Below are 57,671 nucleotides of genomic sequence, written 5' to 3'. Positions count from 1 at the left end.
TTCCATTATTTCCAGATTTTACTTTATTGACAAATGATTTCAACTTATAATCGTTCAATTCATTTTTAGAAAGATTTAAAGCATCTAATTTTTTGTGGTAAACATCTGTAAATTCTTGATTGATTGAAGTTTTTTCTGATGGAACTTTTCCTAAACTTGTCCAATTATGTTGGATTTCTTCTAGTTGTTTCAACGCCTCTTCTTTGTTTTCAGAAATCGTTTGATTTTTGAAATCGTCTAAGAAAGCTTGTTTCTTTTCTAAATTTTGTTCCATTTTTTGATTCGCTTGTTCGTGACGTTTTTTGTAACGATCAAAGAATTGATTACATGTATCTTTGAATTCTTTCCAGATTTTGTCTGAATTTTTTCTTGGAACATGTCCAATTTTTTTCCAATCATTTTGGATTTTTTTAATCACTTGTACAGAAGCATTCCAATCCGTGCTTTCCGTATGTTGTTTTGCAATTTCTAACAAAGCCAATTTCTTTTCAAGATTCAGTTGTTGCTCTGATTTTAGATTTTTATAGAAATCATTTTTGATGTGATTAAATTGTCTTGTCACTTCTTTGAAAGCTTCCCAAGTTGCAGAATTTTTATCTTTCGGAACACGTCCAATTGTGATAAAGTTCTCACGCAAAGAGTTTATTTCAGAAATAGCTTTTTGCCAATCGCCATGCGATTTTGTTGTTGCTTGCTCAGAAATTTCTTTGATACGAGCGATAATTTGATTCTTCTTTTCTAAATTATCTTTTTGCTCTTGTTTTATTTTTTCATTCAATTCCCCTTTACGGTCATGAATTTTATTTGTTAATTCTTTGAATTTTTGCCACGTTGGTTCGCGCAAATCTTCTTGTACAGGGACGGCTTCTTCTTTCCATAAACGATGCAAATATTGCAATTCATTCAAAGCTTTTTGCACGTTTTGCTCTCCAATTAATTCTTCTGCACGTTTAATAATCGATTGACGAACTTCCAGATTATGTGCATAATCCAATGTTTGCAATTCCTTATTCATATCCAAATATGTGTAGAAATTATCTAAGTGGAAAAAATAATTTTTGAATACATTTTCAGCATTTTTGCTCGGAATTCTTCCTGCATTGTGCCAACGAGTTTTTAACTCACGAAATTTCTTGAACATTGCCGCCGAAGAATCACTTGGTTCTTGATACAAGGCTTTCAATTCGTCAATAATTTCTAAACGTTCCTTTAAATTATCAGATTCCTTTTTTTCGTTTTCTTTATGAAAAACTGCTAATTGATTTTTAAAATCGTTGTAAACAGCGTTAAATTTTGCTCTAAAAGATGTTTCGTATTTAAAATCTAATTCATCACCACCTTCACTTAAGAAAGCTTCTTTTTTTGCAGCTTCATCTTCTTCTAATTTAGTTTTGAATGCATCACGAATTTGATTAAAATGCTCGCGAATCTCTTGAACATCATATTTGCTTAATAGATTTTTTGCTTCGTTAATCAAAACATCAAAACTAAATTTTTCGTAATCTTTGAACGAAATATCGCTTATTTTTTCTTGGTTCGTTAACTCTACCGTTTTGTAAGATTCCGTGTTAGAGTCGTTTGTATTTGCAGGTTTAGGTAATTGTTCTCCGTCTGCATTTTGCAGGTTATCCATTTCAGTATTCATAAGAAATTAAGTTTTGTTTCTCAAATCTAATAAAATTTGAGGACAATATCAAGTCTATTTTGTACGATTATTCCAAATTTCCCAAGCTTTTTCGGCTTGTAGAACCAACATTTCGTGACCATTTTTTATTTTGGCTCCATTTTGTTGACCATTTTCTAAAAATTTTGTCAATGGTGGATTGTAAATCAAGTCGTACAATAAATGATTTTCGTTGATAAATTGGTAGGGTAGAAGTGGAGCGATTTCAGTATTTGGAAAAGTACCAGCTGGCGAACAATTCACAATAATTTGATGATTATGAATGATTTCTTTATTTAATTCATCATATGAATAATGATTTTCAGTTTTTGTTCTTGAAACTATTTTATATTCAATTTTCAATAAATCAAGAATATAAAAAACCGCTTTTGCAGCACCTCCATTTCCTAACACCAATGCTTTTTTATGATGAGGTTCTAAAATAGGTTCTATCGAATGATGAAAACCATAACAATCTGTATTATGCCCGATTCGTTTTCCATCTTGTATCAAAACTGTATTAACCGCACCAATTGCTTTAGCTTCTGGTGATAATTCGTCCAAAAATGGAATGATTTCTTGTTTGTAAGGAATTGTAACATTAAAGCCCACTAAACCTTCGGTTTCGAATACTTTTTCTACTTCATCGATTTGCTGTAAATCAAAAACATTGTAGACAGCGTCTACAATGTTTTCGTTTTTAAATTTTTCAGCAAAATAAGATTTAGAAAATGAATAGGAAATATTTCTTCCGATTAATCCAAATTGTCTCATTCTTCTGTTTTATTTTTATTGAATTGAGCTTTCACAATTCGGATAATCAACGGCATATTCGCCAATAATATAATTCCGAAAATGAATTTCTCTAAATTATTTTTTACAATGTCAAACTGACCTAATGTGTGTCCCAAAAGAGAAATAACACCAACCCAAAGTACCGCGCCTATAAAACTATAGGTAATAAATGTGCGATAATTAAGGTTTGTAACACCGCAAATAAATGGAATTATTGTACGAACAACAGGCATAAAACGAGCGATAATAATTGCTTTTTTACCATTTTCGTTAAAAAATTCTGTTGCTTTTTCGATATGTTTCTTTTTAAGAAACCACGAGTCTTTTCGTCCTAAAATCCAGCCACCAAATTTTCGTCCAACATAATAATTTACGTTATCACCAAGAATTGCTGCAACCATCAGTAATGGAATAATATATTCGATATGCAAATGGTTTTGATCATCGCTTGCTGCAATCATTCCAATCGAAAAGATTAGTGCATCTCCAGGTAAAAAAGGCATTAAAAATGACATGATAATTAAGCCTGTTTCAGCAAAAATTATCAAGAATAAAATAGCATATATCCAATAACCGTAATTATTGATAATGTCCATTAATACCTTGTCTGGGCGTTGAACAAAATTAGTGATAAACTCAATAATAGATTGCATTTTTTATTTTTTAAGCTCTAATTATATCAGCTCCAATAGCACGTAAACGTACATCGATATCTTCATAACCACGGTCAATTTGATCGATATTATGAATAACAGTTTTTCCTTTTGCAGAAAGGGCAGCTATCAATAAAGACATACCAGCACGAATATCTGGAGAAGTTAATTCGGCTCCTTTTAAAGGAGTTTCGTGATTAAGACCAATAACAGTTGCGCGATGTGGATCACATAAAATAATTTGCGCTCCCATATCAATTAATTTATCCACGAAGAATAAACGAGACTCGAACATTTTTTGGTGGATCAAAACGCTTCCTTTTGCTTGAGTGGCAATTACCAAGATAATTGATAATAAATCTGGTGTAAATCCTGGCCAAGGCGCATCAGAAATTGTTAAGATAGAACCGTCAATAAAACGCTCGATTTCGTAATGTTCTTGAGCTGGAATATAAATATCGTCATCGCGTCGTTCTAATTTGATTCCTAATTTTCTGAAAACATCTGGAATAACACCTAAATTTTCCCACGAAACATTTTTGATTGTTAATTCAGATTTTGTCATTGCTGCTAAACCAATCCAAGATCCAATTTCGATCATATCTGGTAAACATGTATGTTCAGTTCCACCTAATTTATCAACTCCTTCAATCGTTAAAAGATTCGAAGAAATTCCAGAAATTTTAGCACCCATTCTGTTCAACATTTTACATAATTGTTGAATGTAAGGCTCACATGCAGCGTTGTAAATAGTTGTTGTTCCTTTCGCTAAAACTGCAGCCATAATAATATTTGCAGTTCCTGTTACAGAAGCTTCTTCTAATAACATATAAGAACCTTGCAATCCGTTTTCGTCTACTTCTACACCATAGAAATCTTCGTCAGGATTGAAACGATATTTAGCTCCTAAAGCAAAGAAACCTTCGAAGTGCGTATCTAAACGACGACGTCCAATTTTATCTCCTCCTGGTTTTGGCATAAAAGCTTCTCCGAAACGAGCTAAAAGTGGTCCCATTAACATGATTGATCCACGTAATGCAGCACCATCTTTGCGAAATTGTTTTCCTTTTAAATAATCTAATCGTAATTCGTCAGCTTGAAAAGTGAAATCTCCTTTTCCATTTTTTTGTGTTTTTACGCCTAAATCACCCAAAATTTCAATCAAACGATTGACATCTCGAATGTCTGGAATATTTTTAACACGAACTTGTTCATTGGTTAATAAAACCGCACATAAAATTTGTAGTACTTCATTTTTAGCACCTTGCGGAGTAATTTCTCCTTTCAAAGGTTTCCCTCCCTTTATTTGAAATGTAGCCATTTAGTTGTATTAAATAGTTTTGATTTAACCTTTATTGTTTCGAACGTTTTGGTTTCGATTGTTGTTATTTTGATTATTTCTGTTATTGTTGTTTTGACGATTATTCGAATTTTGGTTATTATTTCGATTGTTGTTATTTTGATGATTACGATTATTGTTTTGGTAATTTCTATTGTTTTGATTGTTGTTTGAATGATTATTATTCGAATTCAAACGATCAGGTGAAACCAAGTGGTCATCAACTTTTCTCAAATCAATTTTACCATCAGATAATTCGTACAAATGATTAAAAATAACTTGATCATCAACTGTATCTTTATTCCAAAGTAAATAACATTTTTTCATGTGATTAGCAATCGCAAAGTACAAACCTTCGCGTTTTTCACCTTCTTCCCACGTTACAGCAACATCAATCATTTTACGAATATTGTTTCCGTAATATCTGTATTTATAGATGCTTTTTGGATATTCTACTTTATTTGGTTTACTATTTACCGTATCTTTTTTTGTCGGAATTGGATAAGGAGATTTTACATCCAAATCAAATTCAGCCATGATAAAAAGTTGATCCCAAAGTTTGTGTTGAAAATCTGGTACATCACGCAAGTGAGGATTTAATTCTCCCATTACTTCAATTATAATTTCGGCAAATCCGTTGCGTTCTGTTTCGTCTTTTATTGTTTTACAATGATTTACCATTTCTTGAATATGACGACCATATTCTGGAATAATCAATTGCGAACGAAGTGTATTATATTCCATTAAATTTTCTAATGTATTGGTTACAAATTTACAAAATTCTATCCGATTATTTGGGTAGAAAAGGTATATTGATTGCTAATTTTTTATTAAATTTTATTCCTTAAAAACGGTTATAGTCGGAAGAAGATAAACCGTAAAATAAGATTTTGTCTATTTTAATTCAAAATAGTTGAAAATCTTTATCACTAAGGAAAATTAAGTTAAAACCTTTTGGTTGTCAACAAATATAGTATTTTCTTTTAATAATTTAGAATTTTTGGGTTTTGTTTTAATCTTCCGTATAGTCAATAATATCACCTGGTTTACAATCTAAAGCTTTGCAAATTGCATTCAAAGTTTCGAAGCGAATGGCTTTAGCTTTTCCATTTTTTAGAATAGATAAGTTAGATAATGTAATACCAACTTTTTCACTCAAATCATTCAAAGACATTTTACGTTTTGCCATCATGACATCTAAATTGATAATAATTGCCATATTTATATCGTTAAATCGTTTTCTTGTTTCATTTGAATACTTTGTTTTAAGGCTATAGCGAATACAAGTGTAAATAAACCTGCAGATAGAGATGAAATATTAATCATATTATTCTCAGAAATAATGAAATTACTGTTTACAAGATATTTTTCTAATTGATTATTTTTAATAAAATTTAATAAAGAATCTATTAAAGTGAAACTAATAACAGCAAACCCATTGTACAATAAAGTATTGTATGTGCTTTTTTCAAATAATTCACCGTTAATAAATCTTTTAATTAATCGAATTGTAGAAAATAAATAAAAAACTATTACAACGCCTAAAAGTAAATATAAAACCCAAATATAAAATGGGTAAATGTCTAGACTTCTATCAGTATATACTTCTAAACTAATTTCGTTTGTTAAAATGTCTCCATCTATTCTTGGAATAGAAATAGTGTTATTGACACTATTTTTTGGAATGACATTAAAATATTCATAATTTCTTTTTGAATTTCCATCATTCAAACCTCTTTTGAAATCATTTAATCCATTATTAAAAAAGAAATCAATAAAAGGTAGAGTGATTAGTAATACTCCAATTAATTTTAAATAAAATTTAGATTTAGTTTCCATATTTAGTAATAATTTATTTTTCAAATTAAATAGAAATATTTTGAATTACAAAATAAATTTATTGTAAAGCAATAAAAATATATTAATAAACGATTTAATTGTCGTTTTTTTAAGCTAAATAATTTTTATTGATTTGTAACGTTTTTGAACATTTATCCTCTATTTTGAATAATCCTTTAGGTAGAATGTTGTAGTACCTTTACAATCGTAAATGAAAACGATTTTTCACATATTTTCTGTCTTTTTTTTGATTGTTCTGTTTAGCTTTTCTAACAAAACAAATCAATCTTCTGCGCATCAAAAAGTAGAAAAAGAGACAATAAAATGTGATAATACAAATAGCACTATTGAGGGATTTACATTTACTGTAGAAGATTTAAAAATCAATGATTTTTCTTTTGACGAATTTATCAACGCAGATGTTAAATTTAATTTTAATCAACAGATTTGTGTTCGTATTTTTTCTGATTTATTTTCTACTTCAACGAATAAAATTTGCCTGTTGAGGCATTATATCTACGGTTTACCATTTATCTGATAAACATAAAACTTTCTTATACATAGCTATTTTCTAAGCATTTATTTTGTTTAGAAGGAGGGGATCTATTCACAAAAATTAAAAATTATGCACGAATTAAGTATTGTCAAAGACATATTTGATACGTTGAACGAGCACTATGATTCGAAGATAGAAGATATAGAAAAAGTTCAAATTACAGCTGGGCTTTTATCAAATGTTCAACCTGTTTTAATCCAAAATGCATTTGATGCATTTATAGCTGATAACCAAAATTATAATGAAATCGAGTTAGAGGTTTTAGTCAATGAAATTGTGGCGTATTGCGAACATTGTCACAAGAATTTCGAAGTCAAATATCACAAATTTGTTTGCGAAGATTGCTCAACACCGTCCAGCACAATTGTCAAAGGAAATGAGCTTTTTATCTCGCAAGTCATCTTTAAAAATAAATAATCATTAATTAAACATATTTCAATTATGTCAACAAATACACAAAATCCAAAAAGTCTTGGGAATAGAGTAGGATCTGTTCAATGCGACAACACAACTTTACATTTATTAAAAGCCAACGATTATGTTGCAAATGCGATTCGCGAACGTCTGAAAGATGTTTGTATCATCAATGTTTGTTCGTCTCCAGGATCAGGAAAAACAACATTGTTACAAGAAATTGGAAAACGTTTGGGAAAAGAATTGAATATTTCTGTTTTAGTTGGTGATCCAGAAACGGAGCGTGATGCAGTTCGTATGCGCGAAGTTGGGATTAATGCTTTACAAATTGTAACAGGTGGAATGTGTCATATCGAAGCGCAAATGATTTTACAAGCTTTGGATCACATTAATTTGGACGGAACAGATTTATTATTCATCGAAAATGTAGGAAATCTTCTTTGTCCATCAGCTTTTGATTTAGGTGAAGATTATCGTGTAACACTTATTGCTACAACAGAAGGTGATGATAAACCAAAAAAATATCCACGTATGTTCTTAACAAGTGAGTTGATGTTGGTTTCTAAATCAGATTTATTACCATATGTACCTTTTTCTATCGAAGCGGTTACTAAAGATGCAAGAGAGGTTAATCCAAACTTAGAAGTACAAACAATCAGTACGTTGAATGGAGAAGGAATTGACGAATGGTGTCAATGGTTGAAAGAGAAAGTTCAGTTGAAAAAAGAAGCTGCTCAACAAAAATAATAGATCGAAACAATGGAAAATCAGTTGGTAATTATAGATAAAATTCAGTCAAAAACTGAACAAGTAGAAAATGTTTTGGATCAATTAACGATTGAATGGTTTGAGATTCGAAAACAAAAAATTACGCGAAAAACAACTGCTGGTTTGACATTAGAACTTCGATTACAAACTAAAAATGAGTGGCAGAACGGCGATCGATTATTTCATGAAAACAATTTAATAGCTTCAGTTTACATAAAACCTTGTTTGTGTATTCAGTTTTCTGCAAAATCGAAGTCCGATGCCGCTGATTTTTGTTACTTCGTTGGCAATCGTCACCTTCCTATTTATTGGAAAAACGACGATAATCAACTTTTGCTTCCTTATGATGGTCGTATGTACGAGCAACTTTTGACTCGTTATCAAGATAAAATACAACTTGTCGAAGCACAATTAATCAGTGAATTTTTATTAAAAAATTTGGTAAAAAATTAAACCATGAATTGTAAAATATTTCATCGCATAACCCTTGTTTTATCATTCTTTATTTTCTTTCAAAGTTGTCATTCTTCTTCAAAAAAGAGCGAACAACAAGGCGAAATAAAAGCAGAAGATAGTCGTGGAAAAATAGTTTCGTTACCGCAAGAAGCAAAACGAGTGATTGTACTTTTTGAACCTTCTTTGGACGAAATTTATATGTTACACGCCGAAGATAAAGTGGTTGGAATTCCCCAACAAGTTTTTCAGAATGAAGATAAATATGAGTTCTATGCGAAACTAGATGAGCGAATCAAAAACAAAACAATTGCGACGCCAACTTTTGGAGGTGGATCAAGTAATATTGAAACAATTGTTGGTTTGCAGCCTGATTTAGCAATTGTTTATGAACAGAATATCGAAACAATTCAGCAATTAGAAGAGTTAAATATTCCAGTTTTTACCGTTTCAAGTTTAAGTCAAGATAAGATTTACAAAGAATTGCTTGGAATGGGAACTTTATTAGGGAAAAAACAACGAGCAGAGGAAGTGGTTTCATATGTAAAAACAGAGGCTGAAAAGTTGAAAACTCCTGTAAACGAAAAGCCTAAAAAAGTCTATTACGCATGGTCGAAAGGACGTATTTTTTCGACATCAGGAAAAGGAACTTTGTTAGATTTAGCGATCAAATTATCAGGTGCAGAAAATGCTTGTCCGTTGGAAATGGAATCGCCAAATGTTGGTGCAGAATCGATTTATAAATGGAATCCAGATTTGATTGTACTTTGGAATTCGAGCCTTGATGAGGTGTATCAACTAAAAGAATTGGATGCTTTGCCAGCGGTAAAATCGAAACAAGTTTTCGCGATGAATCCTGCATTTTATTACGATCCGCATACGGTTAAGTTTTTATTATTTGCCAAACAACTTCGCAATTGGTGCTATCTTTCGGCTTATTCGACTGAACAATTAAACAAAGAGGTGCAAAACGATATCATGCAATTGTACCAAAAACCAGATTTATACAAGAAAAATGCAATCTAAATTGAAATTTTACGGTCTACTTTTGATTTTGCCAATAACGGTTGTTATCCTTTCTATGACAATGGGCGCAACGAATTTTGTAGGTATTTCGGAGTTGATTCGTTACAGTTCATCTGCAATCAGTAAGTTAATTTCGGGAACAACTAATTTACCTCAATCAAGTATAGAAACTATTTTGTGGCAAGTTCGTTTACCTCGTATTGTATTAACGTTTATTGTTGGCGCAGCTTTGGCATCTTCTGGTAATGTTTTACAAGCAATTTTCAGAAACCCAATTGTAGATCCATTTACATTAGGTATATCATCTGGTTCTGCTGTTGGAGCAGCTTTAGCAATGGTTGTTCCTGTGTTGTCAATTAATATTTCAGCATTTGTATTTGGTGTTTGTGCTGTATTATTAACGTATTTAATTTCTAAAACTAATGTCAAAAGCTCGTTAATCAATATGGTTTTATCAGGGATGATAATTTCTGGAGTTTTTACAGCCGTTTTGACGCTTTTACAATACATCAGCGATCCATACAAATTGCAAATGATTGTGCAATGGACGATGGGAAATTTACATACAGCTTCTTGGGAAAAAGTAGAAATAGCTTTTTATCCGATTTTAATTGGTTTAACCATTATCATTTTATTCCGTTGGAAACTTAATTTATTGTCTTTGGGTGATGAAGAAGCGCTTGCAGTTGGCGTAAAACCAGGACTTTTGAAAGTTATTTTGATAGGTGTTGCAACCTTAATTACAGCCGCTTGTGTTGCCGCAGTTGGTGTGATAAGTTTATTTGGATTAATCGTTCCACATATTAGTCGAATGTTTTTTGGACCAAATAACGAAAAAACGGTTTGGGCAAATATTAGTATTGGAGGAACTCTTCTTTTGGTAATCGACGATTTTTCGAGAACGGTAATGCCTTTTGAGATTCCGGTTGGTGTTTTTACAATGTTGATTGGTGCACCAATTTTTATTTATCTGATGAGAAAAAACGCAGCAAATTGGGGCTAATGAAAGCAATAGTTAACATACGAAATTTATCGTTTACCTACGGAAAAGATAAAATTCTGAATGAGGTAAATGTCAATTTTTCTGAAGCAAAACTATCTGTTGTGATGGGAAAAAACGGAAGTGGAAAATCGACTTTGTTTAATATCATTGCAGGTTTGGAGAAGAAATACGACGGAAATGTTTTCATTGGAAATGAAGAACGCAAAAAGATAAAAGTTGGATCATCTTCGCTTCGTTTAGGCTTTATGACGCAGTTTCATCAAACTACTTTTCCGTTCAAAGTTTTTGATGTGGTGATGACTGGTCGCGCTTCTTTTTCGAGGTTTTCTCCTAAAAATGACGATTATCAAATTGTCGAAGAAATGTTGACGAAGTTTAATCTGTGGCATTTAAAAGACAAAGCTTATACTTCGCTTTCTGGTGGAGAAAGACAATTGGTATTGTTGTGTCGTGTTTTGGTTCAAAATCCAGATGTTTTGATGTTAGATGAACCAACGAATCACTTGGATTTGCATTACCAAGTTTTGGTTTTAGAAACCTTACAAGAACTTGTCAAACAAGGAAAAACCGTCCTTTGTGTGATGCATGATCCTAATTTGGCATTCATGTATGGTGATCAATTTTATATGATGAAAAATCATCAATTGGTTGATTTAGAAAATTATAATCAAGAAGAGATTAAAAATATTCTGCAAGAAACGTATCAATTGCCTTTGTTGAATTTAACTCATCAAGGAAAACAATTGTTTGTGCCACAATTAAAATAAAAATTGAATGAAAAATATAAAAATTACACCTGTTGAAACTCATCAGGTTGAAGAAATATTGCCTTATGTGATCGAGTTTAGACGCGATTTATTTCCAACATTAGACCCAACAATTGTTCCAAAAGACTTGTTGAACTTTATGTCCAATTACATCGAAAGCCAAACTGGAATTTTTCTTCAGGCGCGTGATGAAAACAATAAAATTATTGGCGTTATTGGTATGATGCCTTTCGATTATCGTTTTCCTCATCTTTCTGTTGGTAAAGAAAAAACGGTAGAGGTTGCTCGTTTGTTTGTGGAGCCGGCTTATCGTCGATTTGGTTTGGGAACGCAATTGTTTCAGGAATTGGAAAAACAAGCGCATCAAAAAAATATTCATCGTTTGTATTTGCACACGCATCCAAGTTTGCCGGGAGCGTATGAATTTTGGTTGAAACAAGGTTTTGATTTGATGATGTTTTGCGAAGAATCAAATTTTCCGACTTATCACATGCAAAAAGAGATTGGTACAAACGAATTAAAAAATAATATTTCTCAAAATGAAAACATCTTTCATGTATAAAATTATTACGTTCAGTTTTTTCATTTTTCTTGGAATAACAGCTACTGCACAAGAAGCAAAAATGATCTTTGGTAAAGTTCTTAATCAAGAAGATCAACCAATTTCGAATGCAATTATTTCGATCGAAAATGACACGTACAACGTAGAAACTGCTGAAAATGGAGAGTTTAAATTCGAAAAAGAAGTTCAACTTCCGTTGACAATTTCGATTATGGCTGATGGTTTGAATTCGACAAATTTTGTGATTACAAAACAAAATTGGAACGAGCAAACAGGTCTTAAAATCTATTTATCAAAGGAATCAACGCAATTAGGAGAAGTTTTAATTAGTTCGGATAAAAAGAATTCATATTATCAACATACGATCACTTTTGATGGAAAATTGAATGGAAGTCTGAAAGATTTACCACAGACAATTAGTATTGCGAATCGCCAATTGATGGACGATAAACAAGCGTTCAAAGTTTCGGATATGGTGCATGATTTATCGGGTGTTAATCAAGCTTCATCTTATGACGATTATACGTTGAGAGGTTTTAGCAGCGGATATGGAAATAGTTTGCGTTTGGTGAATGGTTTGCGTTCTGGTTTTGGTTATGGAACAAGTTATTTCAATTCGCCTTTGACTATTAATTTGGAAAGAATTGAGGTTTTGAAAGGTTCGGGAGGAACGTTATTTGGTGATATTGCGCCAGGTGGAACAATTAATTTAGTGACTAAAAAACCATTAGAAGATTTTAAAGGAGCGGTTAGTTTTTCTTCAGGAAGTTTTGAAACTTTGCGTACAACCTTGGATATTGGTGGACCATTGAGTAATAATTTATTTTATCGATTGAATGCAGGTTACCAAACAAGTAAAACATTCAGAAAAAATAATAATCAAAAAATAGTTTCGGTTGCGCCATCTTTTACGTTCAAACCAAGAAAAGGAACACAAATCGATGTGGATTTAACTTACGATAATTTTGATGGCTATTTGGATCGTGGAATGGGCGTGAAACAAACAGATTTATATGCAATCAATCGTTCTTTTACATTGTCTCAACCATCGGATTTTTTCAAAACAGAAACATTTTCGTTTCGTACAAAATTAACTCAAAAGATTTTAGACAATTTATCATTAACGCTTAATTATTCGAAATCAATTTATAAAGAAAAATTAAACGAACACAGAACGTTGAATAGCTTTGCAGATGCACCTTACAACACAATTGTTAATATGCGTTTCTTGTCTCGTGAAGCAACTGATTATACAGACAATGCTGTTGCTTTTTTGAATTATAAATTGCAAAAAGGGCAAGTAAAACAAAATATAATTTTTGGTGTTGATTATGCACAATATAAGCCAGATGCGGACAATCAGCAAAAAGAGGCGAGAAGCAAAGAGGTGAATGGAGAAATTGTTCCGTTGACATTTGATTTGAATCATCCAATTTACGAATCGAAAGATTTATCTTCTTACAAATGGTTAAAACAAGCGTCTTTTCCATTTTTGAGTTCTTATAAAACAACGGGTGTTTATGTACAAGATCAAGTGAAATTTAATCGATTAGAAATGTTATTTGGTTTGCGTTATGAGCATTATACATCGGAAAGTGCAGATCCAAAAACGCCTTATTCGGCAACTCAAGATACATGGTTACCTCGTGTGGGATTGACATATAAAGTAACGCCAACAATAAATTATTTTGCTAATTATTCGCAAGGTTATGTGCCAATTGCTGCCGATTATGTAGCGAATTACAAAAATTATGGTGCTGATAAACCATTCAAATCAGAGAGAAGTTTCCAAGTAGAAACAGGATTGAAAACAGAATTTTTCAAGAAAAAATTGCAAATAGATTTAGCGCTTTATCAAATTCAACGCAATGATATGATGATGCCAACAGGACAATTGAGCGATGCTGGTTTTCCTGTTTATCGTCAATCGGGTAAAGTTTCTTCGAAAGGTTTGGAGCTTGATTTACGAGGACAATTGCATCGTAATTTACAAATGAGTTTCAATTATACGTACACAGACACAGAGGTTAAAGCTTCTTCTGTAGCTTCGGAAGTTGGAATGCCTTTGCCAAATGCACCAAAAAATATGGCGAATGTCTGGTTTAAATATTCGGTTTTGCATGATACTTTCAAAGGTTTAGGATTTGGTCTTGGTGCTTCTTATGTTAGCAATCGACGTATGGAAAATTCTGTTGGAAAAGATGTACAAGGGAATGCTGAGTGGGGATTTTTGCCAGATTACACAGTGGTAAATGCTGCAATTTATTATGATTTGAACCCATTAAAAATTTCAGTACAATTCAATAATATTTTCGATAAATATTATTTCCAAGGAGGAATTGATTACACACGAGTTTTCCCTGGATCTCCAAGTAATATGATGGCTACGTTAAGCTATTCATTCTAAAATAAATAAACAAACAAAACATAAAAATGATTTCAATTACACGCAAAATAAGCATTGTTGCTGCCTTTTTATTTACGATTACAACAAGTTTTGGACAATTAAGTCCTCCAGGTTTAGGGAAAGCTAAAACCGCTTCTTGGGCTGCTTTTGGTGTGCAACATAAGTTAGATTCTACAGGGAATAAATATGCAGTTGCATATGTTGGAATGGGACGAAAAAGTTCACAAGATAATTATAATCCAGTTGATAAACCTGCGATTTTAGTCTTGAATTATGAGATTTACAATAAATTCAAACCAAATCAACAATATAGTTATGCGATAAGTTATCGTCGTCAAAATGAATTTGATTCTGAAGCTCCTTTTCATAAAGAAGGAATAGAGCAGGAGTTTAGAGTTTATGGGCGTTATGCGTATACTGCGAATTTAGGAAAGTTTAAATGGAAGAATACAATTAGACAAGAATTCAGAAAGTTTTTTGATGCTGATTTTAATGAAGTTGACGAAAACTTTCAGTTAAGAACGCGTGTAAAAACGCAATTAACATATCCGATTTCAGATAAGAATAAGCAATCTTTAGCGCTTAGTGCTGAAGGTTTATTTGCGACGAGTTATATGAACGATGTGGAAAAACATTGGACAAAATATGCGTACAAAGAAACGCGTTTGGGACTTTATTATATGTTCCAAATTCCAAATTCTCCGTTGACGATGGATATTGGTTATGTTAACAACTTGATTAGGAATTATTCAGAAGCGAAATCGGGTGTGCATTATGTTGCAGTAGATTTGGTTTGGAAGCTTCCGTAGGAATTAAATAAGTGATTTTGGATGACAATGATTTATTTTAATAAATAATTAAATCATTTAAAATGAATAGATTAATCATTTTGAAGTAAGATTAAGGATTATTCATCAAAGGTTTTAGAATAGTCAAAAAGAATGAAATTGTCACGTTTTTGAATATTTATCTGATTTTTTAAGTAAGAAACAAACAAAGTAAAACGTCTAATTTTACATCAGTAATGAAAAAGGTTTTCTCTATAGTATTTTTAATGTTATTTATTACGGTTGTAATAAGTATCTCGAAGTTTTCTCAAACGAGAAGTCTTGTCGAGGCGCATAGAGAACACACAGAACAAATAGATTGTGGAAAAAAATTATCTACTCAATTTGATAATTTCAATCTATTATCAGTTGATGAAAATAAATCAGAATCAGAAATTTTTACATTCGATTGTGATTTGTTTGTTCGTTTTTTGACCATTTATTTTCATCAAACCTTTTATCAAAAAATATCGGAAACAGTTGAAGTCAAGACTTTAAAAAGTTTACCGAAATACATCTTATTTCATTCGCTACAAATTGATTACAAATAATTAATTTTTATTGATCTACAATAGATTTCGTTGTTTTTAGCTAAACAATGAAGGGTTCTTATTGTCAAAATTCAACATATTCATACACAAATTGTTTACATCAATGTGTAGGATAAATATCTAATTTTTTAAAAAATAAAAAAATGCATTTAACACCACGCGAATTAGAAAAGCTAATGTTACATACTGCTGGAGAGCTTGCGTTGAAACGTAAAGCAAGAGGAGTAAAATTAAATTATCCAGAATCTATTGCGCTTATCAGCCACTTTATTTTGGAAGGTGCAAGAGATGGGAAACGAGTTGCAGAATTGATGCAAGAAGGTGCAAACATCTTAACAACTGACGATGTGATGCCAGGAGTTGCAGAAATGATACACGATGTACAAGTGGAGGCGACTTTTCCTGACGGAACAAAGTTGGTAACGGTTCATAATCCTATTCGTTAATTCTAAAAATAAAAGAAAATGATACCAGGAGAAATTTTTGTAAAAGAAGGAAGAATCGTTTGTAACGAAGGTAGAGATACGGTAAAAATTAATGTGATTAATACAGGAGATCGACCAATACAAGTTGGTTCTCATTTCCACTTTTTTGAAGTAAATAAAGCGATGCTTTTTGATCGTGAAGCTGCTTTCGGAAAACGATTAAATATTATTTCAAGTACAGCTATTCGTTTTGAGCCAGGAGAAGAAAAAGAAGTTGAATTAGTAGAAATCGCTGGTGACAAAAAAATGTACGGATTCAGCAATTTGGTTCAAGGTTCTATAGAATCAGACGAGCAAAAACAACAAGCATTAGAGAATATGAAATCTCACAATTTTAAAAGTCTTTAAAATGAGTTTAGAAGTAGACAGAAAACAATACGCCAATATTTTAGGACCTACAACGGGAGATAAAGTACGTTTAGGAGATACAAATCTTATCATCGAAATTGAAGATGATTTTGGACATTATGGTGATGAATCAATTTTTGGAGGAGGAAAAACTGTACGTGATGGTATGGGGCAAAACTCTACAAAATTGCGTGCAGAAGGTGTTTTAGACCTTTGTATTACGCGTGCAATTATTATTGATCACTGGGGAATTGTAAAAGCAGATATTGGAATCAAAGATGGTAAAATCGTTGGTATTGGTAAAGCTGGTAACCCAGATACAATGGACGGAATTACTGAAGGAATGATTATCGGAGCTTCGACTGAAGTACACAATGGAGCTGGAATGATTGTGACTGCTGGTGGTATCGATACTCACATTCACTACATTTCTCCGCAACAAATCAATACTTCTTTATTCAGTGNNTGGTGGAGGTACAGGACCTAATGACGGTTCTAATGCAACAACGGTTACGCCAGGGAAATTCAATATTCAAAAAATGATGGAAGCAACTGAGTCTTTCCCAATGAATTTTGGATTCTTCGGAAAAGGAAACTGTGCAACTGTTGAGCCAATTGAAGAGCAAATAGAAGCTGGAGCTTTAGGGGTAAAAATTCACGAAGACTGGGGTGCAACACCATCTACAATTGATGCAGCATTGAAAGTTGCAGATAAATATGATGTACAAGTTGCGATCCACACTGATACATTAAACGAAGGTGGTTTCTTAGAAGATACAATGGAAGCGATCAATGGTCGTGTTATTCACACATTCCATACAGAAGGAGCTGGTGGAGGTCACGCGCCAGATATTATCAAGTCTGCGATGTATCCAAATGTATTACCAGCGTCTACAAATCCAACTCGTCCTTATTCAGTTAACACAATTGATGAGCACTTGGATATGTTAATGGTTTGTCACCATTTGAGTAAAAATATCCCTGAAGATGTAGCATTCGCAGATTCTCGTATTCGTCCAGAAACAATTGCTGCCGAAGATATTTTACATGATATGGGTGTTTTCAGTATCATGAGTTCAGATTCTCAAGCAATGGGACGTCCTGGAGAGGTAATTTCAAGAACTTGGCAAACGGCAAGTAAAATGAAAGATCAACGTGGAGAAATCGCAGAAGATAAAGGTCATGACAATGATAACTTCCGTGCAAAACGTTACATCGCAAAATATACAATCAATCCTGCAATAGCACACGGAATTTCAGATTATATTGGTTCTGTTGAGGTTGGTAAAATTGCCGATTTAGTCATCTGGAAACCAGCAATGTTTGGTGTTAAACCAGAAATGATCTTGAAAGGAGGATTTATCGCAGGTAGTAAAATGGGTGATCCAAACGGATCTATTCCAACTCCACAACCAGTTATTTACAGAAATATGTTTGGTTCTTTCGGTAAAGCAGTTCAGAAAACGAATATCACATTTGTTTCTCAGGCTTCTATCGATAACGGAACAATTGACAGCTATAATTTGAACAGAGTTTTCTTACCTGTTAAAAACTGTAGAAATATTGGTAAAAAAGATTTGATTCACAACGATAAAACACCAAATATCGAAGTGAATGCAGAAAATTATAAAGTATATGTTGACGGAGAATATATTACATGCGAACCATCGGAAGTAGTTCCTTTAGCTCAATTGTATTATTTATTCTAATCATTAAAAATAGGCTCAGACAATGTGCTGAGCCTTTTCAAATTTTTTAATGAAATAATAAAATTAGGTTTTTAAGTATAAATGATAAATTTTAATCAAATAGTTTTTTCAATTGCAGTAATTGGAATGTCATTGATTTCAGGGAAAATGAACGGGCAAATCTTAGGAGGAATGAGATTGAAAGACAATGATGAAGGTCCAAAAGGGCAATTTTCACTATATGGTTCATTGGATTATTCTAAAGTTACGTCGCCATCTGGTAGTAGCAGCAACGTCTCAAGTGCTCCGATTGGAATAGGATATTTCTTCAATAATAATGATGCGATTGGGGTTAACTACGCATATACCGAAGATAATGCCAATCATCACGTTGTAAGCAAACAAAATGAAACAGGGATTTGGTATAGTCCGTCTTTGGCGCTTGGTAAATATTTTACGCTAATTGCGCATTTTGATGTGCATTATGTTTGGGGACAACAATTGTCTGAAACAACATCATCTATGGAAAATTTTAATGGTTTTCGATTGAGAGGTTATCCTATGATTGGAATTGTTTTAGGCGGCGGCTGGGGATTGAAATTTAGATTTGCAGATTTTTCGCTGTTAGAAACAAAATCAAAAGAAGGTTGGACAAAAACATCTGTTGCTGGAGTTAATGGCTCTGCATTTGGAATGGGCGTATCTAAAAATATCGATTTTAGAAGAAAAAATTAAGCAAGATGATTATTAATGAGAGAATAGGAACTGTTGCAGAACAATCAATTTCACAGTCAATTGATTATTTGGATTTAGATTGGTACGAAACAACCAAAAGAATTCAACGCAAAAGAACAAGAGGTGGAAAAGATGTCGCGATCAAATTTTTGAAAGATAAACAACGTTTGCACGATGGTGATATTCTTTTTATGGATGACGAAACGGCAATTGTTGTGAATGTTTTAGAAACCAAAACTATTGTACTTTCTCCTCAATCTATTCTCGAAATGAGCGCACTTTGCCACGAAATAGGAAACAAACATTTACCACTTTACAATGAAAATGATTTGTTGCTTATGCCTTTCGAATTGACCATTTTTCGCTGGTTAGAATCATCTGGCTACAATCCAAAAGTTCAAGATTTAAAACTCCTACATCTATTGAATGCCAATGTAGATCATCATCGCGAAACCAAAGTAGGAGGTTCAATGTCTACAAAAAATCTGAAAATAAAATTATCGTAAAAAGATAAAGAATGAAACAAGAATTTTTAGCAAGTTTATTACATATTTCTGATCCTACTTTACCGATTGGTGCTTATACACATTCGAATGGATTAGAAACTTATATTCAGAATGGAATAGTCAATAACAAACAAACGGCGCAAGAGTTTGTAGAAAATATGATGAAATATAATCTGAAATATAATGATGGTGCTTTTGTAAAATTAGCTTACGAAGCAACTCAACATTCAGATTTGAAAGAAATTTTGAAATTAGATGAAGAATGTTCTGCTCTAAAAGCGCCAAAAGAAATCAGACAAGCAAGTCAAAAATTAGGTTTGCGTTTAATCAAAATTTTCAAGCGTCGCGTAGAATCAGAATTTGTTGAAGAATACGAGCGCAACATCAAACAAAACATCGCTTATTCTAATTATGCGATTGTTTTCGGAATTTATACCAGTTTATTGCAAATTCCACTTTACGAAGCATTGTTTGCTTTTTACTACACTTCGGCTTCTGGAATTGTAACAAACGCAGTAAAATTAGTGCCTTTGGGACAATTGGATGGACAAGATTTAATGTTCGATTTGTACGAAACAATTTCTCAAACAGCCAAAGAAACAATAGAATTAGATAGAGAATATGTAGGCTTATGCAACACATCGTTTGATATCAGATGTATGCAACACGAACGCTTATATTCTCGCTTATACATGTCATAAATTTTATAAACAATATTCAAAATGGAAAATAGAAAATATATCAAAGTTGGAGTTTGTGGACCTGTAGGTTCTGGAAAAACAGCTTTATTAGAAAAATTAAGTCGAAAAATGTTTAGTGATTATAATTTAGGAGTGATCACAAACGATATTTTTTGTTCAGAAGATGCCAAATTTATGGCAAAAAATAGTCTTTTACCAGAAGATAGAATTATTGGTGTAGAGACTGGAGGTTGCCCTCATACAGCGATTCGTGAAGATGCAAGTATGAATTTGGAAGCAGTTGATGAATTAGCAGATCGTTTTCCTGATATCGAATTGATTTTAATCGAAAGTGGAGGAGATAATTTAGCAGCAACGTATAGCCCAGATTTAGCTGATGTGACGATTTTTATTATTGATGTGGCAGAAGGAGAAAAAATTCCAAGAAAAGGAGGACCTGGTATCCAACGTTCAGACTTATTAATCATCAACAAAATAGATTTAGCGCCACACGTAGGAGCAAGTTTAGAAGTGATGGAAAGCGATACAAAACGCATGAGAAATGGAGCACCTTTTGTTTTCACAAACCTAAAAACAGAAGAAGGTTTGGATGGTGTTATTGGTTGGATTAAAAAATATGCACTTTTAGAAGAAATCGAAGAACCAAATCTTTTGAGATAAGATGGAATGTAGATTAGATATTGTTGCAGGATACAAGGAAGGTAAATCGTTCGTCAAAAATTTGTACGTCGGTAAACCCTTCCGTGTTGTATCTGTTGGACAACGAAAATTAGATAATAAATTATATCAAATGACGATGACTTCTTCGCCTGGAATTTTGAATGGCGACGAATATATTCTGAATATTGATGTAGAAGACAATGCAGCACTTCAGTTGCAATCACAATCGTACCAACGATTGTTTAATATGGATGACGAGGCAACTCAAAAGTTAACGATTAATATACACAACAATGCGTCATTTGCATATGTGCCGCATCCAGTTGTTCCGCATGAAAACTCTAATTTCAAAAGTAGCGCTGCTATTACAATTGGAGAGAATAGTCAAATTATTATTAGTGAGATTATTACTTGTGGACGCAAACATTCGGGAGAAGTTTTTAAGTTAAAACGTTTTCAGAATTTGACAGAAATCTATCATCAAAACAAATTAGTAGTCAAAGATAATGTCTTAATTCAGCCCGATTTAATTCCGATTAGTAGTATTGGTATTTTAGAAAATTATACGCATCAAGGAAGTTTTATTTTCTTTAGTACAAAACCAGATACGGATAAAGTTGCGTTGGTAGAAACATTATTAGAAACTGCAAAAAAACATACAAATGTAGAAATTGGGATTTCTGTTTTGGACGGAAATGGTTTCGTCATAAGAGCTTTAAGTCAAGGAGGAGAAGCAATGTATAATTATTTCTTGGCTGCCCAAGATTTACTTTGGGAATTATAGAAACAAATAAAAAATCATGGACAAAATTTTAACGAAAGTTCCATTTATAGATCAAGTTCTAAAAGGTTTAGGACAAATCATGTTGCAAGAAAACAGTAGTACAGGTTTATTGTTTTTGATTGGTATTTTCTTAGGAAGTATAGAAGGAGGAATTGGCGCAATTGTTTCGACAGCAGTTGGGACAATTACAGCAATCTTATTGAAATACGACAAAGAAGAAATCAACGCAGGTTTATATGGATTTAGTGCAGCGTTAGTTGGTGTTGCATTAACAATTATGTTCGACTCTACTTTTCTTATCTGGATTTTGTTGGTGGTTGCTTCAGCATTAGCAGCGATTATTCAACATTTTTTTATCAAACGAAATATTCCAGTCTTTACTTTACCATTCATTCTATTAACTTGGATTTTAGTTTTTGGAATTCATCATTTCACAACAATAGGTCCTGCAAATGTAAGCGATGTTCAATCTGTATTAGAAGCAGATGATTTGTTTACATCAACAAATGGTTTCGGAGAAGTAATCTTTCAAGGTGGTCCAATGTCTGGTATCATCTTTTTTATTGCCGTTTTTATTGGTTCACCCGCTGCGGCTTTGTACGGTTTAGCAGCTTCAATTTTTAGTGCAGAAATTTCAAATTTATTTGGAGAACCAGTAGAACAAATTCACATGGGATTATTTGGGTTTAATGCTGTTTTAACGGCAATTGTATTTGCTGGAACCAAACGAATAGATGGTTTTTGGGTTTTATTAGGTGTTTTTATAACCGTTTTGATTGATGTTCTATTTGTTAAGACCAATATTTTCGCATCATTTGGAGGAGTTCTTACATTTCCTTTTGTTGTAGGAACTTGGTGCACATTATTTATAAAAAAATATACTGATCGATTTTTTGGAATATAATGTAATTTGGCATAAAATTCGAACAATAAAAACAGTTTCATTTTAAAAAGCATTGCCATGGAAATGATATCAAACTCACAATACAAAGAACTATTTCTAGCTCATCTAAGTAACCAAGTTTTAGGAAATAATGAGGATATACAATTATATCGATTAGAGTATTATCTAAAAGATATTTTAATGCCCGTAATTCCATATAGAACAACATTCAATTTTATCATGTTTGTGACCAAAGGAAGCATGAAACAATATTTAGAGAACAAAGAATATGAAGTAAACGAAAATGAAATAATTTTTATAAAACAAGGAACAATTACTGCAACAGTAGAAATGTCTGATGATATAGAAGGTTTCTTTTTGGCGTACGAAAATCATATTTTATCTGAATTAGAATTGCCAAAATATAAATCGAGTATTTTCTTGATGTCGCCTTATTTATCACTCGATGCGGTTACTTTTCAAACCATTCATCAATTATTGGTTTTAATGGAACAAGAAATTTTCTTGAATAGCCTTGAAATTAACGAGATTATTATCGCGATGTTACATGTTGTTTTATTAAAGTTGCTCAATATCGATTATAAAAAGATTCCGAGTACAACTACGCGTCCAATGGAGCTTTCTCTGCAGTTTAAAGATTTGCTTTTTAAACATCATATCGAAGAAAAGAAAGTAACTTTTTATGCAGATAAATTATTTGTAACAGAAAATTATCTCAACAAATGTGTGAAAGATATTACGCAAAAAAAGCCAAAACAATGGATTAACGAAACGGATATTAATTACAGCAAAGCATTATTACATTCAAGTAAAAGAATTTCTGAAATTGCTTTTGAGCTTAATTTTCAGACTGCTTCGCATTTTACACAATTGTTCAAAAAAGTAGCAGGTATTACACCAAAAGAATACCGAGAACAAATCTGGAATTCTCAATCTACTAAGAATCCCGTTTTTTAAGAAGAGTTAAACGATTATTATAAAAAATCAAGTATTCATATAAAAAAAGAGTTAATCTAGATTATCTCTTTTTTTATATTATTTTACTGTTCTACGTTCTGTATTTTCTTTATTATTAAAATTTTCATTTCTTTCCAATTGTTTTGGAGCTTTAGGTGATGTAGCTTCAGGTTCCTCTACATTTTTCTTAGGATTACGCAATTTATCCAACAAACGTTTTGCTTGCTTAGCTTCTTCGGTTCCGTCATAAGCAGTAATTACAATTTCTAAAGCTTGTTCGAAATCGCTATCTTTTCCAGTTTGTTTGATCGCATAAGCATTTAATAAAGCAAATTTAGCAACGATAATTTCTGTCGGAAATTTCACAATTGCTTCTTGTACTTTTTTCTTTACGTCATCATATTTTTTATCTTGATACAATGCATAAGCAACTTTATAGGCTTCTAAAGCCTCTTTTGTTTCAGCTGTAATGTATTCAACTTCTGGATTAAGAATATAACCTGCATAAATTGTATTTGGATATTTTGTTAGAATGACATTTTTGTATTCATCTTCTAATTTTTGATCGCGATTTTTATAAATACGATACAATTGATAAGTCGCTTTTAATAACACATCTTCCGATTTTGGAGGCGAAGCAACCAAGGCTTTCAACTCTTTTCCAGCTAGCTCAGCGTTATTGAAAATATCAAAATATCCAGTCCCTAAAGACAATTGCGTTGTATCTCTCACAACTTTCAAGTCATTCAGAGCTTTTTGAGAAGTCGGAATTTGATCTAAATAATAATCAAGTTCAAAACGTCTTGGATCACCAGCAGCTATTTGCCCTGTCAATTCATTTTGTTTATCCTCAATTGCAGTACTTATTGCATTCGAATTTCTCCAATTATCTTTTAAGGAAATTCCTCCCCAAATACGTTGGAATTCTTGCTGTCCAGTTGATTTTAAATTTTGATTATAGAAATAAAATTTTCCTTTATCAGCATTATTAAAACTCGTCGTGAAACTTGCCGTTTTATTCTCTAACTGAAAAGTTTCCATTTCTTTTTGCTCTTCTATAGCTTGCTTTTCTTCTTTCTTCTTTAATTTTTCGATATAATCAGTAAAGAATTTTGATTGATCTTCTTTTGGAAGAGCAGCAAGTTTTAGAATCGAATCATTTTTCTGAACTAAATAATGTTTCTCCATCAATTTTTTCAAAACATCATTTCGTTTCTGAATACGCGTTTGATCTTCTGGCAAATTATAACTCGTTTGTGCCGAATCATAATAAGCCGAAGCGTACACATAATCGTTTTGCTTGAACTTTATATCTCCATAATTTTCGAAAGCGCGCCCACGAATATAAGGATCAGACATTGGTTCTTTCAAACTCAATTTTGCATATTCTACAGCATCATCCATTTTGTCAGCTCGAAAAGCCATTTCAGAAATTCCGTAGTATAACTCGTTTTTCTTCGATGTATAAATTCCTTTATTCGCGATGTCTAACAAGTTTTGCTTATAATTTCCGTAATTATTAATTTTTGGATCAAAATTAGCAGCAATTGCCAATTGCGATTTGATTTCCATATCAAATCCAGGCTTCATTTTATAAACTTGCGTGAAAGCTTCACCAGCCTCTTGTTGTTTTCCTAATTTAGAAAAAACTTGTCCTAACGTATAAAATATACGAACGCGTTCATCTTTATTTGTAGAAAAATATTCGGCTTTTTGTAATGGATCAAGCGCTTCTTCGTACTTTTTTTGATCAATCAAAAATTGAGCATACGTTCGCGCAATCATTGTTTTTAATTCTTTACTTTTATATGGATCGTTTTCGTAAAGTTTTTGTAAAGTTTCGATTCCATCAAAGTAATTTCCACCTTTTATTTCGGCAACAGTTTTGTAAACATGCGCTTCTTGAGCATATTTAGAATCTTTGAAATTTTTGACAACATAGTTTAAAGCATCAAGTGCTTCAAAGTATTTTTTTTGATAAAATAATGATTTTCCAATCAATAAATAAGCGCGTCCCATCAAAGGATTATTTTCTTTTCCTTTGATTAACATTGAATGTTTTTCGATAGCTTTAGAAGCTTTTGCCTCTACAGCAGCAAATCCTACAGGTTTTTCTACTTTATCTTGATTATTTCGATTTCCACCTCCAATACCAAAATTGGATTTATTAAATCCACCTACATTGGTAGAATCTGAAACAGAAAAATATTCTATTCCAACAGGTAAAATCTTCGAGTAATTTTCTACATAATTCGTTTGCAGTTCTGTGTTCTTTTTTTCTAACTCATCCTCAGCATTGAATACTCCATTAAACCACGATGTCATCTTGTGATATTGTCGGTTTTTGAAACTATTTTTTTGCGTAGAACAGCCGATTAAAAAACTTGCGGCGAAGATACTCATTACAATCTTTTTCATGATAGCGAATAAAAACAAATCTACAATAAAACGTTCGATTAGAAAAAATCTTGTATCCCTCGAAAAAATAAGATAATTTTATGTGGAATAGAAATAATAGAGAAGCGACTTTTTACGGGATGATTATAAAATGATAGCTAACGTTTTAGCTTTAATGTAATTAGTGATTTGACTAAGAAAAATCATTGCAATTGTTGTTAAATTATTTAGAATATTCGTTTAAATTCGACCAATAATAATGTTTTAAAGGAACAGCATGAAAGCTTTTTTAGCGAAAATTTTTGCAAAATACATTGTCAACAAAGAACAAAAGTGGATAAATCATCCGCTGGAAACACAAGACAAAATTCTAAATGAATTGATTATTGCTGCAAAAAATACAAAGTTTGGAGTTGATCATCATTTTGAATCAATCAAAAATTATGAAGATTTCAAATCGCAAGTTCCAATCAACGATTACGAAGGGTTGAAACATTATTTTGATGAGGTAATTGAAGGGAAACTTAATATTCTATGGCCTGGAAAACCTCTTTATTTAGCTAAAACTTCTGGAACTACTTCTGGTGCAAAATATATTCCGCTTACAAAAGAATCCGTTCCTTCGCATATAAATTCTGCTCGAAATGCTTTATTGTTTTATATTAATGAAACAAAGAATTCTAATTTTGTTGACGGAAAAATGATTTTCTTACAAGGAAGTCCAATTCTTGAAGAGAAAAATGGATTGAAAGTAGGTCGACTTTCTGGAATTAGCGCACATTTTGTTCCAAATTATTTGCAAAAAAATCGTTTACCATCTTATGAAACAAATGTGATTGAAGATTGGGAAACAAAAGTGGATAGGGTAGTGGATGAAACGGTGAAAGCTGATATGACGCTGATTTCTGGGATTCCGCCTTGGTTGATTATGTATTTTGAACGATTGATTAAAGTTTCTGAAAAAGAAAACGTTCAGTCGATTTTTAAGAATTTACAACTAATGGTAACAGGAGGTGTAAATTATGAACCTTATCGCGATAAAGTGAATCAACTAATTGGTCGAAAAATAGATTGTATTCAGACATATCCAGCTTCAGAAGGGTTTATTGCGTATCAAGATTCTCAAAAAAATGATGATTTATTACTTTTATTGAATAATGGAATTTTTTATGAATTTGTTCCAGTTGATGAATTTTTTGATGAAAATCCAATCCGAATTTCCTTGAAAGATGTTGAAATTGGAAAAGATTATGTTCTAATTCTCAATACAAATGCAGGTTTGTGGGGATATAATATTGGTGACACAGTTCGTTTTACCTCGATAAAACCTTATAGAATTGTTGTTTCTGGTCGAATCAAACATTATACATCTGCTTTTGGTGAACATGTAATTGGTCACGAAGTGGAGCAGGCGTTACAAAAAACTTTAGAAAAATATCCAGCGAGTGTAAATGAATTTACAGTTGCGCCTCAAGTCAATCCAACAGAAGGTTTGCCTTATCACGAATGGTTAATCGAGTTTGATCAAAAACCTGAGAATCTAACCATTTTTAATGAAGAATTAGATGCGCAAATGCGTCGTCAAAATACGTATTATGATGATTTGATAACGGGAAATATTTTGCGTCCGCTTGTCGTTTCTGAGGTTAAAACAGAAGGTTTTCAGCATTATATGAAATCGATAGGGAAATTGGGCGGACAAAATAAAGTTCCTCGTTTGTCTAATAATCGCGAAATTGCAGATGAATTTTACAGTCTAAACTTAATTACTACAAATTGAACACACACACAACAATAGATAAAATGATTTACAAAACGGTAAAAAGTTCATTAGTAACTTTTTCGCAATTAATGCTTCCATCGCATTCCAATTTTAGTGGAAAAATACATGGTGGATTCATTCTTTCTCTACTCGATCAAATTGCATTCGCATGTGCTTCCAAATACTCTGGAAAGTACTGTGTCACGGCATCTGTGGATAGAGTAGATTTCTTAACGCCAGTAGAAGTAGGGGAATTATTAACACTAAAAGCTTCGGTTAACTATGTTGGAAGAACGTCAATAGTGGTAGGAATTCGAGTAGAAAGTCAAAACATCCAAACTGGTGAAATTAAACATTGTAATTCGTCTTATTTTACGATGATTTGCAAAGAGGAAAATGGAGAAAAAGCTGAAGCTCCAAAATTAATTTTGAAGAATCTGAACGAAGTTCGACGCTTTTATAAAGCTTTGCATCGAATTGAAGAACATTCAAAAGCAAAAGAGCAAATAAAAGACCCAATTGATTATAAATCACAAGATTTAATTGATCATTTATTGGACAATCATTTCGTTAAAATAGAACTAGATTAAAGTTTTTATATTATAAATAAAAAACTCAATTCAGTAAATGGATTGAGTTTTTTTGGTATTATATATTTGATAAATAGTTGTTTGTGATTTATCCTCTTCCAAAAAAAGTATTATTGAATGGTCATTACTAAATTGTAAATTATTTGATTTTAAGAAAATTAGGCATTGTATTTGTTTTATTAATCTTTAATACCAAAACCAATCTTTTTATTTAATTCATTGTTATGAAAACTCTCTTCAAATTTTTATTACTATTGATAGCAAGTACAACTATTTCATTTGCTCAATCTTCTGGTTTAAATAGTCAATTAATACAAACAAATTTTAGTAAAAATAGCCCTAAATCTTCAAATCCTATTAGTTTTGCTGTAGCAGGAAGTGTACTTGTTTTAGCTTTTTGTGCTTTTCGTTTCAGAAAAAAAATTGTCTAAAAGCGAAACAAATCCTTTTTTTCAAAATCAGAAAAACAATTTAATTTTTAAATTTGTAGAATGAAATATTTATTCATTTTACTTGTATTGTTAGTGTTGTTTGTTATTTACAAAAAACTAAAAACAGCTCAAATAGAAAAGCCACTTCCAAAAGAAGAAGAACCAAAAATATCGTTTTTAAAAATTGAAAAAAATGATGATTTGATTGATGATTCCAATCAACAAATTATAGATTATCAAGTAAAAATAGATTCGGTAACAAAGAAAAAAAATACATTAGAATTTTTAATTTCTATTCAAAATAATACCGAAAAAACAGTTCGTATAAATATCGTTGAAGCTGATTTTTATTCAAATTCTTCTCAAAAAAAGATTAAAGCGGATGTTACATTTTATGGAGAATTGGCAATGGGAACAAATGATATCTTGCTAAAAAACACCGTTTTACGCGAATCTCACGTTATCCGAAATATTTATTTTTTCGAAACAGATTTAATTCATTTTAATCAAAATGATTATTTGGAAATTGATATAGAGATTAATGGGGAACATTATCAGTTCAAAAACTATTTTCATCAAATAACTTTCGAATCGATCAAATACATTCAGTAATCTGATTTTTTGATTTGAATTGTAAGGCTTAATTTTGCATTTCAGAATTTAGAGATATGAAACATATACAATTGATGCTTGGAAGCTTGATGCTTTTTGGATTAACAGCTTGTCAAACACCAAAAATAGTTACTGAACAACAACCAGTTCAGCAAAAAAGTTTGCAAGTTGATGGTAAAATTTATGCTGCATTTTTTCAACAACGTGCCGCTGAATATCAAGCCTTAAGCCAGCAAGCTTATAATGTTGCTAAAATGAGATTGGATGAAGCAATCGCGAAAAAAGGCGCAAAACCTTTGGCGATTGTAACGGATATTGACGAAACTTTTTTGGATAATTCGTACTATGCAGTAGAAATGGCGCGTCAAGGAAAAACGTGGTCGCAAGAAACTTGGGCAAATTGGACCTCTAAAGGAATTGCAACGCCTTTGGCTGGTTCTCAAGAGTTTTTTCAGTATGCGGCGAGTAAGGGAGTTCAGATTTTTTACGTTACAAATCGATATGAAGTGGAACGTCCTGGAACTTTAGCAAATTTAGAGAAATACAATTATCCAATTCAAAGTGCTCAGAATTTAATTTTGAGAAGCAAAGAAAGTAGTAAAGAAGCGCGTCGTCAAAATATTTCGAAAGATTATGACATTGTTTTATTGTTGGGAGATAGTTTGACAGATTTTTCTTCTTTATTTGATAATCATAAATCTGAAAAAGAAAGAGCGGCAGCTGTAGAAACTTTAAAATCTGAATTTGGAAAACGATTTATTGTATTGCCAAATGTTGGATATGGCGATTGGGAATCTGCAATATTTGATTACAAATATGATTTGACTCAAGAGCAAAGAGATTCGATTATATACGAAGCAGCGAGAGAAACACCTGTGAAATAAAGAATAAAATAAATAAAAAAACTGTCGATTAAGACAGTTTTTTTGTTTAAATATTATTCAACATGAATGTTATACAAGTTTGGTAAATAGTATTGATTAATCCAATAATAAGTTTCACCATTTTGCTTGATAACGATTTTCTTATTGTTTTTATTTTCTAATAAACGATCTGCTAAAACTTTGTAATTCGCAAAATATTCTTTTACAATTGTAGGGTCGATTATTTTCTTTTTTCTCCAATCGTTTAAGGTATATTTTGTCATTATATCTTCGTTGTAAGTATCATATCCAGTACTTGTTGCAATTGCATAAGCCATCGTTTTTTTGCCTAAATCTTTTGCTTGAAATTCTTTCAAAGTAGTATAATTATCTTTTACAATCTTCATATAACGTTTGATCGCTGTACTTTGATTAAAATCTCTGTTCTTGATAATTGTTTCGTGATAAATTGAAAGATACAATTGACGAAGATTTTCATATTCTTCCGATGAAATTAAAATTCCGCGATCAATAAGTGGACTATATTTTAAATCATTTTGAATTTCTCCTTTAATTAAAAAAGGATGATCAATTGTGACAAATTGAGAAGAAAATTCTGCTGGCATTGGGGATGGAGCGCCAGGAAATAAACTTCTATATCTTGGTTTTATTTCTGTTTTTGCAACTCCAACATTTGATTTGAAATATTTTGTCAAAGAAGCATCAATTTCTTTGTTCTCTTTTGTAATTTGTGTCGTAATACTATCAAGAGCTTTTGCTAATAAACTATTAGAAGCCAATTCTCCTTTTCGTGGATAAATTACAAAACCTTGAGTCATACTTGTTTTTGGATAATCTAATGAGTATAAACCATCTTCATTTCCAACTAAATTATAATTGTTTTTATTGGTTACTTCATTTTGATCAACAATTTTTTCCATCTTTAGTTTTGCAACATTCTTTGCAGATTGAGTAATTATACCTTCTGAAGCTAAAACAAAATTGTTAAATTCATTTCCAGCACCTGAAAAACTTTGGAAAGCAACAATTCTAGCACGAGATTGAGATAATGTTCTAATAGCATCTCCAATACCTGTTCCAGAAGCTGCTGTAGAGCCAATAGCTACAACAATATTAGATTCGTCAGGAACATTTCTTAATAAATTACCTGCTGATGCTAAAGCTAATTGATAGGGTTGACCACTAGGACCGTTACATTTCATTTCTTTAGAACGATCATCAATGTATTTTGAAATAACCTCGAAACTATCTGAAAGTTCTGAAACAGCCATATTATCACCACAGTTGTTATTTTTGTATAAAACAACTCCGTATTTGATGTTTTTATAATAGCTTAATTTGTCTATTTTGACTTGAAAATCTTGGAAAATAGATTTTGCAATGGCAATACTTTTAGAATTTTCGGCACTTATATCAAGTGCAAAAACAATATTTAAGTTTTTATTATTGGTAATTATTTCTTTATATTGATCAAAATAAATTGGTTTACCAGCAACATTGAAAACAAAATTTTTGTTGTAATCTAAAATATTAGCCGAATATTTCAGTTTATTTTTTTCTACTTTATCCGCATCTTTTAACGAAACTGGAATAATATTATCTAAAGCATTTGAAGAATAATTATTTTTCAGATACTTTTTATCATTGGATTCTGGAGATTGTAAAGGTTTTGTTAATCCAATTTTATTAATAATTGAATCATAATTTTCTTTGTTTGGAATTCTAACTGCATACTTTTCTCCCCAATACGAAATCATATTCGAGCTTACCCAACCATATACATTGTCTTCGTAGCTATCTATTTTGATTTCAGGCGATTTTCCAATCAAATAGCGTTTATTGTTTTCAGATTGTTTGTAAATGTAAACTAACTGACCAACTGGTAATTTTTTCTTTCTAGCTTGAGTTAGTTGAGGAGAAGTGTAAACTAAAACAGAATCATTCTGAAGATATTTATCACCTGTTTTCATGACATCTATATTATTTGGTACAAGCGCAGCTTTGATGGTAAAACCATTTTCTTGATTTTTCAATGCATTTGTCCATAATAACAACTGATCTTCTGGTATCCAACCATAAGATTTGATTGCTTTTTTAGATGTTTTTCTTAATAAAGCATCCGAAACATATTCTGCAACTTTTACTAAACCAGATGATTTTTTATAATTCAGAACCAATAAAGGTTCTAAAAATTTGATTTCTTTTGGAGATTTTTGATCACTTTTATCGACATAAACAGTGTTATTTTCACGATCAGAAATAACAACCCAAGGACTATTTTTCTTCGGATAGCCATCAATTACTTTAGTTTCTTCAATAAAACCATAAATAGATTGATTAGGCGTTCGTTGAGCTGGCAGTTTTACACTACAGCTTGATATTAAACAAGAAGCTGTTAAGGCAAGTGTAATAGGTAAGATATGTTTTTTCATAAGTTAGTTATTTGCTTTGTTTTACTTCGACTTTTATAACGCAACTTCCTTCGTTATCAAGTGTTACTTTTACTTCGTTAATTGCATTATTTTTATCAAATTGTAATCCTGTAGTATAGTAGTAAAAACTGTTATTTTTGTCGTTTACAACTACTTGAGTATTATCATTGTTACATAAATATTTTCTTAGTAAATAGTTATAATTAGAATTAAAATCCAATCCATTTGCGATTGCTTGAAGTTTTATTTTGAAATCATTATTAATTGCAATTGTAGGGTCTACTTCTATTTTAGGAATTACAACTTCATCTTTTAAAGGTTCAAAAGATTTTGTGATTCTAATACGGTGTGTAGCAACAGGTTCTAATTGTTCGTCTGTGTATAATGTAACCATATAATCTCCTGGTTTACTATAAGAGTAGGTAGGATTTCTATCAAATGCATCTATTCCTCCTGATTCTCCAAATTTCCATCGAAATTCTTTTGCTGTTAAATTATTGGTAGAGAATAATACATTTGTAAATTGTTGAGCTGTTGGTGGAGCTTGTATAGTTGTAACTTCAATAACAGGGTTAGAAACAACTTTAGGAGAAACAAGAATCGGAAAAGTTTTCGGATACTTATTATTAATCAAAACTGTAACTTGATAATATCCAGGTTTGTCAAAAAAGTGAACACCCGATTTTTTATCTGAAGTTTTTCCATCTCCAAAATCCCATTTGTAAGTTTTTGCATTTTTTGTATCATCTTTATAAGTTAAAGAATCACCAACATTAATAGTATTAGGAAAAGCTTGTGCATTAATGTTTTGCGCATTAATATCATTTCGACTTTGAAACCATAAATAAAGCAAAATTCCAATAACGGAAAGCGCTGTGATTCCAATCATTATATTGGTTTTGTTTTTCTGAATATAATTCATTTCGTTAGATTTAGTAAGATTATTTTTTGCTTGTTAATGTAATAAGTTGTTGTTGTTTAGTTTGGTACGAGAGTGTACAATCTTCAAATTGTTTTTTATAAATACCTACGTTATCTTTTCTGTTCGATTCTATTTTTTTATCATCGAGATACATTTTATAGAATTTTGCAATTTTTAGATAAGATTCTTTTCGTGGATCTTTGAAATCTCCCATTTCAAATAGATTAGCTACATCACTGATGCTATTTTCTATTTCATAACCTTTCATCGAATTTCTATTTTCAAAATTCAATTTATTGATTTTAGAAAAAGTACTATCTAAAATAGGTTGAACCATATTTTGCTGAACATCAAATTTATTTTTTTCGTTTAATGTTTGTATTGAGATATAATCGCTGTTATCAAAAGGTGATTCAAAATTTTTGACAAAGACAATTGTCAAAAGAGCGGATACAAAAAGTAACATTGCTAATAAGTAAGAAAAATAGTAACGTTTTTCTTTCTTAGATAAAGTAATCTGAACTTGCATAAGTTTTTTGATTTTTTAGGTTATTGTCTATATCTAGCTAAAGCAGCATTCAATTCATTCACTTTTTTCGTGCATTCATTCAGATCACGTAAAGCAATTTTTTCTTGATGAACGGTCATCATCATCTGTCCTTTAAATTCAATAGTTTGTTTCAGATTATTCATCAAAGCAGCATATTGTTTAAACTCTCTGATACTGTCTTCTCCCATTACAATTTGACATTCTTTAATATCACGAACAATAGAATTTCGTAAGAAAATCTCATTACCAACTTCATCTTTCGATAATTTATCTAATTTGAAATAGATTGTATCTAGCTTAGTTTGTAGAATATTATTTCGGTTGATGATTGTTCGGTATCGTTCGATATCGCCTTGTATGTCATCTTTTTGAACTTCAGAGCTTTTAAAGAAAAGAAATATGGCAAAAAAAGAAAAAAGACATAAAACAATAAATGATAGAATAAAATTGAATGTTCCTTTTTGAACATCTTTTTTATTCAGCTTTTGCTGTCCGTAGGGAGTTGTAATCATAGTTTAGAGTTGTATAGTTTTTTAGATGCTTGTGTTGTAATAACCATGTTCGACACAAAATCGAACCAAATCTATTTTATTTTTTAATCCTAATCGTTCGGTTAGTCGTGTGATATAAGTATCGATGGTACGCGTGCTGAGGTTAATTCGATCTCCAATTTCTTTGTTGCTAAAACCTTCATAACAAAGTTTTATAATTTGAATTTCCGTAACAGTTAGTTCTTGTTCAATTTCAGCTTCTTGACGATTCATATAATTCTGAACTGTTTCTGATTGTCCTGCCCATTCTTTCTTATATTCATTGTAATCAGAATTGTCAGAAAGTACACAATTGCTCAAAATATCTTTGATAATGATACTATTTTTTTGACAATAAAATGTGTTGGGAATTTCGTCTAGCGTTATAGAAATATCTTCTTGATAAGTGGAAGAATAGGTTAGTATTGGAGTTTTTTCGTCTGTTTTCCTTATTAATTTTATAGCTTCTAAGCCACTAATAATAGGCATAAAAAGATTGATTAAAAAAACATCTTCTTGTTTTTTATACAGCCTATTTATCAATTCGCTTCCATTGTTGCACTCGTTTACGATCTCGTAAAACGGATTTTCTTGGAGCATCTTGACTAAGAATTGCTTAAAATAATAATCATTTTCAGCAATAGAAAATCTGGTTATTGCAGAAGATTTGGTATTCATGTTTAGGTAGAGAATAAGTTTGGTACTAATATATAAAACTTATTTCAAAATGTAAATAATTGATTAATAATATTTTTTTTCTTTAAAAAAAATTATAGCTTTGGACTAACATTATAAAATATAGTTTTTCTTAAACAGATTTTGTAATACTTTCTACTAACCTAAATATACTATATGAGTGTTTTAATAAGTAATGATACTATTAAACAGATTTTTCATATTGCGCAATCTATCGCAAGAGAAAATTACAATTCTACCTATGGTGCATCGCATTTGCTAATGGCATTAATGCACAAGGATATAGGACTTCGTGAGTTTTTACAATCAATAGATAAAGATCCAAATTATATTTATGATTGGGCAGATGTTCGTGTGGAAGAATATCTAAAAACAGCACATTTACCAAGTGAAGCTCTTCCAGATGATCAAATTGATCAAATTCTTGAAGAAGCAGATGAGATTCGTGTAAAACTAGGTTTAGACGAAATATCTCCTATTTGTTTATTAGCGAGTATTACAAAAGCAAATGTAGCTTACACAACACAAGAGCTGAAATCTTTACCACTTCGCGAACATGAAATAATCAACCTTTTCAGAAATGATGATGGTAAAGTAATTTCTGTAGAAGAACAACTTTTAGGAAATCCTACTAAAAATAATTCAAGTTTTCCTTCAATTAATAGCTATTGTATTGATAAAACGCAAGAAGCGAAAGATGGTAAATTAGATAATATTGTTGGGCGTGATAAAGAGTTAAGAAATTTAGTCGAGATTCTTTGTCGTCGTACAAAACCTAATGTTATTATAGTTGGAGAACCAGGTGTAGGAAAAACAGCTTTGATAGAAGGTTTCGCGAACGAAATTAATAATGCTAATGTACCAGAAATGTTGCAAGAAGCAACATTATTAGAATTAGATACAGGTTCTTTACTTGCAGGAACAACATATAAAGGAGAAATAGAAGACCGATTGAAAAAGGTAATCAATGAATGTAAACAAATGAATAAAGCTATTTTATTTATTGATGAGATTCATTCACTTCTTGATCCTAAAGGAACTGCTGGTAATGTTGCAAATCTGTTAAAACCAGAATTAGCACGTGGAGAAATTACTGTAATTGGCGCAACAACACAAGAAGAATACCGCAAAATTATCGAGCCAGAACGAGCTTTTGATCGTCGTTTTGAGGTTTTAGTTGTTGAAGAACCGGACGATGCAACTTGTGTCAAAATGATTGAAGTTGTTTTAGATGGTTATACAAAACATCATAATATTGAAGTTGAGAAAACTGCTTTACCAGAGTGTATTCGTTTAGCAAAACGTTATGCGAAAGGTAAAAAGTTACCAGATTCAGCTATCGATTTATTGGATAGAACAATGGCTTCTATCAAAATGTTAGATGAATTATCTGAAAAAGAATTAGCAGATTGGAAGTCAAATTATGAAACCTTAAAAGAAGATTTATCAAATGATGAATTTAAGGTGGATGAATTAATTTGGCAATATAATTTATTGAAGAATAAATTAAGTCCAATTTTATGGGGGTCACTCGTAGAACAACATGTTTTGGATGATAAAATGAGCATCGAAGAAGTCGAAAAAATTATTGATTCTACTTTTGATGAACTTATAAAACATGTTGCTGTAAAAAGAGAAAAAGTTGGTAAAATGGAAATGGCAGCTGTAATGGCAGCTAAAACTAACATTCCTATTGGTAAAATTCAATCGCAAGAGAAAGAAAAATTACTAAATATGGAAGAATTACTAACGAATCGTGTGGTTGGGCAAGATCATGCTTTAAAAATTCTTTCAGATGCAATTATCGAAAACCGAAGTGGTTTAAACAAACCAGGACAACCAATTGGTTCATTCTTTTTATTAGGTCCAACAGGAACAGGAAAAACAGAATTGGCTAAATCTATTGCAGAATTGTTATTTAATGACGAAAAAGCAATGATTCGTTTTGATATGTCAGAGTTTAAAGAAGAACATTCGGCAGCATTATTATATGGAGCACCTCCGGGATATGTTGGTTATGAAGAAGGAGGGATGCTGGTGAACAAGATTCGTCAACAGCCTTATTCGGTTGTGTTATTTGATGAGATTGAAAAAGCACATACTTCTGTTTTTGATGTTTTCTTACAAATTATGGACGAAGGTAAAGTGCATGATAAATTAGGAAAAGAAGGGGATTTTAGTAATTCATTGATTCTTTTTACTTCTAATATTGGAAGTGAAGAAATCGTGAAATATTTCGAAAGAAAAGAAATTCCAGCTTCTTCTAATTTGATGAAAATTATGACTGATTCAGGGCGTTTTAGACCAGAATTCTTGGCTCGTATTACAGAAATTATTCCATTCGCTCCGATTAATGAAGAAATGGCGGAGAAAATATTTTCTATTCAATTAAAATCATTAATCAATTCTTTAACTCGAATGAATATTGGTTTAGAAATTTCGAAAGAAGCCATCAAACATCTTGCTACAACAGGTTTTAGTAGTAAATACGGTGCTCGACAAATATCTGGGGTTATTAGAACGCAAATTGCGCGACCAATTTCTAAAATGATCGTTCGTGAAGAAGTAAAAGCTGGTCAAACGATTCAGATTGATATTAATAAAAAAACACAAGAGCTTAAATGGAAGACAATCGAGTCTAAGAAATAATACAAACTCTCTACCAACCATGATAAAATACGCCATAATATTAGCATTTTTTAGCATACCATGTTCACTTTCTGCACAAACTTTAGGTGCAACAGATACGTCTGAGAAAAGTGTTAATCGCTATAAAAGTGTGATACAAAACAATAAAGATATTGTTGACTTTATAGAGTATTCTCTTGTAGAAAGAGGACTTCCTCGTCATCTAAAGAATTTAGCATTTATCGAATCTAGCTTTGATTCAGGAACAGTTTCTTCCGCAGGAGCTTCTGGGATTTGGCAATTTATGACTGCTCATGCAAGCGAATACGGATTAACAGAACGCGATAGAAATGATATTTATAAAAGTACAAAAGCTGCAATGAGCTCGTTAAAGAATTTGTACAATAAATACGGAAATTGGGTGACGGTTGTTGCTGCTTACAATTGTGGAGAAGGTAATATTCAGAAAGCAATGGATAGAGCAGGTTCTAAACGATACACAGATTTTTATCAATATTTACCAGCAGAAACAATCAATCATGTTCAGAAGTATTTGAATGCAAGTTATGCAAGCGGACATTTGGATGATGTTTTGAATGATTATAATGGTTTAAAAGCAAATACGCCTGAAGTTGTTTATCAAAAATTTGTTCCAAAAGAAATTGATACGAGTATTTCGACAACCCAAATCAATTCTGCTTATAATCTTGATGTGATTGCGAAATTCTTAAAAATAAAGCCGAATGATTTATTAATTTGGAATAAAAATTTAAACAAAGAATTAAGTGATACAGGCGAAGGAATTTTATCATTACCGAATGAATTAATGACCATTTTTTCGTTAAATCAAGATGAAATTTTAAGTCAATCGTTAAAAGTCATGAACTAATTTTTGTCGAATCAAAAAAATATATTAATTTAAGAGAATCAATCTATTACCTAAATGGAAAACTCTAACTACAAACTACCTTTTAGACCATTGAACCTGATGGCAAGCAACGGACAAGTGGAAACTTGTGACGTTTTCGAAAGCATTGCGCAAAATATCATGCTGCTTATAACGACTAAAAAAGGTGAAAATAGATACGATGAAGAGTACGGAAATGACGTTTGGGATGTAGAATTCGATAACGGAATAAGTACAACGATTTGGGAAACTATTTTTATAAAAAGTTTGATAAGGCAAATTAATGATTATGAGCCGAGGCTACAAAATCCGAAAGTACAAGCTCATATTACTTATGTAGAACATAGTTACGAAACCAAAGGTTATACAGAAGTAAAGAAAAAAGTTAAAATTGGAATTAACTCCAGGTTAGAATCCACAGGCGAAAATTTCAATTTTACAACAGAACTTTATTTGAGTCCAATGTCTATTGATTAACAGAATAAATAATGAACCTAAACCAACAAATATATTCTAAAGAATCAATAAAAGCGAGGATGTTGCAAAATGCAACAAAACTATGGGGTGTAAAAAATATACAAGCTTTAGACCCTTTGGTTAAACTTTTAATTGATGCTTTTAGTACAGAAGTTTTCAAAGCGAATAACGAAATACAAAATGTTAATGGACGTATTTTAGAGAAATTGGCGCGTCTATTAACGCCAACAAAATATACGCATCCAAATCCTGCACATGCGATCGCTTTTTGTATTGCTGAGGAAGATAAAGAATTGTTATTAGAACATTCGGAGTTTTTTTTCAAAAAACATCTTAATTCTTTCCGTAAAGTTCAATCCGATCAACAAATCGAAATTCCATTTACACCAATTGATAATGTAGAAATTATCAATGCACAAACGGTTTTGATGGTTGCTGGAAACACAGTTTATGAGATTGATGAGCAATTGAATAAATTACCAGTTAGTAGAATTTCGAATTCAATAGAGAATTATAGAAAAATCAAAATAGGATTAGACTTTTCTAATTTTTCATCTGAAATTTTTCCAGAAAGTCTCAATTTTTATTGCTCAAATCCAACTTTCGAACATATAGATTTTGTGTATCGCTTGTTGCCGCATATTAAAATTACGTGTAACGAAAATGAACTAAATATTACTTCAGGAAAAAATTATCCTAAAATTGAAGAAATTCAAGGATATGAAGGATTGTTTCGAGATCAATCAATCTTATTCAAATTGAAGGAAGATATTAAAAATATTTATTCAGATAAATTTATTGAAGTTGATGGATTTAATCCTAAAGTTGCTGACAACTTTTCGAATTGGCCAGAAGAATTATATGATCAAATTCAATTAATTCAACAGTATAAGGATAGAAATTTAGTTTGGTTGACGGTAGAATTTCCGCCACAATATGATCAAGATATTTTAGAGAATTTTTCATTTGTTTTGAATGCATTTCCAATTTATAATCGAGGATGGAAAAAGACAGAATATAATTTGGACATAATGGGAAACAATATTCCTTTAGAAACAGCTGATAACGAATATTTTCTTTATGTAGATGAGGTAATAGATGAATTAGGGAAAAAATATACAGAAATTCCTTTTATGCCTACAAACGATTTGGAACGTGGTTTATATACAGTTCGTAGAGGAGGAATGGAGCGTTTTAACGCACGAAATGCAGTTGATTTATTATCAAATGTAATGGAATTATTGCGTGATGAAGTTGCTGCTTTTTCGGTTTACAATCGTGATAATGTAAAAGATGTTTTAGGCGAAATATCTATAAAAGTGAAAGGTTTGATGATAAAAACCGATCAAGTAAATAGACAGCTAAAAGACGATGTGAATTATGTGATTATAGAACCTGTAGAAAATTCGGGGCATACATATGCTACTTTTTGGATGACAAATTGTTCTATGGCGAATAGTTTGCGTCCTGGAACTGAATTAAGTTCACAAAAAAATCAACAGAAAATCTATTTATTAACCGAAACAATAGGAGGTTTAGAGGAACAAAAACGTTCGGATACAATTTTGGCTTATAAATATGCTTTGACAACTCGCGATAAAATTATATCGAAAGAAGATGTTAAGAATTATTGTAAAATGGAGTTGCGCGATGAAGTTAAAAAGATTAGCGTAAAACGTGGAACAATGATTAGTGATCGACCAAAAGAAGGCTTTATTAGAACAGTAGATGTTGAAATTATTCCAATTAATTATGCGTTTTATGGACAAAAATATTGGGACAATGTCGCAGATGTTTTGAAGAATAATATTAAGCTAAAAGCAATTGATGGAGTTGAATATCGTGTTAATATTAATGAAAATTAAGATGATATGATGGAAGTTGAAGAGCAGATATTATACAACATATCGGATAAAAATTACAACAAATTACAAACTGATTTTAAAGCAGAAGCTGTTGCGGTAAATCTTTTGAGGTATTACAAATCTAATGCTTCAGTATTTTTGAAACGAGTCGGAATTAATGAGCGTCCTTACCTTAAAGATATCAAAAGCATTACGTCTTCTTATTATGGATTTGATGAGGAAAGTATTTTAATTGAATCGTATCGCGAAAGTATATACGATTATTTGCCAGAAGGGCTTTTTCATCCGGCATCTTTAGGAATTAGTAATCGAAATATTGAAAAAGTTGTTCTTGAGATTAAAAAACAGAAAGAAGTAGAAGAAAATGCACGTAAGTTTTTTCAACCCTTCGAATTAGAATTTTTTAACACAGAAGTTCTTTCTTTAATAAAAGAAACTGAGTTTGATATTGCTGATAAATCTGGAGAAATTGTAAAAATTGTTTCGGAGTTGTGGCCTTTATTAAAACAGGTTGATAGTGAAACAGCAAAGATTTTTTATTATATCCTTCCATTTTTACATGAGGTGAGAGGAAATACAAAATGGATTAGTCATTTTTTGAGCGCATTTAATAATGTTCCTGTTTCAATTAGTTTTCAGCCAAATCAAATCGATGAACAAGACGACGAAGAAAAAAGTACTGTTTTAGGTACCGCAAAATTAGGAATAACATTAATTCCGAACGGAAAACATATGGATGGAGAACGAAACTGGGTAGTAAACATTGGTCCAGTTCCGTACAATAAAATCTATCGTTATGTTTCAGGACATCCTTTTCGTGAATTATTAGAATCTATTTATGATTATTTGATGCCTGTAACCGTTAAGATTTTTGAAAATTTTATTACAGAAAATAACGAGAACTCCTTCGTTTTAGGGGGAAATAAAAATACAAGCCGATTAGGCTATTCAACATTTATATAAAAAAGTGATGTTTATTTTTTTAACAACAACTAATATAGAAATGGAACCAGCTTCTATGAAAACAATTTTTTTTAGGTACTTATTAATGCCATTGATCGTTGCGATTTTGGTTTTTATAATGGGACTTATTAGAAAAGCAAAACCTGCAATCCAAATAAAACATATTATTGTATATGTCTTATTAAGTGGATTATGTTTGGCTTTGCCAGGTTTTTTTGGTTTTTCCGGAAATCTATTCAATCCATTTTGGTACTTAATTTCTCAAATAGTTTACTTGGGATTAGGAATTATTCATGTTAATCTTTTGCACAAATATTTTCGAAAACATATCGATAAAGTTTGGATGAGTATCCTTTTTGAAAGTGTAATGACTTTAACGTGTATTGCATTTGGAGGTTATCTTTTTACAATGATTTTTAAATACATGGGAGATGGATTAGGTAATCCGTATATGGCAGCGACAAGTATATTTACGTTTGTTTTGCCTTTAGCGTTTTACTATTGTTATATTCAATTTATCAGTATTCCTTTTGATATTTATAAAACATGGAGATATGATCCAGATCAAAAACCTTTCAATTTTGATGGAGTAGATTTCGATCGATTGATGGTGTTAAATGTAGAGTTAGGAAAAAATATTGATGATAGTAAAAGATTTTTGATAAAAGCAAAAACTCTTCCTACGGAAATCACTTTTGGAGATTGGTTTTTTAGAGTAGTGGATGATTATAATTTCAAAAATCCAAATACGATTATTGAATTAATAGATCAAAATAAAGAATCTTATTATTGGATATTTTATGTAAAGAAATCATTCTTTAGCAAGCGAAGATATGTTGATTTTGAGCGAGATATTACAACAAACAGAATTACAGAAAACGAAACAATTATTTGTAAACGTGTAATTCGTCATCAAGAAGAAGGAGTTAAAAAACTTAATAATACAAACCTATGATACAGACAATAAAACATTATCCTGTCAATTGGGTAGATGGAATGAAGATTTCTCAACAGCATTTGATTGATCAAGAGAATTTTGTGATTGATAGTCTTAGAGATTCTAATTCGATATTAATCAATAATTTTAATTATGGTTTATTACCAATTTCTGATCAACATGCAGATAAATCTGTTTATGAAATCTTGAATACCGCTACCAACGATGCGCAGTTAATTATAAAACGTTGTTCGGCAGTAACCAAAGCTGGTTATCGAATAGAATTGGTGGATTATAACGTCAACATCCGATCGTTAACGAAAAAAACAGATGGAGTAGAACAGGAAGAGCAAGATGGAGATTATTACATTATTGCATCTGTCAATCTGTTTGAGAAAATACCTTTTGGTGACATTGATCCAGAGGAAATTCCGCCAAGACATCCTCATACTTTGCCAAAATATAAGATAGAATTGGTAAATACAACTATTCTTAATAGTAGTTATTCTGGTGGAGATTATTTGGTTTTAGGAAAAGTAATGATTAAATCAAATATTGCACAAATTGATTCACATTTTATTCCGCCTTGTGTGTCTGTTCAAAGTCATCCAAAATTGGTTGAGCATTATAATTCGTTTGTAATCTCGTTGAGTAATATTCGTCAATTTGCTTTCCGAATTATTCAAAAATCGGCACATAAAAATCAAAATACGGCTTTAGCACAAAATGTAAAAACACTTTGTCAAACTGTAATTAGTACAATTGGTGAAAATTATTTCGAATTTAAGAATATTGTGATGAATCAACCACCAATATTTATGATGAATATTTTTTCAAAATTCGCGCTTCATTTATACAATAATACGCAAATGATGATTCCTGCTGAGTTAGAAGAAATGTTAAATTATAGTTTGGAATGGAGTGAAGTTGCTCCGCATACAATTCTGAATAATTTGACAACAGTTGCTGAAATTAATTATGATCATCATAATTCTGGTGAAGCTTTCATGCAAATCAATCATATGCTAAGAAGTTTGGAAATTGTTTTCGGGAAGTTGAGCGAATTAGATTATATCGGACAACGCAAAGAAAGTATCATTGTAAATGAACAAGAAGTAAAATCGAACATCGATCCTAAAAAAGGATGGAGTGTAATTGATTAAATAAAATCATCATTATGATTCGTAAAATATTTGATTTAAAACAAATCGTTAAAAATTTTATCGATCATTCTATTTTTAAGAAAAATACAGAAAATAAACATAAACAAAACATTAACTTAAAATCAAACACTATGGCAGTATATAATTATGGAGTTGGAGGTAACGAAGTAAAAGTAGATGCTAACGAAGCTATCCAAAATATACAAGAAAACAGAACTTTACTTGTAAGTCAATTAACATCAGACGAACCATTTGTACCAGAAGTAGTAAAAGGTTTAAAAACGATTGAAGATGTATTTCGTCATTTCGAGCCTTCTGTGTCTGTACAACATCAAACAGAAGATGGAACAATTATCGATGAAGAATTTAGATTTCAGAATTTAGGAGATTTTACACCTAAAACATTAACCCAAAAATCTGATTATTTAAAACAATTAAGTATCGAACAAGAGCAATACAATAAGATTTTGAGACAGTTGAAAAACAATAAAATCTTGAAAACTATTGTTGAAAATGAGCAAACGAAAGAAGCTTTAATTGATGTCTTAAAAGAAATTGCTCAAGAATTAGAGAAGAAATAATTTTCTATTAAAATTTTACTATCATGGAAAACAAACCACAACCAATACAAGGACAACAGCATGAACAAAGTCAAGAACAGCAATTTGCTCAGAAGAAAGGAAATGCGCTTGATGTTTTAAATAAAGTAGGAGGATTTAATTTTGTAGAAACTGTCGTTGACGGAGTTGCAAATATGAATCCGACAAGAAAAGCGCGTAAAGAGATTTTCTTAAATGATCAAAATAAAGAAGAAGAGCGTAAAGATTTATTGAAAAAAATTAATCTTTGGGTTGAATTATTAGAAGATAATAAATCAATCGATCAAATGGCAGATTCTTCTAAAAATAAAGCACTATCAGCAGAAAACAATCTAAAATCAAACTTAAAAAATACATTAGATACTGTTCGCGATTTAGAAACTTCTTACCGTACAATAGCTCAGTTTTATAAAAATACAGAGTTAGATAAAGTTAATAATGTGAGTGTTGTAAATGCAAGTTTAGAGCAATTGCAAGATTTGGATAATCCCTTATTTATTGATGCAATTTCGGAAGAATTTAAACAAAATTATGATCGTTTAGATTTACGCGATAATTACTCAATTTTAGCTTTACCAGGTTATCTAGGATCGAATAAAGTTGTAGAAAAATGGGCAAAAGTTTGTAACGAAAACAAAGTAATGTTGGTTACTGATTTTGCGAATTTAGATAAACCAGATGATGTAGTTGATTTATTTGATTCTGCAAATTTAACAGGAGGAGAGTTGCACAGAAGTAATGTAATTATGACGTGTAATTGGCTTGTAGGACGCGGTAGAGCAGAGGAAGTAGGTGAAGAAGAAAATGTAGATTTGCCACCTTCAACGTCTTTGGTAGGTAAAATTTATAAAACATTGATGTCTCAAGTTGCAGCAGGAAAAAAACATGGAAATATCAACGAAGTTGATGCCGTTAAATTCGATTTGAAGAAAAGTGAAATTTCTCAATTAGAAAAAATGGGATTGGTTCCGATGGTAAACGAATATGGGAAAATCATGGCTTTTTCTGCAAAAACGTTGTTCAACGGAGACAATATTGGTTTACAAACTTATTCTGTCGTTCGTGTTTTTGATTATGTGACGAAAGTATTGTTAGATTTCTTAAATCGACGTGCTTTTGAAAACTGGAATCCTCGTAATGAAGATGATTTGAGAAGACAAATCGTACAGTTCTTAGATGAAATTAAAGGACCAGATAAATTAATCGAAAAGTTCAAAATTGTACGTTTTGAGCAAGATAAAGTAAATAAAGATCGTGTTTGGTTAGATATTCGTATGACACCATATTTTCCAACAAAAAGTTTTGTGATCAAATTAGATGGTCACAAAGGTGATGATGGAAATGAGTGGGAAGCAGAATATCAACAAGAATAATTTTTTACAAGGATTTTTTATAAGGAATTTGCTTTCGAGTAAGTTCCTTTTTTTAACTTAATCAGAATGAAAAATATCAATTATACTATTATTCTTACAATTTTAATTATTCCGATTTTCTTCTATAGCTGTAAAAAAAGTTATGAAAGACCAGACGAATATGAAGTTGATTTATTTAAGAATGAACGAGTATCGAATGATACTGTTCAGATGTTAACGAAAGAAAAATCTTTTGAGCAAGCTGAAATAGTTATTTTTACAAATGAGATTAAACTTTTGGATAGTATGGTAAAACAAGGAAAAACACCTATTTATGTTTATCAACTTACAAACGGAAAAATTGAAAAAGGAATAAAAGATAGTGTGAATTTCCCAATGAATATTCTTTCTACAAGAGCAATTAATAAATCGGAGAAATCAACTAAAATTTATTTAGAGGATTTAAAATCATTCAAATTATTAGTCTCTGATTTTGATATTAAGTATCAAATAATTTTTCGTTCTCCACTTTCAGAGGATTGAGAAATAAATTCTTTTATAAAAAAAACACTAACTTTAGATATTGTCAATTTCTACTATTTATTAGTATTTAATTCAAAAAAAAGAATCATATGGATACATCAAAATTATTTGATTTAACAGGAAAAACTGCTATTGTAACAGGAGGTGGTAATGGTATAGGAAAAGCTTGTTGTGAAATGCTTGCCGCATATGGAGCTAATGTAGTGGTGTCGGATTATAAGATAGAACCTGCAAATAAAGTTGTGGAAGAAATTACATCAAAAGGAGGAAAGGCAATTGCACTGGATTGTGATGTGACAAAAGATGAGGCATTAGTAAATTTGGTTGAAAAGACGCTAGAAGCTTATGGACAAATTAATATTTTAGTAAATAATGTAGGTGGCGGTGGAGCTGGAAGAGAAAGTCCATATGAAATTTCTGTTAATGAGTTTGAACGAGTTTTTCAGATGAATGTTTTTAGTATGTGGCGTTTATGTCAGTTAGTTTCTCCGCATATGAAATCTTCTGGCTACGGAAGTATTATCAATATGTCGTCTATGGCATCTATTAATAAAAGTCCTGCTATTAGTGCTTATGCTTCATCTAAAGCGGCTATTAATCATATGACACGTAATTTGGCTTTTGATTTTGGACCAGAAATTAGAATCAATGCTGTTGGACCAGGTGCTATTCGTACACAGGCTTTACAAACTGTTTTGACTCCTGAAATAGAGAAAACCATGTTAAAACATACACCTTTAGAACGCCTTGGAGAACCAGAAGATATTGCAGGTGCTGTATTGTATTTTGCGGCTCCAGTTTCGGTTTGGGTTAGCGGACAAGTACTGTTTGTAAATGGTGGGGGAGTACAAACATTAGATTAATTTATATTTGTGATGTAATGAAAAAGGAAACATTTTGTACAGAGTTTAAAATGTTTCCTTTTTTAATTATTTAAATACTGGAAGACCATTTAGAACCGAACGTAACGTTTCCTTCCTGAAGCACAATATCTGAATGTAGAAATTTGGCTGCATCTGCTGATTTTTTTACTTTAACGCTACTTCGTTCCATCATTTCTTTTTCGTATTGTTGTAAAACTTCTTCACGCAAATTAATCTGTTTATTTTGAATATTGTTATAAGCTGAAGTAATTTTTTGCGCCAATAACAAAGCATCTAACAAAGCTTGATTTGCACCTTGCCCTTTAAAAGGACTCATAGGATGAGCCGCATCGCCTATTAAAGTAACTGGACCAGCATTTTCTAATAAGTTTGACATTAATAAATCTCGATCATAAACTGGGTATCCAGTGATTTGTTGGGATTCTGTAGCTGTAATAATTTCAGGAATAGGAGAGTGCCAATGCGTTCTTTTAGCGACTTCTATCTTTAACGCCTCTGAACCTTTTTTACTCAAAGCTATCGCTTCATTTTCTAACATTGGAAAACTAAATTGCCACATAACCGAATTTTTGTCATAAGGCATCATATACATCCGTTCTGTTCCATTTGCTGTTTGAAATACCGTTGCACCATCCAACAAATGATTTTCTAAATTTGCTAAAGCATCCAGTTTACAAATGCCTAAAATAACAATACAACCCAAATAACGTAATGGACTATTTTCCTCATTTATAACCAATCGACGAACTGTACTTCGTATGCCATCTGCACCAATAAGTAAATCAGCTTTAAAGTTTTTTTGAATTCCATCAACATCAAACGTTAATTCTATTTTATCATTAACTTTAAAATCGATTAATTGATGATTCCATAAGACTTGATTATCACCACCTAATTGATTCAAAAAAGCTAAGCGTAAAGATTGCCTCGCAATATGAATATTGGTATGTTTATTCTTGTTTTTAGCTTCAATTGCTTCTTTATCTTGCAATTTTCTTATTCCCCATTCGCCAATCACATTTCCTTCTATAGTATGTGCTAAATGCAATGTAGAAACTATTCCTTCCTCTAAAGTTTGGATTCCAAATTTTTTTAATTCTTTACTTGCTTGTTGTAACGTTAGCCCATAACCTTGCGAACGATCGTTGAAAGCTCGATCACGTTCAAAAAGTGTAAAAGGAATTTGACGATGTAAACACGCTAATGCCAATGCAATTCCACCAATTCCAGCTCCGACAATTGCGACATGAGGATATTTTTTTTCGTTAAATGAAGGGCGTTCATTTGTAGTGATCAAACCAGTTCCTGAGCAAATAGTACAGATCTGCATCGAACTTTTTGGTTTATTCGGAGTAATAAAATTTTCATTCTTTTTAGATTGAGCAACAGCTGATTCATAACGCGATAGTTTCCTTTTCGAAACTCCTTGACTTTTTTTTCCAAGTCCATTACAATTCTTGCAGCTTATCCAATTTTCTCGAGTACTCAATTTAAAAGTTTTTGCAAAAATAAGATTTAAGTAGCTATTTAGAAAAATCTAATCGTAAAAGATAGAATTAATAGATGAATAATGAATTTTTCTGTAATAATAGTTTTCATTATTCAACTTTTTTATAGTGATGATTCTAAACTTTTTCAGAGATTCTAAAATGGGTTTAATACGTCCGGACTATCATATATTACAAAAGTGGAGTGTATGTATGATCCGTTTGACTTATAATTTTGGCCAAAAATAAAATCAATTGAAAAATATATTAAATCATATTGTTTTAGAACCAAAATTACATGTAAAGTGGCTTAATACACTTTCGTTTATGGAAAATGCAGGAGCACGAAAAATTTCGGCATGTGAACACAAAACTTTTGTGAATCTTATTCAATTGAAACATGCAGCAGAGGAACATCGTCATGCTTATTATTTGAAAAAGCAAATTATAAAATTGATTCCGGATGCTTGTGTCAATTATGAGCCTATTTATCTTTTAGTACCAAAAGCAACAATGTATTATTTACATCAATTAGATATTCAGGTTTGTCGTTTGTTGAAGAAAGAATTTAATCTTGATGGAGAAGACTTAAAATACGCAGCCTATTTGTTTGTGACTTACGCTATTGAAGTTAGGGCAGATGAATTGTATCCAATATATCAAGATGTTTTGACAGCACATCAACAAAAAGTGATGGTGAAATCAATTATTGTCGAAGAAGAAGGTCATCTTGAAGAAATGATTTCACAATTAAAAGAATTTCATAATGAATGGGAAATTTATGCAAATCAAGTGATACAACTAGAAGAAACGTTGTTTGCACATTGGATTTCTGCAATTGAAAATGAACTGAATAATGTCGAAATTTTTTAATTTATTGCGACTATCTCTATTTGAAAGAGAACAAAAAGGAATTAAAAGAACATTAAAAGTTCGCTCTTCTGGAATTGATTTTTATAGTAATGATTATTTAGGATTAGCTAAAAATGAAATTTTACATCAGCAAATTTTAAATGAGTTTATAGCACAACCAACCTTACTTTATGGTTCTACTGGAGCACGTTTGATTAGTGGGAATTCCGATTATTTAAGTGAAACGGAAGAGCTGATTGCGAAAGAACATAAAGTAGAAGCTGCAATACTTTTTTCATCTGGATATAATGCTAATTTAGCACTCTTTTCCGCACTTTTAACTCGACATGATACTGTTATAGTTGATGAAAATATACATCGTTCAGTGCATGATGGGATTAAATTATCCAACGCAAAAAAATTAAAATTTAAACATAACGATTTAGATCATTTAGAGAAATTATTACAAAGAGTAAAAGAGCGTTGTTTTATCGCGGTAGAAAGTTTGTATTCGATGGATGGTGATTGTGCTCCATTAATTGAACTGGTTGAATTAGCCCATAAATACAATGCTGCATTAGTGGTAGATGAAGCTCATGCTTTTGGTGTTTTTGATTACGGATTGGTTCATCAATTGGGATTACAACACAAAGTATTTGTAACGGTTGTAACCTATGGAAAAGCAATGGGAATGAGCGGTGCTTCTATTTTAGCTAATCAGTTAGTGATTGATTATCTCATTAATTATGCTTCACCTTTTATTTACACCACAGCTATTACTGATTTTCATGTGACAGGTTTACGAAAAGGTTATCAGTTTATCAAAGAAAATAAATCGCTTCAAGAAAGTTTACAACATAATATATCACATTTTAGAAATAGTAATTTAACTAGTTCTTCGAATAAAAATAGTCCAATTCAAATTCTAAAGTTTGAGTCTACAAACCAATTGACCAAAATCAAAAATCAATTAGAAGAGGTTGAAATAAACACTTTTGCGGTATTTCCACCTACAGTAGCAGAAGAGCGCTTACGAATCTGTTTGCATGCTTTTAATACACAAGAAGAAATTAATCAATTAATAGAAAAGATAAAGGAAAATGTCTAAACAATTATTTGTTACAGGAATAGGGACAGGAGTTGGAAAAACAATTGTTTCAGCAATATTAACTGAAGCTTTACAAGCTGATTATTGGAAACCAATACAATCAGGAGATTTAGATTCATCAGATAGTTTGTTGGTTGAATCGTTAACTTCTCCAAAACTGAAGATTCATCAAGAACGTTATGCTTTACAAAAAGCCGCTTCACCACATCAATCTGCAAAAGAAGAAGTAATTGATATCAATTTAAATGATTTTGAAATTCCCAAAACAACCAATTCTCTTATTATTGAAGGAGCGGGCGGATTATTTGTTCCTATTAATGAAGAAGATTTTATGATTGATCTTGTTCAGCAATTTAATCTTCCAACAGTTGTGGTTGCAACGAATTATTTGGGTTGTATTAATCATACATTATTAACGATTGAAATACTGAAATTAAGAAATATCACTATCGAATATTTTGTGTTTAATGGTGAATTTGATGAAGACACTTCTCGTGTTATAAAAAATCATTTGCCTTCGGATATTTCTATCATCATTACACCAAAACTCAATTCAATAAACTCAAGCGAAGTGAGAAATATTGCAGAAACAATTAAGCATCAATTTAATATTTAAAATACAATGAAAATATCAAACAAAACACGTCATGATTGGACGAAAGAAGAAATCGAAAAAATTTATCATCAACCTTTATTGGATTTAGTATATCATGCATCCAAAACACATCGAGAATGGCACAATGCAAGAGAAGTACAAGTATGTACCTTGTTATCTGTAAAAACAGGTGGTTGTCCCGAAGATTGTTCATATTGCGGACAAGCAGCACGCTACCATACCGATATTAAAGTAGAAGCATTGTTACCAACAGCAACGGTATTAGCACATGCAAAGAAAGCAAAAGAAGCGGGCTCATCACGTTTTTGTATGGCAGCTGCTTGGCGAGAAGTACGAAATAATCGAGACTTTGATCGAATAATCGAAATGGTGAAAGGTGTAAATGAGTTGGGATTAGAAGTGTGTTGTACATTAGGAATGTTGACAGAAGAGCAAGCGATTCGTTTACAAGAAGCAGGTTTACACGCATATAATCATAATTTAGATACTTCCGAAGCTTATTACGATGAGATTATTTCTACACGTAAATTTGATAATCGAATCAATACGATACAAAATGTACGAAAAGCTGGGATTACAGTTTGTTCGGGCGGAATTATTGGTTTAGGAGAAACACATCAAGATCGAATTTCTATGCTATTAACTTTGTCAACAATGCCAAAACACCCAGAATCTGTACCTGTAAATGCTTTAGCAAGAGTAAAAGGAACGCCTTTAGAAAATAATCCGAAAGTAGATATTTGGGATATGGTTCGTATGATTGCAACAGCTCGTATTGTGATGCCTTCTTCGGTTGTTCGTTTAAGTGCTGGTCGAATAGAAATGACAGAAGTTGAACAAGCTTGGTGTTTTATGGCTGGTGCGAATTCTATTTTTACAGGAGAACGTGAAACCTTACTGGTAACACCTAATCCTGGGGTATCAGAGGATATGCAAATGTTTGAAAATTTAGGTTTACTACCAATGGTTAAACAAGAAACAAATCAGACATGTACACATTAAAAGAGCGCGATCAGTTGGTGAATTGGCATCCTTATACGCAGATGAAAAAAGCCAATAATATTATTCCAATTGTAAGAGGAGAAGGAAGTTATATTTACGATGAAAATAACAAGCAATATATTGATGCGGTTTCATCGTGGTGGGTATCGTTGCATGGGCATGCGCATCCGTATATCGCACAGAAAATGCACGAACAGCTAACAACTTTGGAACATGTTATTTTTGCAGGATTTACGCATCGACCTGCAATTGAATTGTCTGAACGTTTATTGGCTCTTTTACCAACCAACCAAAAAAAAGCATTTTACAGTGATAATGGATCAACAGCGATTGAGGTTGCATTAAAAATGTGTTTACAATATCATTTCAATAAAAAAGAAGATAGACCTGTGATTTTAGCGTTCAAAAATGCCTATCATGGCGATACTTTTGGCGCGATGTCGGTAAGTGGAAGAGGAATTTGGACAGAACCTTTTAACGAAAAGCTTTTTGATGTCATTTTTATTGATACACCGAATGCAGAAAATATAGAAGCTATTAAATCGCAAATAAAAGAAGTTGCAACTAAAGTAGCGTGTTTTATTTACGAACCTTTGATACAAGGAGCTTCGGGGATGTTGATGCATCAGGCTGAATATTTAGATCAATTGATGAGTTATTGTAGAGCACATAATATTTTAATGATTCAAGACGAGATTTTTGTTGGATTTGGTCGTACAGGTAAATTATTTGCAGCAAATCATTTGACAGAAGTTCCAGATATTATGTGTTTTTCGAAAGGCTTAACAGGTGGTACTTTACCTTTGGGCGTTACAACTTGTACAGACGAAATTTACCAAGCCTTTTATGCAGATGATTTGAATAAAACATTATTCCACGGACATTCTTTTACGGCAAGTCCATTGGCATGTACTGCTGCGTTAGCAAGTCTTGATTTGTTGTTACAAACCTCTACACAACAGCAAATTGAAAATATAGTGCATCAACATCAATTTTTTGTTGCATCTATTCAAAATCATCCTAAAGTAAAAGCGATAAGACAATGCGGAACTATTTTGGCGTTGGAATGGAATACAGACGAAGAAACGTCTTATTTTAGTGATATACACGAAAAGCTGTATCCTTACTTTTTAGAGAAAGGTATATTGTTGCGTCCATTAGGAAATATAATTTATTTGGTTCCTCCTTATTGTATTTCGACTGATGATCTAAATTATATTTATGATACGATTCGTCAAGCTTTAATTGAGTTGGTTTAGAATTTTTATACAAAAAAGGTAATGTTTAAGTAAACAACTACTTGTACAAAAATTTTATCTTTAAAAACTTAAAGAAGTTTACTTTATTAAGCTGTCTTATGTAACCTCATTTTTACTGAGGTTACTTTATTATAATCAGAATCAAAAATTGTATTTTTTTTTTTAAAGAGATGATTATCTGAAATACTATGCTTTCCTAATAAAAAAACCAGCAAACTTGATGTCGCTGGTTAATTTTTTAATTTGATATGAATTTTAATTTAAAAAGTGAACTTATTTTTCAACTACAATTTTTCCATCTTTTATGACTGTTTTTACTTTTTGAAGATCTGCAATTTGTTTTAGCGGATTACCATCAACAAGAATAACATCTGCAATTTTACCTGGTTCCAGAGTTCCTAAATTTTTTGCTCCCAAAGCTTTTCCGCCTTCTTTTGTTGCAGATAAAAGAATTGTTTTATTGTCAATTCCTTGACCAGTCATTACTCCTGTAACCATAGGTACTACTTCTGTTGGAGGAATTCCTGGAACATCAGAAGTGAATAATGGAACTGCTCCTGCTTTCAACATTACTTGGACGTTATTTTGCATAATATCATAATCATTTCTGTCTTTTGGAGTTGCAAAACCAAGTTTCATATAACGTTGCATAAAGCCAAGTGTAATTGCAATTGGAATTTTCTTTTCTCCAATTACTTTCAAATATTTTCCATCAACATCTTTTGTTTTTGCTGGAGGATGAATAAATACATCTACGCCAGCAGCTACCATATTAGGAACATCTTTTGCATCAGCATTATGAACAAACACTTTTAAATTATTTTTGTGTGCTTCATCAACAATAGCAGTTAAGACTTCTTTGTTGAATTTGGTTTGATTTGTTACACCATCATAAACAACAACATCAGCTTTTTGTTTTACTAATTTTTGAACAGATTTACGTGCTTCTTCAGGATTTTCAATTGGTAATCTTACATGTTCGTTACACCATTTTAAATCTTCTCCTTCTAGTCCAGCACATGCGTAATAATCACCAGATTTAAGTAAAACAGGACCAGCAGCAAAAACACGAGGTCCGCTAATTTCTCCTTTTGCAACTTTTTCTCTAACATTATAAATATATGGTTCAAAATCTATTGGAGAAAGTATAGATGTTATTCCTTGTTCTAAATGACCTTTTAAACGTTTAGTTAATTCATTTTCAATAAATTTATTTGCTTGAGCATCATTTGTTGCAGGCATTTTTGGAGGCATGTCATACATATTCCAGAATAAATGTAAATGTGAATTAATAAGTCCAGGCATAACAAACTTACCTCCTGCATCAATAGTTTTTGTAGCTTTTACATCAGTTATTTCACCTTTTTGTACTGCTACTATTTTTCCACCTTTGATAGTTACGCTTGCATTAGAAATAGGATCAATTCCTGTTGCATCAAAAACAGTTGCGTTTTTAATTAATAAATCTACTTTTGTTTTTTCTTTTTTACAAGCAATTAAAAGGGCTGCTGCAATAGCAATTAAAAAGCATTGTTTAAATAGTCTAATCATAATTTTATTGTTTAAGTTGTTTTTAGTCGCATTGACCATCTATAGAACATGATTGCCCATTTTGTATATCTAAGTTTGTTTTAGTTTGATTTAATTTCCATTCTTCAAATGCCTTTTCAATAGTGTTTGAAAATACATCCGAGGGTTGTGCTCCGGAAATACCGTACTTCCTATCAAGTACAAAAAAAGGAACTCCTGTTACACCTAATTGAATTGCTTCGTTAATATCATTTTTTACTTGATATGCATATATATCATCAGTAAAAGCTGCCGAAATTTCGTTTTCCTCTAAGCCGATTTCTTTAGCCAATTGTATTAAAGTATCTGTATCTGATACATTTTTCCCTTCTGTAAAAAATGCTTTGAAAAGTCTTTCTTCCATTTGAGATCCTTTTGCTTTACTTTTAGCAAATTGTATAAGACGATGTGCTTTAAAGGAATTGGTCATGATTGTTTTATCAAAATGATAGTCTAGACCTATTTGCTTAGCAGTAGTAGATACAGAGGCTAACATTTGATTTCCTTGCTCTTCGCTGACATTACGTTTTTTAGATAAATATCCTGCGTATGTATCGTTAACAACTTCGGGAATACTAGCATCCAATTGATAACTTTTCCAAATAATTTCAATTTGGTCTTTATATTCTAAATTCTCTAAAGCTTTTTCTAAATTATGTTTTCCAATATAACAAAAAGGACACATTACATCGCTCCAAATTTCTATTTTCATATTTGATTAGTTTTTTGTTGAAACAGATCATTATCAGAAATCCTATCTTTTAAGTTGTCTTAATGAGTATGATGCTATTTAGCGAAATAACAGTTTTTCTCTTAAGCTGTCTTTTAATAACATAGGTAATCTATTTTGAAATGAGTTTTGTTAATACAGAATTTGTAAAAAAATATTCTATTACTTAATTTCTGTAATAAACTCTTCTTTAGGTTGACGAACTTTTTTTAATGGAAATAACCAATCCTCTTCTATTTGTCTTTTGCCTAGAGCTAAAAGAACAACTGATCTTAATCCTTTTTCCTTTAATTTCAAAAATTCATCTATTCCTTCTTTACTAAATCCTTCCATTGGCGTAGCATCTACTCCTAGTTCTGCTGCTGCGGCAATTGCCATTCCAAAAGATATATGTGCTTGTTTAGCAGTGTGATGGTACTGTTCTTCTTCAGAAAATGTACTGAATAACTGTTTTAGACCTTCTACTGTGTCTGCTGTTTTTTCATTAGAAATACCTCGTTCTGAATTTGTATAATTATATACTTCATCAACTTTTTTATCTGGAATTGTTGCCCAAGATGTAAAAACAATCAAATGTGATGATTCTACAATTTGAGGTTGATTAAATGCTATTGGTTGAATTTGTTTTTTTACTTCAGGATTACTAATTACAAACAAATGTACTGGTTGTAATCCTGCAGATGTTGGAGCTAAACGCGCTGCTTCAATAATTTTATTTACTGTATCATCATCTAATTTTTCTCCTGTCATACGTTTTGTAGCGTATCTCCAGTTTAGCGCTTCTAATAATTTCATTTAAATATTAAGGGTATTAAATTGGTTTGATTATTTTAATTTATCTAATTTTCTATAAGCATTGAATAAATAGTAAATGGTAGCTAGTTCAAATATCATTCTAAATGCATTTGATACATTCCATATTTTTCCATAAAAACTTCCTTTTTCTGGATTCGCATAAAATCCTGAACCAAACATTTTTGATAATACAAAACCGACTATTAATGATGTAAGTATGGTAACTATTAGAGCTAAAATACTTGCCATTCTGTATTCGCGTTTTACACTATTAATTTTATTTAAAAATGTTAAAATCCAAATTGAGATTCCTGCAATTAATGTCATCGGTATAAAATATAGAGTTGGACTAGAATTGACAAAAAACATATTTAAGTGCTTCAGATGATTAGGATCTTCAATAATCCAATTAGGGCCAAAAACTATAGCTTCATATAGATTGCCAAAAAACCAATAGGCAATACCAAATATGGCAAATAGAGTCCAATTTTTTTGTTTCTTCAAGTTCATAAGGCTATCAAATACTATCTTAGTAAGATTTCTCGTATTTCTACACTTCCTCCAGCGACTAGAATAGGATTGGTTGCTGCAATTTTTTTGGCAGCTTCTAAATCTTCTACTTCTATAATTAGAAATCCAGTTAAGAAATGTTCAACTTCTTTAAAAGGTCCTTCTTTTACAGAACCATCAGCAAAAATTGTAGTTGCCATTGGAGGAATGGGAGGCATAGTTCCTCCT

At 31.4% G+C, this 57,671-nt stretch carries 59 protein-coding genes and 1 pseudogene (1 of these 60 running past the window's edge); 41 read left to right on the top strand and 19 right to left on the bottom strand.

Features of this window, described 5'->3' with window-relative positions; all coding sequences use genetic code 11:
• The 7 genes from B2217_RS04575 to B2217_RS04545 all read right to left on the bottom strand — a co-directional run.
• Positions 1-1,645, bottom strand: partial view of a DUF349 domain-containing protein gene (locus tag B2217_RS04575; protein ID WP_286495758.1) — the 5' portion only. It extends 218 nt beyond the left edge of the window; only the first 1,645 of its 1,863 coding nucleotides appear in the window; it begins with the start codon at positions 1,643-1,645; its stop codon lies beyond the left edge, outside the window.
• 54 nt (positions 1,646-1,699) lie between these two features.
• Positions 1,700-2,437, bottom strand: coding sequence for a shikimate dehydrogenase family protein (locus B2217_RS04570; protein ID WP_219034901.1), 738 nt, complete (start codon positions 2,435-2,437; stop codon positions 1,700-1,702).
• Positions 2,434-3,111 carry a VTT domain-containing protein gene (locus B2217_RS04565; RefSeq protein WP_219034902.1) on the bottom strand — a complete coding sequence of 226 codons (678 nt, stop codon included), beginning with the start codon at positions 3,109-3,111 and terminating at the stop codon, positions 2,434-2,436. The genes B2217_RS04570 and B2217_RS04565 overlap by 4 nt, the downstream gene beginning before the upstream one ends.
• Positions 3,112-3,121: 10 nt before the next feature.
• Complete coding sequence (gene murA / locus B2217_RS04560; RefSeq protein WP_180906395.1) at positions 3,122-4,432, bottom strand: UDP-N-acetylglucosamine 1-carboxyvinyltransferase; 1,311 nt, start codon at positions 4,430-4,432, stop codon at positions 3,122-3,124.
• Between the two features lie 24 nt (positions 4,433-4,456).
• Complete coding sequence (locus tag B2217_RS04555) at positions 4,457-5,194, bottom strand: DUF4290 domain-containing protein (protein WP_180906396.1); 738 nt, start codon at positions 5,192-5,194, stop codon at positions 4,457-4,459.
• 268 nt (positions 5,195-5,462) lie between these two features.
• On the bottom strand, positions 5,463-5,669 hold the full coding sequence (locus B2217_RS04550) for a helix-turn-helix domain-containing protein (RefSeq protein ID WP_180906397.1): 207 nt from the start codon (positions 5,667-5,669) through the stop codon (positions 5,463-5,465).
• Between the two features lie 2 nt (positions 5,670-5,671).
• Positions 5,672-6,313 carry a DUF2975 domain-containing protein gene (locus B2217_RS04545; protein ID WP_180906398.1) on the bottom strand — a complete coding sequence of 214 codons (642 nt, stop codon included), beginning with the start codon at positions 6,311-6,313 and terminating at the stop codon, positions 5,672-5,674.
• Positions 6,314-6,500: 187 nt separating this feature from the next.
• On the opposite strand from B2217_RS04545, the gene B2217_RS04540 reads away from it, so the two are divergent.
• The 20 genes and pseudogenes from B2217_RS04540 to B2217_RS04445 all read left to right on the top strand — a co-directional run bounded on the left by B2217_RS04540 (position 6,501) and on the right by B2217_RS04445 (position 23,391).
• Entirely contained in the window at positions 6,501-6,827 is a 327-nt protein-coding gene (locus B2217_RS04540) for a hypothetical protein (protein WP_180906399.1), read from the top strand.
• Positions 6,828-6,914: 87 nt separating this feature from the next.
• Positions 6,915-7,262: a hydrogenase maturation nickel metallochaperone HypA gene (locus B2217_RS04535; protein WP_038336663.1), complete on the top strand. Its 348-nt coding sequence runs from the start codon at positions 6,915-6,917 to the stop codon at positions 7,260-7,262.
• Between the two features lie 24 nt (positions 7,263-7,286).
• The gene (hypB, locus tag B2217_RS04530; RefSeq protein ID WP_052217937.1) at positions 7,287-8,006 is read left to right on the top strand and encodes a hydrogenase nickel incorporation protein HypB; all 720 of its coding nucleotides are present in this window, start codon (positions 7,287-7,289) and stop codon (positions 8,004-8,006) included.
• A gap of 12 nt (positions 8,007-8,018) precedes the next feature.
• Positions 8,019-8,480: an urease accessory protein UreE gene (locus tag B2217_RS04525; RefSeq protein WP_180906400.1), complete on the top strand. Its 462-nt coding sequence runs from the start codon at positions 8,019-8,021 to the stop codon at positions 8,478-8,480.
• A 3-nt stretch (positions 8,481-8,483) separates the two neighbouring features.
• Positions 8,484-9,506, top strand: coding sequence for an ABC transporter substrate-binding protein (locus B2217_RS04520; RefSeq protein WP_291122132.1), 1,023 nt, complete (start codon positions 8,484-8,486; stop codon positions 9,504-9,506).
• Positions 9,496-10,509: a FecCD family ABC transporter permease gene (locus B2217_RS04515; RefSeq protein WP_180906402.1), complete on the top strand. Its 1,014-nt coding sequence runs from the start codon at positions 9,496-9,498 to the stop codon at positions 10,507-10,509. The genes B2217_RS04520 and B2217_RS04515 overlap by 11 nt, the downstream gene beginning before the upstream one ends.
• Positions 10,509-11,276: an ABC transporter ATP-binding protein gene (locus B2217_RS04510; protein WP_180906403.1), complete on the top strand. Its 768-nt coding sequence runs from the start codon at positions 10,509-10,511 to the stop codon at positions 11,274-11,276. The genes B2217_RS04515 and B2217_RS04510 overlap by 1 nt, the downstream gene beginning before the upstream one ends.
• 7 nt (positions 11,277-11,283) lie before the next feature.
• Entirely contained in the window at positions 11,284-11,838 is a 555-nt protein-coding gene (locus B2217_RS04505; protein ID WP_221414075.1) for a GNAT family N-acetyltransferase, read from the top strand.
• Positions 11,816-14,245: a TonB-dependent receptor gene (locus B2217_RS04500; protein ID WP_291093121.1), complete on the top strand. Its 2,430-nt coding sequence runs from the start codon at positions 11,816-11,818 to the stop codon at positions 14,243-14,245. The genes B2217_RS04505 and B2217_RS04500 overlap by 23 nt, the downstream gene beginning before the upstream one ends.
• A 26-nt stretch (positions 14,246-14,271) precedes the next feature.
• On the top strand, positions 14,272-15,054 hold the full coding sequence (locus B2217_RS04495) for a DUF2490 domain-containing protein (protein WP_280045777.1): 783 nt from the start codon (positions 14,272-14,274) through the stop codon (positions 15,052-15,054).
• A 712-nt stretch (positions 15,055-15,766) separates the two neighbouring features.
• Positions 15,767-16,069 carry an urease subunit gamma gene (gene ureA, locus B2217_RS04490; RefSeq protein ID WP_038336653.1) on the top strand — a complete coding sequence of 101 codons (303 nt, stop codon included), beginning with the start codon at positions 15,767-15,769 and terminating at the stop codon, positions 16,067-16,069.
• Positions 16,070-16,087: 18 nt separating this feature from the next.
• On the top strand, positions 16,088-16,456 hold the full coding sequence (ureB, locus tag B2217_RS04485; protein WP_280045778.1) for an urease subunit beta: 369 nt from the start codon (positions 16,088-16,090) through the stop codon (positions 16,454-16,456).
• 1 nt (position 16,457) lies between these two features.
• Positions 16,458-18,165 (top strand): annotated as a pseudogene (gene ureC, locus B2217_RS04480) (urease subunit alpha).
• Positions 18,166-18,246: 81 nt separating this feature from the next.
• Entirely contained in the window at positions 18,247-18,879 is a 633-nt protein-coding gene (locus B2217_RS04475) for a hypothetical protein (protein ID WP_280045779.1), read from the top strand.
• 5 nt (positions 18,880-18,884) lie between these two features.
• A complete protein-coding gene (locus tag B2217_RS04470) occupies positions 18,885-19,385 on the top strand; it encodes an urease accessory protein UreE (protein ID WP_280045780.1) in 501 nt (166 codons plus the stop codon).
• Positions 19,386-19,396: 11 nt separating this feature from the next.
• A complete protein-coding gene (locus tag B2217_RS04465) occupies positions 19,397-20,086 on the top strand; it encodes an urease accessory protein UreF (protein WP_115000043.1) in 690 nt (229 codons plus the stop codon).
• 21 nt (positions 20,087-20,107) lie between these two features.
• Positions 20,108-20,746 carry an urease accessory protein UreG gene (gene ureG / locus B2217_RS04460; RefSeq protein ID WP_115000045.1) on the top strand — a complete coding sequence of 213 codons (639 nt, stop codon included), beginning with the start codon at positions 20,108-20,110 and terminating at the stop codon, positions 20,744-20,746.
• 1 nt (position 20,747) lies between these two features.
• Positions 20,748-21,530: an urease accessory protein UreD gene (locus B2217_RS04455; protein WP_280045781.1), complete on the top strand. Its 783-nt coding sequence runs from the start codon at positions 20,748-20,750 to the stop codon at positions 21,528-21,530.
• Positions 21,531-21,546: 16 nt separating this feature from the next.
• The gene (locus B2217_RS04450) at positions 21,547-22,434 is read left to right on the top strand and encodes an urea transporter (protein WP_280045782.1); all 888 of its coding nucleotides are present in this window, start codon (positions 21,547-21,549) and stop codon (positions 22,432-22,434) included.
• Between the two features lie 57 nt (positions 22,435-22,491).
• A complete protein-coding gene (locus B2217_RS04445; protein WP_280045783.1) occupies positions 22,492-23,391 on the top strand; it encodes a helix-turn-helix domain-containing protein in 900 nt (299 codons plus the stop codon).
• Between the two features lie 78 nt (positions 23,392-23,469).
• On the opposite strand, the gene B2217_RS04440 is transcribed toward B2217_RS04445, so the two are convergent.
• Positions 23,470-25,794 carry a tetratricopeptide repeat protein gene (locus B2217_RS04440; RefSeq protein WP_291122131.1) on the bottom strand — a complete coding sequence of 775 codons (2,325 nt, stop codon included), beginning with the start codon at positions 25,792-25,794 and terminating at the stop codon, positions 23,470-23,472.
• A gap of 271 nt (positions 25,795-26,065) precedes the next feature.
• On the opposite strand from B2217_RS04440, the gene B2217_RS04435 reads away from it, so the two are divergent.
• The 5 genes from B2217_RS04435 (at position 26,066) to B2217_RS04415 (ending at position 30,067) form a co-directional block, all read left to right on the top strand.
• The gene (locus B2217_RS04435) at positions 26,066-27,568 is read left to right on the top strand and encodes a GH3 family domain-containing protein (RefSeq protein WP_291122130.1); all 1,503 of its coding nucleotides are present in this window, start codon (positions 26,066-26,068) and stop codon (positions 27,566-27,568) included.
• Between the two features lie 23 nt (positions 27,569-27,591).
• Positions 27,592-28,140 (top strand): acyl-CoA thioesterase, encoded by a 549-nt coding sequence (locus tag B2217_RS04430; RefSeq protein ID WP_180906805.1) that lies wholly within the window; start codon positions 27,592-27,594, stop codon positions 28,138-28,140.
• Positions 28,141-28,364: 224 nt separating this feature from the next.
• Complete coding sequence (locus B2217_RS04425; protein WP_180906412.1) at positions 28,365-28,571, top strand: hypothetical protein; 207 nt, start codon at positions 28,365-28,367, stop codon at positions 28,569-28,571.
• Between the two features lie 60 nt (positions 28,572-28,631).
• Positions 28,632-29,183, top strand: a complete 552-nt coding sequence (locus B2217_RS04420; RefSeq protein WP_180906413.1) for a hypothetical protein — start codon at positions 28,632-28,634, stop codon at positions 29,181-29,183.
• 56 nt (positions 29,184-29,239) lie between these two features.
• Positions 29,240-30,067, top strand: a complete 828-nt coding sequence (locus tag B2217_RS04415) for a 5'-nucleotidase, lipoprotein e(P4) family (protein WP_180906414.1) — start codon at positions 29,240-29,242, stop codon at positions 30,065-30,067.
• Positions 30,068-30,120: 53 nt separating this feature from the next.
• Here B2217_RS04415 and tssR read toward each other — a convergent pair whose 3' ends face one another.
• Genes tssR through B2217_RS04390 form a run of 5 tightly spaced genes read right to left on the bottom strand, consistent with a single transcriptional unit; the run spans position 30,121 to position 35,179 of the window.
• Positions 30,121-32,499, bottom strand: a complete 2,379-nt coding sequence (gene tssR, locus B2217_RS04410) for a type VI secretion system protein TssR (RefSeq protein WP_180906415.1) — start codon at positions 32,497-32,499, stop codon at positions 30,121-30,123.
• A 7-nt stretch (positions 32,500-32,506) separates the two neighbouring features.
• Positions 32,507-33,388, bottom strand: a complete 882-nt coding sequence (locus B2217_RS04405) for a PKD domain-containing protein (RefSeq protein WP_244958032.1) — start codon at positions 33,386-33,388, stop codon at positions 32,507-32,509.
• 52 nt (positions 33,389-33,440) lie between these two features.
• A complete protein-coding gene (gene tssO / locus B2217_RS04400; protein ID WP_180906417.1) occupies positions 33,441-33,950 on the bottom strand; it encodes a type VI secretion system TssO in 510 nt (169 codons plus the stop codon).
• Positions 33,951-33,970: 20 nt separating this feature from the next.
• Entirely contained in the window at positions 33,971-34,483 is a 513-nt protein-coding gene (gene tssO, locus B2217_RS04395) for a type VI secretion system TssO (RefSeq protein WP_180906418.1), read from the bottom strand.
• 21 nt (positions 34,484-34,504) lie between these two features.
• Positions 34,505-35,179 carry a response regulator transcription factor gene (locus B2217_RS04390; RefSeq protein ID WP_180906419.1) on the bottom strand — a complete coding sequence of 225 codons (675 nt, stop codon included), beginning with the start codon at positions 35,177-35,179 and terminating at the stop codon, positions 34,505-34,507.
• A 174-nt stretch (positions 35,180-35,353) separates the two neighbouring features.
• On the opposite strand from B2217_RS04390, the gene B2217_RS04385 reads away from it, so the two are divergent.
• The 11 genes from B2217_RS04385 (at position 35,354) to B2217_RS04335 (ending at position 47,494) form a co-directional block, all read left to right on the top strand.
• On the top strand, positions 35,354-37,846 hold the full coding sequence (locus B2217_RS04385) for an ATP-dependent Clp protease ATP-binding subunit (RefSeq protein ID WP_180906420.1): 2,493 nt from the start codon (positions 35,354-35,356) through the stop codon (positions 37,844-37,846).
• 19 nt (positions 37,847-37,865) lie between these two features.
• Entirely contained in the window at positions 37,866-38,714 is an 849-nt protein-coding gene (locus tag B2217_RS04380) for a lytic transglycosylase domain-containing protein (RefSeq protein WP_180906421.1), read from the top strand.
• 54 nt (positions 38,715-38,768) lie between these two features.
• Complete coding sequence (locus tag B2217_RS04375) at positions 38,769-39,209, top strand: GPW/gp25 family protein (RefSeq protein WP_291115604.1); 441 nt, start codon at positions 38,769-38,771, stop codon at positions 39,207-39,209.
• 11 nt (positions 39,210-39,220) lie between these two features.
• The gene (locus B2217_RS04370) at positions 39,221-41,074 is read left to right on the top strand and encodes a type VI secretion system baseplate subunit TssF (protein ID WP_180906423.1); all 1,854 of its coding nucleotides are present in this window, start codon (positions 39,221-39,223) and stop codon (positions 41,072-41,074) included.
• 6 nt (positions 41,075-41,080) lie between these two features.
• Positions 41,081-42,037 carry a hypothetical protein gene (locus B2217_RS04365; protein WP_244958033.1) on the top strand — a complete coding sequence of 319 codons (957 nt, stop codon included), beginning with the start codon at positions 41,081-41,083 and terminating at the stop codon, positions 42,035-42,037.
• 55 nt (positions 42,038-42,092) lie between these two features.
• Positions 42,093-42,992, top strand: a complete 900-nt coding sequence (locus B2217_RS04360; protein WP_280045786.1) for a TssN family type VI secretion system protein — start codon at positions 42,093-42,095, stop codon at positions 42,990-42,992.
• Positions 42,989-44,137 (top strand): hypothetical protein, encoded by a 1,149-nt coding sequence (locus tag B2217_RS04355; protein WP_180906424.1) that lies wholly within the window; start codon positions 42,989-42,991, stop codon positions 44,135-44,137. Before B2217_RS04360 ends, B2217_RS04355 begins: the two co-directional genes overlap by 4 nt.
• 14 nt (positions 44,138-44,151) lie before the next feature.
• Positions 44,152-44,718, top strand: a complete 567-nt coding sequence (locus B2217_RS04350; protein WP_244958035.1) for a type VI secretion system contractile sheath small subunit — start codon at positions 44,152-44,154, stop codon at positions 44,716-44,718.
• A gap of 23 nt (positions 44,719-44,741) precedes the next feature.
• Positions 44,742-46,109: a DUF5458 family protein gene (locus B2217_RS04345; RefSeq protein ID WP_291122129.1), complete on the top strand. Its 1,368-nt coding sequence runs from the start codon at positions 44,742-44,744 to the stop codon at positions 46,107-46,109.
• A gap of 66 nt (positions 46,110-46,175) precedes the next feature.
• Complete coding sequence (locus tag B2217_RS04340) at positions 46,176-46,631, top strand: hypothetical protein (RefSeq protein ID WP_180906426.1); 456 nt, start codon at positions 46,176-46,178, stop codon at positions 46,629-46,631.
• 89 nt (positions 46,632-46,720) lie between these two features.
• Positions 46,721-47,494: a glucose 1-dehydrogenase gene (locus tag B2217_RS04335; RefSeq protein WP_180906427.1), complete on the top strand. Its 774-nt coding sequence runs from the start codon at positions 46,721-46,723 to the stop codon at positions 47,492-47,494.
• Between the two features lie 70 nt (positions 47,495-47,564).
• On the opposite strand, the gene B2217_RS04330 is transcribed toward B2217_RS04335, so the two are convergent.
• Positions 47,565-49,004 (bottom strand): FAD-dependent oxidoreductase, encoded by a 1,440-nt coding sequence (locus tag B2217_RS04330; RefSeq protein ID WP_180906428.1) that lies wholly within the window; start codon positions 49,002-49,004, stop codon positions 47,565-47,567.
• 253 nt (positions 49,005-49,257) lie between these two features.
• Here B2217_RS04330 and B2217_RS04325 point away from each other — a divergent pair, with 253 nt between their 5' ends.
• From B2217_RS04325 to bioA, 5 genes are read left to right on the top strand one after another with little or no spacing between them, the layout of a single operon-like run.
• Positions 49,258-49,875 carry a hypothetical protein gene (locus B2217_RS04325; RefSeq protein WP_180906429.1) on the top strand — a complete coding sequence of 206 codons (618 nt, stop codon included), beginning with the start codon at positions 49,258-49,260 and terminating at the stop codon, positions 49,873-49,875.
• Entirely contained in the window at positions 49,859-50,962 is a 1,104-nt protein-coding gene (locus tag B2217_RS04320) for an aminotransferase class I/II-fold pyridoxal phosphate-dependent enzyme (protein ID WP_180906430.1), read from the top strand. The genes B2217_RS04325 and B2217_RS04320 overlap by 17 nt, the downstream gene beginning before the upstream one ends.
• The gene (gene bioD, locus B2217_RS04315) at positions 50,955-51,578 is read left to right on the top strand and encodes a dethiobiotin synthase (RefSeq protein WP_291122128.1); all 624 of its coding nucleotides are present in this window, start codon (positions 50,955-50,957) and stop codon (positions 51,576-51,578) included. The genes B2217_RS04320 and bioD overlap by 8 nt, the downstream gene beginning before the upstream one ends.
• Positions 51,579-51,584: 6 nt before the next feature.
• A complete protein-coding gene (bioB, locus tag B2217_RS04310) occupies positions 51,585-52,580 on the top strand; it encodes a biotin synthase BioB (protein ID WP_180906432.1) in 996 nt (331 codons plus the stop codon).
• Positions 52,568-53,839, top strand: coding sequence for an adenosylmethionine--8-amino-7-oxononanoate transaminase (gene bioA, locus B2217_RS04305; RefSeq protein ID WP_180906433.1), 1,272 nt, complete (start codon positions 52,568-52,570; stop codon positions 53,837-53,839). The genes bioB and bioA overlap by 13 nt, the downstream gene beginning before the upstream one ends.
• 273 nt (positions 53,840-54,112) lie before the next feature.
• Here bioA and B2217_RS04300 read toward each other — a convergent pair whose 3' ends face one another.
• From B2217_RS04300 to B2217_RS04280, 5 genes are all read right to left on the bottom strand, one after another.
• A complete protein-coding gene (locus tag B2217_RS04300; protein WP_180906434.1) occupies positions 54,113-55,390 on the bottom strand; it encodes an amidohydrolase family protein in 1,278 nt (425 codons plus the stop codon).
• 22 nt (positions 55,391-55,412) lie between these two features.
• Positions 55,413-56,120, bottom strand: a complete 708-nt coding sequence (locus B2217_RS04295) for a DsbA family oxidoreductase (RefSeq protein ID WP_180906435.1) — start codon at positions 56,118-56,120, stop codon at positions 55,413-55,415.
• Between the two features lie 180 nt (positions 56,121-56,300).
• Positions 56,301-56,933 (bottom strand): NAD(P)H-dependent oxidoreductase, encoded by a 633-nt coding sequence (locus B2217_RS04290; protein WP_180906436.1) that lies wholly within the window; start codon positions 56,931-56,933, stop codon positions 56,301-56,303.
• A gap of 30 nt (positions 56,934-56,963) precedes the next feature.
• Complete coding sequence (locus B2217_RS04285) at positions 56,964-57,437, bottom strand: hypothetical protein (RefSeq protein WP_180906437.1); 474 nt, start codon at positions 57,435-57,437, stop codon at positions 56,964-56,966.
• Between the two features lie 20 nt (positions 57,438-57,457).
• Positions 57,458-57,671: YciI family protein (locus tag B2217_RS04280; RefSeq protein WP_291122127.1), on the bottom strand; the 214-nt coding region annotated here is incomplete at its 5' end.

It is taken from the genome of Empedobacter sp. UBA7620 (assembly GCF_002484185.1).
Taxonomy (GTDB): Bacteria; Bacteroidota; Bacteroidia; order Flavobacteriales; family Weeksellaceae; genus Empedobacter; species Empedobacter falsenii_C.
Note: the sequence above shows the minus strand (reverse complement) of the source record. Positions and strands in the feature narration are given on the sequence as shown.

What these genes read in the sequence shown, in the direction of transcription:
- B2217_RS04360 (WP_280045786.1), top strand. Translation starts at nt 42,093, where the DNA reads ATGAAAACAATTTTTTTTAGGTACTTATTAATGCCATTGATCGTTGCG.
- B2217_RS04505 (WP_221414075.1), top strand. Translation starts at nt 11,284, where the DNA reads ATGAAAAATATAAAAATTACACCTGTTGAAACTCATCAGGTTGAAGAA.
- tssO (WP_180906418.1), bottom strand. Translation starts at nt 34,483, where the DNA reads ATGATTACAACTCCCTACGGACAGCAAAAGCTGAATAAAAAAGATGTT.
- B2217_RS04565 (WP_219034902.1), bottom strand. Translation starts at nt 3,111, where the DNA reads ATGCAATCTATTATTGAGTTTATCACTAATTTTGTTCAACGCCCAGAC.
- B2217_RS04380 (WP_180906421.1), top strand. Translation starts at nt 37,866, where the DNA reads ATGATAAAATACGCCATAATATTAGCATTTTTTAGCATACCATGTTCA.
- B2217_RS04420 (WP_180906413.1), top strand. Translation starts at nt 28,632, where the DNA reads ATGAAATATTTATTCATTTTACTTGTATTGTTAGTGTTGTTTGTTATT.
- bioD (WP_291122128.1), top strand. Translation starts at nt 50,955, where the DNA reads ATGTCTAAACAATTATTTGTTACAGGAATAGGGACAGGAGTTGGAAAA.
- B2217_RS04295 (WP_180906435.1), bottom strand. Translation starts at nt 56,120, where the DNA reads ATGAAAATAGAAATTTGGAGCGATGTAATGTGTCCTTTTTGTTATATT.
- B2217_RS04415 (WP_180906414.1), top strand. Translation starts at nt 29,240, where the DNA reads ATGAAACATATACAATTGATGCTTGGAAGCTTGATGCTTTTTGGATTA.
- B2217_RS04470 (WP_280045780.1), top strand. Translation starts at nt 18,885, where the DNA reads ATGATTATTAATGAGAGAATAGGAACTGTTGCAGAACAATCAATTTCA.
- B2217_RS04335 (WP_180906427.1), top strand. Translation starts at nt 46,721, where the DNA reads ATGGATACATCAAAATTATTTGATTTAACAGGAAAAACTGCTATTGTA.
- B2217_RS04370 (WP_180906423.1), top strand. Translation starts at nt 39,221, where the DNA reads ATGAACCTAAACCAACAAATATATTCTAAAGAATCAATAAAAGCGAGG.
- B2217_RS04290 (WP_180906436.1), bottom strand. Translation starts at nt 56,933, where the DNA reads ATGAAATTATTAGAAGCGCTAAACTGGAGATACGCTACAAAACGTATG.
- B2217_RS04495 (WP_280045777.1), top strand. Translation starts at nt 14,272, where the DNA reads ATGATTTCAATTACACGCAAAATAAGCATTGTTGCTGCCTTTTTATTT.
- B2217_RS04405 (WP_244958032.1), bottom strand. Translation starts at nt 33,388, where the DNA reads ATGATTGGAATCACAGCGCTTTCCGTTATTGGAATTTTGCTTTATTTA.
- B2217_RS04515 (WP_180906402.1), top strand. Translation starts at nt 9,496, where the DNA reads ATGCAATCTAAATTGAAATTTTACGGTCTACTTTTGATTTTGCCAATA.
- murA (WP_180906395.1), bottom strand. Translation starts at nt 4,432, where the DNA reads ATGGCTACATTTCAAATAAAGGGAGGGAAACCTTTGAAAGGAGAAATT.
- B2217_RS04520 (WP_291122132.1), top strand. Translation starts at nt 8,484, where the DNA reads ATGAATTGTAAAATATTTCATCGCATAACCCTTGTTTTATCATTCTTT.
- B2217_RS04445 (WP_280045783.1), top strand. Translation starts at nt 22,492, where the DNA reads ATGGAAATGATATCAAACTCACAATACAAAGAACTATTTCTAGCTCAT.
- B2217_RS04425 (WP_180906412.1), top strand. Translation starts at nt 28,365, where the DNA reads ATGAAAACTCTCTTCAAATTTTTATTACTATTGATAGCAAGTACAACT.
- B2217_RS04475 (WP_280045779.1), top strand. Translation starts at nt 18,247, where the DNA reads ATGATAAATTTTAATCAAATAGTTTTTTCAATTGCAGTAATTGGAATG.
- B2217_RS04300 (WP_180906434.1), bottom strand. Translation starts at nt 55,390, where the DNA reads ATGATTAGACTATTTAAACAATGCTTTTTAATTGCTATTGCAGCAGCC.
- tssR (WP_180906415.1), bottom strand. Translation starts at nt 32,499, where the DNA reads ATGAAAAAACATATCTTACCTATTACACTTGCCTTAACAGCTTCTTGT.
- B2217_RS04375 (WP_291115604.1), top strand. Translation starts at nt 38,769, where the DNA reads ATGGAAAACTCTAACTACAAACTACCTTTTAGACCATTGAACCTGATG.
- ureB (WP_280045778.1), top strand. Translation starts at nt 16,088, where the DNA reads ATGATACCAGGAGAAATTTTTGTAAAAGAAGGAAGAATCGTTTGTAAC.
- B2217_RS04570 (WP_219034901.1), bottom strand. Translation starts at nt 2,437, where the DNA reads ATGAGACAATTTGGATTAATCGGAAGAAATATTTCCTATTCATTTTCT.
- B2217_RS04320 (WP_180906430.1), top strand. Translation starts at nt 49,859, where the DNA reads ATGTCGAAATTTTTTAATTTATTGCGACTATCTCTATTTGAAAGAGAA.
- ureG (WP_115000045.1), top strand. Translation starts at nt 20,108, where the DNA reads ATGGAAAATAGAAAATATATCAAAGTTGGAGTTTGTGGACCTGTAGGT.
- B2217_RS04355 (WP_180906424.1), top strand. Translation starts at nt 42,989, where the DNA reads ATGATACAGACAATAAAACATTATCCTGTCAATTGGGTAGATGGAATG.
- B2217_RS04500 (WP_291093121.1), top strand. Translation starts at nt 11,816, where the DNA reads ATGAAAACATCTTTCATGTATAAAATTATTACGTTCAGTTTTTTCATT.
- B2217_RS04390 (WP_180906419.1), bottom strand. Translation starts at nt 35,179, where the DNA reads ATGAATACCAAATCTTCTGCAATAACCAGATTTTCTATTGCTGAAAAT.
- B2217_RS04535 (WP_038336663.1), top strand. Translation starts at nt 6,915, where the DNA reads ATGCACGAATTAAGTATTGTCAAAGACATATTTGATACGTTGAACGAG.
- B2217_RS04435 (WP_291122130.1), top strand. Translation starts at nt 26,066, where the DNA reads ATGAAAGCTTTTTTAGCGAAAATTTTTGCAAAATACATTGTCAACAAA.
- B2217_RS04550 (WP_180906397.1), bottom strand. Translation starts at nt 5,669, where the DNA reads ATGGCAATTATTATCAATTTAGATGTCATGATGGCAAAACGTAAAATG.
- B2217_RS04340 (WP_180906426.1), top strand. Translation starts at nt 46,176, where the DNA reads ATGAAAAATATCAATTATACTATTATTCTTACAATTTTAATTATTCCG.
- B2217_RS04510 (WP_180906403.1), top strand. Translation starts at nt 10,509, where the DNA reads ATGAAAGCAATAGTTAACATACGAAATTTATCGTTTACCTACGGAAAA.
- B2217_RS04350 (WP_244958035.1), top strand. Translation starts at nt 44,152, where the DNA reads ATGATTCGTAAAATATTTGATTTAAAACAAATCGTTAAAAATTTTATC.
- tssO (WP_180906417.1), bottom strand. Translation starts at nt 33,950, where the DNA reads ATGCAAGTTCAGATTACTTTATCTAAGAAAGAAAAACGTTACTATTTT.
- B2217_RS04540 (WP_180906399.1), top strand. Translation starts at nt 6,501, where the DNA reads ATGAAAACGATTTTTCACATATTTTCTGTCTTTTTTTTGATTGTTCTG.
- hypB (WP_052217937.1), top strand. Translation starts at nt 7,287, where the DNA reads ATGTCAACAAATACACAAAATCCAAAAAGTCTTGGGAATAGAGTAGGA.
- bioB (WP_180906432.1), top strand. Translation starts at nt 51,585, where the DNA reads ATGAAAATATCAAACAAAACACGTCATGATTGGACGAAAGAAGAAATC.
- B2217_RS04430 (WP_180906805.1), top strand. Translation starts at nt 27,592, where the DNA reads ATGATTTACAAAACGGTAAAAAGTTCATTAGTAACTTTTTCGCAATTA.
- B2217_RS04455 (WP_280045781.1), top strand. Translation starts at nt 20,748, where the DNA reads ATGGAATGTAGATTAGATATTGTTGCAGGATACAAGGAAGGTAAATCG.
- B2217_RS04465 (WP_115000043.1), top strand. Translation starts at nt 19,397, where the DNA reads ATGAAACAAGAATTTTTAGCAAGTTTATTACATATTTCTGATCCTACT.
- B2217_RS04385 (WP_180906420.1), top strand. Translation starts at nt 35,354, where the DNA reads ATGAGTGTTTTAATAAGTAATGATACTATTAAACAGATTTTTCATATT.
- B2217_RS04450 (WP_280045782.1), top strand. Translation starts at nt 21,547, where the DNA reads ATGGACAAAATTTTAACGAAAGTTCCATTTATAGATCAAGTTCTAAAA.
- B2217_RS04365 (WP_244958033.1), top strand. Translation starts at nt 41,081, where the DNA reads ATGATGGAAGTTGAAGAGCAGATATTATACAACATATCGGATAAAAAT.
- B2217_RS04440 (WP_291122131.1), bottom strand. Translation starts at nt 25,794, where the DNA reads ATGAGTATCTTCGCCGCAAGTTTTTTAATCGGCTGTTCTACGCAAAAA.
- B2217_RS04525 (WP_180906400.1), top strand. Translation starts at nt 8,019, where the DNA reads ATGGAAAATCAGTTGGTAATTATAGATAAAATTCAGTCAAAAACTGAA.
- B2217_RS04555 (WP_180906396.1), bottom strand. Translation starts at nt 5,194, where the DNA reads ATGGAATATAATACACTTCGTTCGCAATTGATTATTCCAGAATATGGT.
- bioA (WP_180906433.1), top strand. Translation starts at nt 52,568, where the DNA reads ATGTACACATTAAAAGAGCGCGATCAGTTGGTGAATTGGCATCCTTAT.
- B2217_RS04345 (WP_291122129.1), top strand. Translation starts at nt 44,742, where the DNA reads ATGGAAAACAAACCACAACCAATACAAGGACAACAGCATGAACAAAGT.
- ureA (WP_038336653.1), top strand. Translation starts at nt 15,767, where the DNA reads ATGCATTTAACACCACGCGAATTAGAAAAGCTAATGTTACATACTGCT.